The following is a 50,736-nucleotide window of genomic DNA, read 5'->3' on the forward strand; positions in this document are numbered from 1 at the left end:
CGGGCGTTGGCTGCCGCTGTGCGGGTCGCGGGCGCGGGGGCTGGCTGCCGCTGTGCGGGTCGCGGGCGCGGGCGCTGGCTGCCGCTGTGCGGGTCGCGGGCGCGGGCGCTGGCTGCCGCTGTGCGGGTCGCGGGCGCGGGCGCTGGCTGCCGCTGTGCGGGTCGCGGGCGCGGGCGCTGGCTGCCGCTGTGCGGGTCGCGGGCGCGGGCGCTGGCTGCCGCTGTGCGGGTCTTCTCTTCCTATGCGTCTTCCCAACTCAAGGGCCTGACCAGCCCTGAGCAGCAAGGTCGACGCCGAAGGTAACGGCGAGATAACGGAACCCGGCTGAAGCTTGAAAGTGTCTAGTCAGTCTGTCAACCTAGACATGTAACCGAGACAGGCCGGAGGGGATGAGACAGAGAAGGGCGTGAGGACCGGGACACGGCGTCCCGCGAGCGATCTCCTTCCTTTCTTCTCCTCAAAGGTTTGGTCGTTACGAAATATAAGACCCGCATAGCGCGGGCAGCGGCTTGGGCCGCGCGGACAGCAGCGAAACCGTGCAGGGCAGTAGTGGGGAACGACGCGTAGCCAAACGCGTATTTCTAGTCTGAGATGCGTAGTAACTGCGCTTGCAGCCCCGTTATGTGAATCCCTTGCTATAGAGCGGAGTAGCGCGCATAAAAGGCATGCCTGCCAGAGGTGTGTCCCCAAGATAACTACATGGTGGTCTAGCACCGACAAACGTCACAACGTGTGGGCGTCCGGATTGTGTAAAGCGGTTGCCGACATTGAACGGCCCTCTCAAGCGCGTCGCGCTTTTGCTGTTCATAGCACGCTATGTCTTACGGGCATGGTTCCCTGCGTTGTGCACTAGACATAACGGCTTCCCCTTTTGGGGAGGTTCGGGGAATGCGCTACCGGCCGACCGGGCGCTATCGCTTGTGATTTCGCATCGCACGGACATAGAAGATGATCCCCTTTGCGCGAATCGCACCCGACGTGTCCACATTCCGGCCCGTACCAGTTCGCAACTGGCCTGAACCGCCAAACAACATGCAACTACGACACCATTGGAGGTTCTGTCATGACGCGTAAAGACTTCACAGAAATTGCTGATTCCGTACGCCGGGAAGTTGTCGCCGACGACGAACGAAAAGCGCTCGCCGACGCCTTGTGCACGTACTTTAAATCGGTAAACCCCGGATTCGACCGAGACCGCTTCTTTGCCGCATGCGGTCTGTGACCCGCACGAATCCGCACCCACTGGGAGTGTCAATCATGAACAACCCTGAAATTTCGTTTTCCGAAGATGCGAATCTGTATTTCGGGCAGAACTTTCGCTATGGGACATGGGACGGTGAAGACTGCGCCCGCGACAATGACTGGTCCGGATTCGGATTCGTGCTCGGATCGGGTGGTGATCCGCTGCCAATTCCCGGCGACTACCTCACCGGGCACCAGTGCGCCCACCTGGCGGACGTGTCCAACCAGCACGCGGCGGTGCGACTCATGGAGGAAGCGGCACCCGGCAAAGCGGCCGAGTGGAACGGCCTTCTTGCCTACGACTACGGCGATTCCGCCGCACGTGAGGCAGCCGACCGTATCGGTGCCGCTCTCGCCGGATACCCGCTGCTCGACGACGAAGATCTGTCCGAGCGGGAATCCGAGAACGCCGCGCGCGTGCTGGTCGACTGCTATGACGTGCCCGAGGAAATCGCGGCGGACGTCGTTTCGGCGCTGAGCGATGACGGACAGACCTTGTGCACCGACTGTCACGGCTGGGACATCGACCACATCATGTCCGAGCTGGGCTATCGGCAATGCGCCGAGTGTGACAAGTGGCTCGAAAGCGCTTGTGATGAGCCGCTGCATTACGACTGCGCCGAAAACTACGCGGAAGACGACTGCGAATGTGTTTCGGTCATGGTCGACGGATACCGGCACGGCAATCACACCGTAACCATGTCGGATGTTCGCGAAACATTGCGTGGCTGCGAACACTGTTACCCCGTTGTCTACCCCTACGGCAAAAACGTGGCGTAACAAACGCGACCCATCAAAGGGGTAGTAGGCAAAGGAGATACACCGTGGATTCCAACAATCCGGGTACTAGAAGCGAGAAGGACCGGCAATACGCGGTCTTTCGTGACTACGCCGACCAGCGCGGAGCCCGGCGCGCATACCAATCATTATCCACCATGGGTGCCTGCCATGAACTGCTAGTGAGCCTGGTCGTGCGTTATCTCGCCGAATCGGGCCCACAAGGGAATGAACAGCCCGATGACGAAACCGTATTCGCCTACGCCGCCGAACACGGACATGTACGGGTCGTTCTTCGATGGCGCGGATTGTGGCGCGGGCTGGCGTTCTGCTCGGTCGAACCGGACGAAACCGAGGTGTGGCACCGGCATTTCACCGATGCCGAACAATGGCTTACGCAACGCGCCGTACTGAGCCAGGCGGAAGAAACCATGAAATCTCACTACGACTAGGTACGCCATGTTGTGTCGTTTCGGTGCCGCGCGCATTGGCGTGCGGATGCCGTGACCGCACAACGGTTTCCCGTATCACCTCCGATAACGAAAGTGGGTTCGTCATGTCCAAAGAAACCAGCGAATGGCTCAACAACAATGTTCTGATCGGATTCACCGACAAACGTGGCCACGCGTGGCACTACCGGGCATCGGCACAGGGCAGCGAGCCGAACCATTACCCCGGCGCTATCCCGGTCGCCGACGTTCAGCGCCGCCTGTTCCACTGGACCGCCGAACGGGAACCGGTGCTCGTCGCGGGCAAGTTCGGCCTTCGCCGCGTGCCCAACAAGCAAGCCATCACCGCATCGGATACCGGCGACGTCCTCGGAATCTTCGCCGACGGGTACACCGTGCACCAGTACCAGGAATGGCTGCTCGACAAGGTCGGCACGATCCTTGATGACGGACTGTCGATCGGTTCCGCGGGCCTGCTGCGCGACCGCCGACAGGCATGGGTGAGCGTGGAAGTGCTCGAGAACATCACCACCCCGGAAGGGGTGGAGTTCCGGCCGAACCTGGTCGCCTGCACCAGCCACGACGGCAGCCTGGCCACCACCTACAAGCGCACCGTCACCAACGTCGTGTGCGACAACACGATGTCGGCCGGTCTGCGCGAGTACGGCCAGCAGTTCAAGGTCAAGCACTCCAAGAACGGCAAGTTCCGAATCGTGGAGGCCCGCGACGCGCTCGCGATGGTCCACACCGTGGCCGAGGAATTCGCCGCCGAGGTCAAGGCCCTGTGCGAAACGACCGTGACCGACCAGGCATGGCGCGCCTTCCTAGACGAACACACCCCGGTGCCCGAGGAGAAGGGACGCGCCCGCACCACCGCGACGAACGAGCGGACCGCGCTCAACCGGTTGTGGAACAGCGACAACCGGGTCAGCCCGTGGCGCGGTACCGCGTGGGGAGTCGTGCAGGCCATCAACACCTACACCCATCACGAAGCGATCGTGCGCAACGCCTCCCGCGCCGAACGCAACATGTCCCGCGCGGTGGACGGAAAAGCCGACGCGCTCGACCAGGAAACCGTGACGACGCTCGGCAAGGTGCTGGCTTCGGTCTGAAAAGTACCGTCGCCGCTTCGGTGCCCGCGCGGCCATGCGCCGCGCGGGTGCCGTGGCCGCGAGATGGCCACAACCGGCGCCCGAACCAAAACCAGTGCACACAAAACCCCGACACGGGAAGGAAAACCCATGGACATGCAGGCATTCGCGGCAGCGATGGCTGAAGCGCTCGACGGAACGTGGACAATCGAATCGGGCTACCACGGCCAGCGAGACCGCTACCTCATCGGCCCAGACGGCGAACAAGTTCACGTGTGCTACTCCGACTGGGAGAAGACACCACGGCTCAGGCTGTCCGCCAGCCTCCCGGCCAAACTGGCGACTATCCGGCACCGCCACGGAAACCCAGCGCCATCACACGAAATCACGGTGTCACCGGCCAAGACGCCCGAAACCGTCGCCGCCGAGACTGCCCGGCGGCTGCTGCCCGGCTACCGGGTCACCCTCGCGGAAACCCGCGAGCTGAAACAACGAATCGATGACCAGGCCGCCGCACGCGACCGGCTCGCGCACGCCATCGCGGACTCGCTCGGCGCGACCGTCCACACGCCCGGCCCCAGCCCGCTCGGCCACGACCCGCAGGAAGCCATCGTGCGCTACCAGGGGGTGCTGGCCGGCACCGCCACGGTGCCCCGTAGCGGCGGACACGTGGCCTTCGCCTTTTCGGTCGCTCCGGGCGACGCCGCCCGTGTCGCTGCGTTCCTGGCGACATTCCCGCGAACGGTGGGTTGAGACCAGGACCACCGATCCGCCCGGATCTAGGCAGGCCGAACAAGACGGCTCACACCACGTGCGAAGTGAAGCGAAGGAGGCGCATCGCCATGTCCTTGGGAACTCTGACAATCCACCACGACTACGAATCCGGCACCACCGTCGAAGGAACCACTCGTAACAGTCCTGCGCACTTAGCGCTGAAGGCGCATCCGTCCTGGACCTGGTCGCGCTACGCCGGAGCGTGGCTGCTTCGGTCCTCACGGCATCGCCAGTCGAAGCCGTACGCCCTCGCCGAGATCGAGCGCGTGCTCACCGAGGCGGGCTACATCGTCGAGCGCGACATCGACGACACGATGCCCAGCGTCGAGCAGCAGGAAACCGATCTCGCCGACCGGATGGACGATCGGGTCGACCGGCTAACCGAACGCTCTGGGAAGCATCAGGCCAAGGCCGACGCCACGCGGGCGAAAGCCGACTACGTGTTCCGCAACATCCCGATGGGCCAGCCATTGCTGGTCGACCACCACAGCTACAAAGCCGACCGCAACCGTCGCGAGTGTGCGTGGAACAACCTCGGCAAATCCATCAAGCAGGGTGAGTACGCCGACGAGCTGGCGCGCCGCGCCGACACCGCGTCGCACCACATGGGCGCCCGCCACAACCCGGTTACCGTCGCCAACCGGATCGAGAAGCAGGAAGCCGACCGTCGGCGTCTTCAGCGCGAACTCGACGGCGAACCGGGCTGGGTGACCGAGACCGACGAGCACGGCCAACCGCGGCACCGCTGGAGAATCCAGCACCCAGGCGAGGAGCGCGCGGTCTACCTACGGCGCGAAATCACCACCCTCACCGAGCAAATCGACTACTGGAAGAGCGTCTATACCCAGCTCCAGGCCGAAGGCAAGGCATCCACGCTGGGGCCAGACACCGTGCGCAAGGGCGACTGGGTGCTTTACAACAGCATGTGGATGCGGGTACGGCGGGTCAACAAGAAGTCGGTGACCGTGCCGAACCCGGTCTTTCCACCACCACGGCCCGGTGAGAAAGAGGCCGCCTGGACCGTCGCCTGGCACAAGCTGCGCGGCCACCGCACCACTGAGCAGATGCCGCCGGAGGTCGTCGAGGCGTACGAGGCGGCCGGCACCGACCGGATCAACTAATGCAACGTACTCCGAAACCCGACCCATCGACGAAATATGGGCTACCGTGCAACTCGATGAGGTCGTTGACCGAAGCGATCATCGCGCCGGTCTCATCGAATCCCGTACAGACAGCACCGTGAGGCGCTCAGACGTGATCTCTCATCCGTTTTTGACCTCGTTTGATGTCGAGAGCTGGCTGCCAGTTGCAGGTTCGGTTCGCTGGCCGTGCTGGTCCAGGCCCAGCAGCCGGTTCTCGAACTGGTCGTAAGCGCGCTGGCAAAACTTCTCGTAGCGAGTTCGGGCCTCCGGAATGGGCAGCAGCCACGTAGCAATGCGAACCCGGAGACATCCCAACAACAAGCCGAGCAACGAGGTGGATGGACGGCGAGCAAACCTGCGTCGCACCCAGGCGACAGCCATGGGTACGAGAACAGTGAGGGAACCCCAAATCGTGGGTAGCACGAGAAACCCCTCCTCGGGTTTCTCGGCTTGCCACGCCGATCTCTGCAGCTCACTGCCGCGGGCACCTTGTACGTCGCGAGGAGTTTACCTGGCTCCCGGATCGTATGCTGTTTCGGACACGCCTGGAGCCCAGCGCAACGGTTGGACCATGCCACCGCTGGCCAGGTACTCCTCGTACTTTGGCTTGAGCAGCTTCAGCGGCATCCGGACAGATACGCCCTCGACCTTGATCTTCTCTCCTTTCGGGCCTGTGGTGACGTAGCTGTTATGGTCGCAGCGGAAGCTGTGGAATACGTCGGTGCTCCCTTCGAAGTCGGTCACCACGCCTTCAAGTAGGGCCCCGCCGTGACGGTGACCGTCGTTCGACAGCGAGAGCAGAGGACTCCCGGGTAAACGGCCAGGGAGCACATATGCGCGTCCCCGCAGTTGCCCGCACCGGCCCCCGTTACCTGCGCACCGCACCTCAAAGGCGACCTTCGACCGGCCCGGCGGCTCGTCAGGCCGGTAGGACCCGTGGGCGAGTTCGTACTGTTCGTCGGTGATGCGCTTCAGCACCGCGGCCCGGCGGTGCTGCTGCGCGACGGAGCCGTCAAGTTCATGGCGGAGCGCCATGGTTAGGGCGGCGATCCTGTTGGCGGTCTTGATGTGTGCCCAACTCTGCTGGTCAACGATGGGAACGTTCGTGCTGACTGGTTCGAGGACGTTCACGAACGCTACGGTGTCGTCGGTCGTGTTGAGGAGGGTGATCACCTGTTGAAGCTGTTCGTTGGATGCTGCTCCGAGAAGTGTGGCAGCCAATTGTTCGGCCTGCGGGTCGGGAGCACGGATGTCGGGCGGAGGTGGTGCCACCAGTGCGGCCGCCCGCTGGCCGAGGCTATAACCTCGGGCCAGCCATCCGTTCACGATCGCCAAATCGGCGCGGCTCAACGGGGTAGCAGGGTGTCCGTGGCCGACTCGGTGCAGCCAACTGTTCACCGAGTGCCAGTCCCAGACGCGGATCTTGCTCCAAGGGTTAAGGCAGGCTGGGAAGTCGCCGGGCCCTCGTTTGCCGCTGACGTAATGACTGACGGCTTGACGGGTGAGGCCGGCGCGTTCGGCGATCTCCGGCATGGTGACCAGATCTGGAGCTAGCTCGTCGACATGGACGTGAAGATTCTGCTGGGCGGCATTGATCACCCGTTGGGCCAACCGGACTGTGTCGGTACAGCGGCTGCCAGGTTCTTCGATGATCAACAGAAGCCGACGATCGATCAACTCCACACGGCCAGTGAAGTACCGGTGGAACGCTGTCACGCCCGTTGGGTCGCCGGCGTCGAGAACCGCCCACAGTCGGAGGACCCAAAGCACGTCGGGGTCTCGCTCACTGGTCATGCTCATCATCGTTGTTGACAACCCGCAACGTTGACAACTCGCAACGCCTCGTGACAGCGGATTGGGGCTGGCGCGGCCAGGGCATCTGCGGCGCGAATCTCGGCCACGGACCGTGGTCAAAGATCAATCCAAGTGACACTGGCTGCAGCTGCCACAGTGGGGCACGCAGCACCCTCACTGCTTCATCACCTAGCGTCGATACCTGAGCTGGCTCCCTGAATACAGCCTCGTCTCGCTATGAGGTCGAGCTGGAGCGGTGTTGTCGAGCCGGATCGCGTCGGCGGTCAGGGCAGGTGCTCCGGAGTTTGCGTTTGAATCGCTCGCCCGTGGGTCGCCTCCACAGCGGTAGCGATGGCGGCGTTGGTGACAGTGTGCGGCGCCGAGACGGGGACGCAGCATGCGTCGCGCTCGCCACACTGTGGCCGGAGAGTCAGTATTCGGCGGGTCGTCGGCAGGACCAGGCCGAGACACCTCACACTGGGGTTCTGTGGTGTGAGAAGGTACAGAGCGCTGGAGGAACCTGAATGGCCAACGCTAACGATGAGGCGTCTGAAAGCAACGCCGAGGCCTGCGAAGACGTTGGCGCGCCCGGTGGTGCTGGCAGGGGGGCGGGCTCAGCTAGCCTCGCCTCTGTCCCGACGTTTCCTTCGCTGGAGTCGCTGGCCTCACGCTACGTAGCTGAGCAGCACGAGACTTATCTGCGGTACCTCCAGGAGTCAGTGGAGGAGCCGCGGAACCTCAACATCGCGCTTACAGGCCGATACGGGACGGGCAAGTCCAGCGTTCTCGACCAGTTTGTGTCCGAGGGCAAGAAGTGGAGGTTGCGCACAGCGTTCAAGAACAAGAGCAACACACTCCGCATAACGATCTCTACGCTCGGGTCGAACTCCCAGAGGGCGAGTTCTGAGGAAACGGGCTCCGAAGAATCGACTCTCACCAACCGGATTCAGAAAGAGCTCGTCAAGCAGCTGATCTATCGAGTGTCGCCACGAGACTTCCGTTTCTCGCGTTTCAATCGCATCGTCCCGCTCTCCCGGAAGCGTGCGATGGGCGAGGCGACTATCGCGGTCGGCTTGGTCGGTGGGATCCTTTGGTTCTTCAAGATGCTACCGGACATCAAGTTGCTGCCCGGCATCGCTGGGATCGGACCTGGGTATCAGTGGTTGGTCCACGTGGTGTCGTGGCTCGTGCTCGCTGCCCTCGTCGTAGTCGTGCTCGCCACGGTGCGACTGGTCATTTACGGCCGGTTCGTCGTGTCCGACGTCTCGGCGGCCGGGGCAACCGTGAAGCTGTCGCCGCGAAGCTCGACCTACTTCGACGAGTACCTCGAAGAGATCGTCTACTTCTTCGATAAGGTCTTCCCGGACGTCGTGATCTTCGAAGACCTCGACCGCTTTGATGATCCACACATCTTCGAGGCTTTGCGGGAGCTCAACACGCTCCTCAACGAGACTCCGAGGCGCCTCAAGAAGAAGAAACCACTTCGGTTTGTTTACGCTATCAAGGACAGCCTGTTCGAGCGGCTGGGCTCCGACGCGGAGAAGTCGAAGGGCGATGCTGCTGCCGCTGAGACCGTGCGTGGCAACCGTACGAAGTTCTTCGACGTCGTGATTCCGGTAGTTCCGTTCATCTCGCACCGGAACGCCCGCGAACTCCTCGATGGGTTGCTCAAAGGGCGTGGAGTGACGGACATCGACCGCTCCCTCATAGCGCTGGTTGCTCAGCACGCCACCGACATGCGGCTGTTACGGAATATCTGCAACGAATACGTGGTCTTCGTCGAGCGACTGCTCAAGTCGGATAAGACCGCGCCCGGCCTGACCGCCACCAATCTCTTCGCGCTGGTCGCGTACAAGAACTTCCACCTCGAAGACTTCGAACACATCTCGCGCCGCGACAGTGATCTCGACGTGCTCTATGATCGGCGCCGGGAACTGGTACGCGCGGCCATCGATGACTGCGAGAAGCACAAGCGTGACATCCTGAACGAGCCGACCAGGTACAAGTCGAGGAAGCCACTGGCCGCGCAGTTGGGCGACCGACTTGTGACGATCGGGACGGTCACCAAGGACGCATCCGGGCTCCGATCGTGGCGGCACCTGCGGTTTTCTGTTGGTGGTGAACACTATTCCGCAGACCAGGTGGACTCGTATCAGTTCTGGGCCGTTGTGGCCGAGGCCAGTGGGATCCTCATCCAGGCTTCTCCCGAACCGAATGGCAGTGGTGGTTTGCGCGACGCGGGCAAGCTGGATCGTGGCCAGATCGAGAAGCTCTTCCCGGAAGCGCTGGATGCAGGCCGTTGGGCCGAGATCGACGAGCGCGCGAACCAGGAGACCTTTAAACGTCTCGACGTCGACATCGCGTTCTTGCGCGGAGCAGACTTCAAGGATCTTGTCCGCGCAAGCCGGTTCACTTTGTCTGTGAAGGGCAGTGACAAGAACTTCGCCGACCTCGTGGACGCGACCATGAAGTCGCGGTTGGCACGCGAACTCGTGCAGCAGGGCTACCTGGACCGGAACTTCGCTCTGTACGCGGCGCAGTTCTACGGTGACTTTACCGGCGTCGACGTCGCCAACTTCATCGTGCACACCGTGGAGACCAACACGATGGACATCGACTACGCGTTCAGCGGACCCGAAGCCATCGCGAACCTCCTTCTTGAAACGCCGGAGGACTTCTCCTACACGATCAGCGCATACAACACCGAGATCCTCGACTACCTCCTCAAGCAGAACAATGCCTTCGCAGCGGACATTGCCGACACCGTCGCGTCGAACTTCGGAGACGATGCGCGGAAGTTCCTCGGCTCATACCTCAACTCCGGCTCAGAACGAGCATCCTTCGCGGCTCTGTTGAGCGAGCGTCCTTGGCCAGGTGTGTTCACTTACCTAGCCAAGGACGCGGGCATCCCTGTGGACGTACGACCCGCCCTCGTTGACGCTGCACTCCGCAGCAGCAAGGAGGCTGAAGTATATGAGCTGAACTCCGATGTACGCGACTTTATTGTCGAGAACTACTCGAAGATGGAAACCTTCACGAGCCGTCAAGACGGTGACATTGCGGCGAAGGTCGTGACGCTCATAAAGGAAATGGGCGTCGTTCTTCCTGAACTGGCGGGGCTGGACGAGACGATTCGGGATCGCGTCGTGTGCCACGACCTGTATCGCCTCACAGCAGAAAACCTGCGCGCGGCACTGGGCACCACAGGCGACGTCGGTTTCGATCGGATACGCGAGCGCGCGGACGTATACAACCTGTGCCGGAGGCGCCCGGACGAGTACCTGGCCGTGGTGCAGAACGACAGTCGCACTCCACACTCGTTCCTCACCGAGTCGACACTCACCGAAGTCCTCTCCAAGCTTTCCGAAGCCTGGAGTGCGGAACACGTCCGGGAGTTCATCGCGATGGCCGCGCCAGGCAGCCAGCTAGAACGGCTCGACTCCGTTCCTGAACGGTGCTGGCCGGACCTTGCGGCACACCACCTTTTCCGCGCGACTGTTCGAAACATACAGGCGTACCGCGATGCGATTGGCGTCATCGACCAGGCGCTTGCCGACCTGCTCGTTCAAGCAGGAAGCCTCGACGGAACCGGCGAGGACGAAACCGCGAAGATGAACGTCGCCGTCAACGTGCTCAACGCAATCGACACCATCCCCGAAGCTCGGAAACGGGTCGAGTTGGTCGTGGGCCTGCAGCTCGAGCGCTACGTGTCGTCCGCGGATATCGAGCCGGAGGGCGGTGGCTACTTGGCGCTCCTGCTTGCTAACCAGGTGGTCGAGGACTCCGTCGAGGCGTTTACGCAATTCCGGAGTGCGGGGTGGGCTGCGATCGAGCCTGCGATCGAGAAGTCGAGTAAGTTCGTGGAGTTCATGGCACCGGAATTGGTTAATGATTTCATCCCTGACCTCCTGCGCAGCCACGTGGTCCCCCGACAGGCCAAAGAAGAGGTCATCGACGATCTTGCGCGGTATGTGCCTCATGACAACGGCCCCGCGCTGTCGGCAGCAGGGAGCTACGTCCTCGCCCAGAAGCGATCACTGCCTCTGGATCAAGTTGGTCGAATTGCGGCGGTCACACGCGACAAGGACCTCACGTTAGAGTTGCTGATTTTACTTGCGCCGCCTCCGGTAGAGCTCGTTCCCGTGTTGACGCGGCTGGGAGAGCCGTACAGCTACCTCACGAACCCAGTCAAGAACGAGTTTGATCTGCCTGCTGACGAGCTGCACCGGACGATCCTCGACCGCCTTAAGAAGGCTGGTGTCATATCCGGCTTCAGGAAGCGCCGGCTTGAAGGCTCTTACGTTGTGCAGCTGGAGTAGCGCAACATTCGGTATCGGTGTCGATGACCAGTGCTCCAGCCGTCGGACCAGGGAACTCATCTCGGCGTTAAGGGAGTCCTGGTCACCGAGTATCCCCTCGACACGAAACCTCGCCGCACCTGTGCCTACGGACGTCAACGCCTGGTCGCCGCTCTTGCGAGGCCACCGTGATCGTCGAGGCCGGCCGACGCAGCCCGGCCCCTGGCTGTAGCGCGTATGGCTTCGAGGCTGGGCTGCCGCGTCTACGCGGTCCCGGGGCTGGTCACCTCGGCGAAGTCCGCCGGGACGAACGAGCTGCTGCGGACCGGGATGGCCACCGCCGTCACCTGCGCCAATGAGGTCACCGCCGCCCGCGGACTCCGATGAGTCGCCGAAGCCCGCTTGGTCCAGGTCGGCAGGGGTGCGTCGTGGCCAGTAATCGCTGGTCACGACACACCCCTGCTGACCCGCGGGTTGTCTCGGTAAGGTGTCTAGGGCGACACGGCGGCAAACAGCTGGTCAGCCAAGCCCAGAGGTCGGCCAACCCTGGCCACGTGAGAGAGGGCCGCAGATGGACAAGGACGAGCACATCGCGCTGCTGCGCGCCCGCCGACACCGCGTGGAAGCGATCGAGACCACGCTGGAGAACATCCGAGACGTGGAAAGCTCGCTCCAGGAGATGAAAGAGATCCTGAGTAAGCAGCTGAAAGTCGAACGCACCGAACGGCTCGCCGACATTCGTGAAGCGGACAAGGCCGGTGTGCCGAAGACCAGAATCTCCAAGGAGGTCGGCCTTAGCCGCGCGAATCTCTACAACCATCTCAAAAGCACCCCGCCGGATGAGTAGCCGGACTCACGCGTCTGGACGATTGCCGGAGACGAGGGGCATGCGTCGAGAACGCGACGAAGGCCCCTCCCGGGCGCGGCTGTGCGCACCTATCAGCAGAGCTGGCCTCCTCGCTGCCGGTAGAATTCCACGGGATCGACGGCCTGCCCGTTGGCCTCGATCTGCAGGTGCAGGTGCGCTCCGGTGGACGCTCCCCGGTTTCCGACCGCGGCGATTGGCTGGCCGGCCTGAACGGATTGTCCTTCGCGGACCAGGTTGTGGTCGTTGTGACCGTAGATCGTCACGATCCCGTCCCCGTGCTGGATGCGGACCCACAGCCCGTATCCGGACGCCGGACCTGAGCTGATCACCGTGCCGGAGTTGGCCGCCAGGATCGGCGTACCGATGGGCGCACCGATGTCGAGTCCTTTGTGGAACTCATTGCCGCGGTACCCGAATCTGGAGGTGCAGGTGCCGCGCGTGGGGGTCGTCCATCCGCCGGTCGTGCAGGTGGCACCTTGGACCGCCCCGACGATCTGGCGCGCCACTGGCTCGAATTTTGCGTAGCGGTCAGGAAAGCCCGACCGCTGCACGGTCTGTGCGGCGACGGTGACCGGCATGTTCTGCCAGTTCGGCAGCGCCAGTAGATGCCGGTAGAACTGCTCGCTGCTGTAGGTGGGGTCCATGATCTGCGCGACCGTTCCCCAGCCTTGCGAGGGCCGCTGCTGGAACAGGCCGACACTGTCGCGATCGCCATAGTTCAGGTTCTTCAGCCGCGACTCGGTGAGCGCCGTGGCCACCGCGACGACCCAGCCCTGCTCGGGCACGTTTATCCGTTTGCCGACAGCGACGATCGTCGCCGCGTTGCCCATCTCCTGCGGTCCGTACCCCGCTGCCGAGGTCGCGCTCGCCCCGGCAGGGGCACAGTTCAGGCCACCGGTGGAACTGCTGGAACTGCCGAACACGGCTTGAACCACAGCGATGGCGCCGCCGCCAATGAAGAGAATGATCACGACGACGAACCCGGCACCGGCGGCGGCCACCTTGCCCATGACGCGTCACCTCCACGGACGCGCGGGGTCGGGCGGGGGCATCGGGGAAGGCGGGGCCACCTCCGCACGTGCGGAGGCAGGCGTCGCGGCAGTCGGAGGCTGCCCACCGCCGGGAGCCGAGGCACGCAGGTCCGGCCAGAGGACGGGCAGGCCAGCCAGCGCCACGCGACCAGCGGTGCCGGACTCGTCGAGCCGTCGCCAGCGTGGAGCGGCCATATCGAGCGGGTCAGCGGCGGCTTCGCCGCTGCTGGTTGCCACGGGTACGCGTGCAGGCCGGTCGAGACCGCGCAGCGCCTCGGCCATCGCCCTGCGTGCGTTGACTTCACGCTGGGCACTGGGCAGCCACACCAGCACGGGTGTGGTAATACCCGTGACCTCGGCCAGCCGCTCGTAGCGGGCCAGTTTGCCCGCCAGGCGGGACAGTTGCTCGGTGCCGAAGTCGAACTCGACGAACCACTCGACCTCCCGGCCAGCCTCACGCCAGCGTCCGTAGCCGTCCGGGGTGACGATGTCGCCCCAGTGCCGGCCGCACCGGGCCGCCGACCACCACGCCGCGAGCACACCAGCGGCACCGGGCTGACGCGCTCGGCGGATCAAGGTGGTGAACAGCCCGTTGCAGCCCACGGTGTGCGCCAGCTGCAGCGAGAACGCGCGTCCGATCCCGCGCTCACGACTGTAGCCAAGTTCCTTGGGATCGATGCCGTCCTCGCGGGCGAGAGCGACCGCCCCGGCGGTGTCGAGGACGTAGTACATCGGGTGCGAGCCGCGGTCGCGGTGCGGCTGGAACCGGTGCACCACGCCCCACTGGTAGAGGCTGCGCAAGCGCAAGTTCGCGGCGCGGCGACCGGTGAAGGCGATATCGATGATCTGGGTGCTGGTGAGCACGTGGTGCTCGAACAGCATCCGGCACAGCCACCGGTCACGGTCGGTGAGATGCCGGGCCAGCCACGCGTGGTGCTCGGCCGAGTTGAGCACGCGCGCAACAGGGCGTTCTGGCCGATGTGCCCGCAATTGCCTTTGCTGGGTGGGATTGCTCACCATCGTGACAGGCACCTCCAATACGGCAGGACGTGAGAACGCCCTGCGGGCAAACGGAAAAGCTGAGCGGGGTCAGGCCGCGCGGCGCGGATCGAACGCCACCGGCTTGACGTCCTGGGTCGGCTCGGGCGTGGCTCGAGGTTCGGTGTTCACGAGCGCGAGCCGACGGATCTGCTTGGCCCGACCGGGAATCGCGGGCGGAAGTTTCTCGGTGACCGCGGTGAACGGGGGAGCTTCCTCGCTGTCGAGCACCAACCGCGCGGCGATGTGGAACCGGCCGAGATTGGCGAGGTCGTGCTCGGAGAGCCGAGGCGCGGTGTGCCGGGCCAAGTCCCGGGCGTCTTCAGGGGACGCCGAGAAAATGATCTTCGAGCGGGCGTTGGTGCTGATGCCTTCCTCCAGCTCGCGCGGCAACTGCCGCAGGTACTGGTGCGCGAGCGTCATCGACATCCGGTAACCCCGGGCTTCGGCGAGCATGTCCTCCATCGGGTACGCCAAATTGAGGAAGTTGTGGCACTCGTCGATGTAGAGCGAGGCATCGTGCCGATCACGCTGCGGAATCCGGGCACGCCTGGTGGCGGCCTGCCACGTACGGGCCACCACAATCGAGCCGATCAACCGCGCGGTGTCCATCCCGAGCGCGTCCTTGCCCAAGCGCACCAAGCAGATTCCGCCGTCAAGCACCGCATCCATGTCCACAGTGGACTCGCCCCCGGCGAGGGAGGCCCGCACGAACGGGCGCAACAACAAACCGCGGAGCTTGTTCATCAGCGGCGCGACGACCTGCGCCCTGCTGGCGTCGGACAAATCGTCATACCAGTGCCAGAAACCGGTCAGGACATCGTCGGAGATCTGTTCGAGCGCGCGCTGCCGAAAAGCGGGCACCGTCAACAGTTTCGGCAGATCGGTCAGTGTGGGCGTGCCGGGCAGCTCGCGCAAGGTCAGCAGCCCGGAGCGCAGGATGTCCTCGGTGCGCGGCCCCCAGCTGGAGGCATAGACGTGGGAGAAGATCGACACCAGGTTGTCCACGGTGCGGGCGGTGTCATCGCCTTCGAGCGGGTTGAGCACGGGCGGACGGGACCGGCTGTCGGCATCGAAGAGCACGACCTTCTCCCCGAGCCGCGAGGGCAGCCGCATCAGCGTGTCCGCGACCAAGTCTCCCTTGGGATCGATCACGACCAGCCCACGGCCGGCGTCGGCGTCATCGAGGATCATCCGCGCCATCAGTTCGGACTTGCCCGACCCGGTCGCACCCAGGATGTGCAGGTGATGACGCGCGTCCGCCACGCGCAGCCCCACCGGCCGGGAGTGACCGGAGTCGGTGATCCCGATCGGTTTCACTCCGGCGCCCTCGGTGGCGATCCCCGGTGGCGGCGGCACCGCCTTCGCCCCGGCGCGCTGCAAACCGGGCACGGCCTCGTCGGTCGGGACGTGCGCGAGCGCGGCCAGCTCGGCGATCGAGAGCAGATCGCCGGAGGTGAGGCGTCGTTCGGCCACTGCCCGGATGGCGCTGGTGAGCCGGACGCGACGGTAGTAGTTGTGTTCGCTGTAGGCCGCGAACGCGCTGGCGATGGCATGCCCGCGTCCGCGCAGGTGTTCACGCACCGGAACCCGCTCCGCACCGGTCGCGTGCTCGTCGACCAGGGTTGCCACTGCATACCTGATGCGGGTCTCGTACTGGGAGCCGCGCTGTTTGGCGACGATGACCCGGTCCTGCGCGGAGGTTTCCAGCGAGGTCTGGTGATCGACGACCGGCCCCTTCGCGGTCGTGCTGGGCTTGCGTGATCCGGTGTGCGGGGTGATGAGGTCCAGCAGGCGCCCGGCCAGCCGGACCGAGCTGCCTGCGCGGACCCGGCGGGCGGCTCGGCGGGCTTTGCGGACACGGGCGCCGGTGACCGGTCGCGCGAGGATCTGCACCACGGCACGTTCGTGGGTGGCCATGCCGACCGGGGCGCCCAGCAAGGCGCGGACGGGATCAGTGGGAAAGTCCGACCGGATGGGCAGTGCCTCGCTGCGGGCCAGGCGCAGTTCTCCGCCCACGGCCTCGACCGCTTTGCCCGGCGGATTGGACAAGGGAATCGGCGGCTTGGCGGGTGTGGTCCGGGTGTGCGCGCCGGGCCAGGCGGCCTCGATGGCGCGTTCGGCCATGCCGGGCGGGACGACTCCCGGCGGCCACAGCCGCAGCGCGACCCCGGCGTGGGAAAACACGTACTCCCACACAATGTGCGGCTGGCCGTGCATCCGCCGTTTCCAGCCGGACCGCAACAACCCGACCAGATTGGAGTACAGGGCCGCCGCACCGTCTGGATCGACCGTGGGCGGAGCCAGCACCGTGACCACCCGGGCGTCGGAGGCCATCCGGTCATGGCACCGGCGCGCCCACCACCGTCGCCCGACCACGACGCCAGCCACCGCAAGCGCAACGGCTGGCCCGACGAGTGGCCCCCACGCCAGTGCGAATTCCCGCAACGCGGCAACGACAGCACCCACTGCGGCGCCGGGATCGCGGAGGTAGTCCTGCAACGGTGACGCAAGCGTCCTCGCCGAAGCGATAACAGACTGAGTGGATGACATCAGAAATCCCCCTCTGTCAACGAAAAGTGAAAAGGTTGCGGAGTCAGGCCGCGTATCGCTCGGCGTCGTCGACGCTCGGTTGGCTTTCCGGAATCGAGGTAGGAGCGGATGCGTCGTTGGGCACGAGTCGCAGATGGCGGCGCCGCTTGTGTGCCCGTTCGGCGTCGATCTCGGCCTGCCACTGCGACAGCCGCCGTCCGCCCATGCGCTTGAGAAACTGCGGGATGCGGTTCGCGGGCACCCCGACCAATCGCGGGCCGAGTACGGCGAGCAGGTCCGAGGCTTCCTGCGACGACCACCCGGCGGTCTCGGTGATGGCGTCCTCATCGGGAAACACATCGGCGACCCGGTCACTGTCGGGGTCGATGAACGAATCCTCGCGACCGCCGTAGCTGTAGACCCACAGGAAGTTCTCGGGCGGGTCCGGTTCGATCAGCCGCTTGAACCGTCGAACTTCCCTGGTATAGGCGTAAAATGTCACCTGCGGACAGGCGCGCATCACGCGACACCACGCCAACGTGTAGGCATCACTGAAAAAATCCCCGGCGTCGTGCACTCTGACAAATTTCCCATTGAGGCGCGGCGCTGACAGTTCGCGGATCATCGCATCTGTCCAGCCGGGTAGGTCGTCCAGGACGTAGGCGAGATTGTCGGTATGCTTGGCTTTTACCGCAGGGAAGAGATAGGTTCCTTTGCGCGCGTAGCAGATTCGAGTGCATGCGCTCGCCGCTGGGCGGGTCACCTGCGTCCGTCCATCAGGCAGCCGGGCGGCCAGCGCGGGCAGAGTCCAGTTCCAGACACCGATTGCGCGCATCTCCCGGTTCTGCGTCAGCAACCGGGCTGGCCGCGCCGGAACTGTGGTCACGCTGGCGGAAGAAGGCATACGACACCTCAAAAAGAAGTCAGGCGGGTACATGAAACGAGAAGAAACGGTTGTGGTTGAAAAGATCCGCGGCGGCGGGGCGGGTTACGCTGCGCTGTCGAGGTCGACGTGCCCGTCGGCGTCCGCGTCGAGAGCCAGCTCAGTGTCGTGAACGTCGAGGTCCACAAACGCGCCGTCGTCCGTGCTAGATTCGTGGTCCGCGTATTGCGCCAACTCGGCCGGATCTGTTGTGATGAGCGCGTTTTCCTGCGGAGACGCCAGCGACTGGAACGCGACTCTCTGCGTCCCGGTCGAGAGCAGACCTTGTCCCTTGTCCGCGGAAATCAGGAACTGCTTCTCGCCTTCGGACAGGTTGAAGGTCGCCACGATCTCAGCGATCGCTTGCGGCGCTTGGCGGAGGAGAATCTGCGTCGCAGCGTTGGCGATGATCGCCTTGCCCAGGTCTGTCCCGAGGACGTCGCCGACATCTTGGGTCGCGATCGTCAAGCCCGCCCAGTGTTTCCGGGCTGCTTTGGCCATCCGGTGCAGAAACCGCGCCCCGGCAAGATCCTGCATGAGCAGCCATGCCTCATCGACCGTGATCAGCCTCGGGCGCCGGATCGCCGGGTTGGACACCCGCCGCCACACCGTCTCCAACGTGAGCAGCGTCCCGATCGACCGGAGTTCGTCGGGCAGGTCACGCAAGCTGAACACGGTCAGGTGCCCCTCGGCACGGGTGGTGGTCGGCCCGGAGAACATCGTGGAGAACGCGCCCTCGACGAACGGGTGCAGCCGGGCGCCCAGGTCCGCCGCGACCGGGTCCGTGGTGCCGGCGAGGCCCGCGGCGAGATCGGCCAGCAGCGGCGCCTGCCGGCCCCAGGTCCGCGGGTCGCTGGTGATCCCGGCCTGCTGATAGGTGGCCATGATCGCCCGGTCGAGCACGGCTCGTTGCTGTGCGGACAGTTCCGTGCCGAGCAGCACCCCGATGACGGTGTGTAGGAACAACGCCCGGCGCGTCAGCGCGTCCTTGGGGGCGGTGCGACGCCCGTCCGGCCTGATGGCGATCGGCAGGTCGAAGGGGTTGAGGCGGACATCGGCGTCGCCGAGGTGGATGTAGGTGCCGCCGATGGCCTCGCACAGCCGCCGGTACTCGTCCTCCGGATCGATGATGGACACCTCGACCCCGCGGTAGAGGCTGCGCAGGGTTTCCAGCTTCACCAGGTAGGACTTGCCCGCACCCGACCGCCCCAAGACGACGCTGTTGTAGTTGTCGGCGGAAAAGCGTTCCCAATGCACCAAACCCTGTGACCCGACGTTGAACCCGTACAGCACACCGGCCGGTGCGGCGACACTGGTCGGGTCGGCGGGCGGCAGATCGGGGCTGGTGAAGGGAAACGCGGCGGCCAGTGCACTGGTGTCGAAGGTGCGGCGCATGCCGATCAGATCCAGCGCCAGCGGCAAGGTGGATACCCAGCCCTGCAACGACCGGTAGGTGGTCGGCTGGGCGTTCATCAGCAACGACGCCGCGAGCGCCCGGACCGCGGCGACCTGCTCGGTGAGATCGTCTTCGTTGGTGGCGTGCACGGTCAGATACAGCCCGAGCCGGTACAACTTCCCTTCGCCTCTCGCGACGCGGGCCGAGAGGTCGTAGGCGTCCTCGGTGGCGGCCTCGACCATCGGGTCCAGCAACCGCCCCTTCTCGCTGGTGTGCCGTCGCCCTGACTCCAATTTGGATAGCTGGCGCTTGAGCCGGTTGGCGGCGGTGACGGGATCGATCGGTTCGATGTGCAGCGACACATCGACACGGCCGGGATAGGACAGCAGCGGCTGTAACCATCCCGCGTGGACTTCGCGGGGATATCCGGTGATCGCGAAGGACGAGACCCATTCGCCGCCGATCTCCAGGTGCCGGGGCGCGACCGACAGCGAGTCCGGGGTGAACGCACTGGCCCTGCCCGACGGTGCTTTCGCGTGCTGCGTCCCGCGGCCTCGAGGACGGCCGAGTTTCGGGCTCATAGGTCACCGCCCTCCCATTCATCAAGAGCCGTCGTCTCTGGCGCCGCGCTGCTGTCGAGCCCGCGGTGGCTGGCCGTGCTCCGGTGCCGGACTGGCGGCTCGTCGTCGAGGTCCGAGGCAGAGGTGGTGATCACCTCGTCCGCGCCGGCCAGCCCCGTCGAGGGCGGGACCAGGCTGTCGGGGTTGCACGCGGTGGCCAGCACGGCGGTGGCCTGGCCCGCGTCCAACGGCGTAACCGTGATCCCCGCGGGGGCAAGCAGTTCGGTCGCTTCCCCCAGCCGCCGCACGAGCCGGGTTTCCGCCGAGCGCCGCGCGGTTTCGGTGACCTTGCCGTCCCGGCTGCGGGTGTGCCGGGCCCGCAGCGCGGCGAGCGGGGACGCTCCTCCGAGACCGTCGGTCGGCCCGGTCGCGCGGACCGGCTCCCGCAGCACCAGCAGCACCTGGCGGCGCAGCAGGTCAGTGGAGCGGCGCAACTGATCGAGATAGGTCGCGTGCTCCCGCGCCGCTGCTTCGAGCATCGGATGCGGCAAACCGGGCGCGGCTTCGCGCAGGTCGTTGATCTGCCGGCTCAGGTCCAGCCGTTCGGCCCGGACGAGCACCTGCACCGGCGCGGAGATCGAATGCAGATACCGGCCGAAGGACGCGACCAGCGCCTCCTGCTCGCCAGCGGTCCTGAGCGCGAAGTTCACGGTGCTGGCCACCGCGACCATGGCGACGCCGTCCGGTCCGAGGTCGACGACACCGGCCTCGGTGACCCCTTCCGCAGGCAGCCGCAGCGCCGCCGGAGATACCTCCGACTCGCCCGCCACACCGCTGGCATCGGTCGCGGTGATGCGACTGGTCAGCCACTCCGGCGCGGCCTGCACGCCTTCGGGCGCGGCGACCCGGTGGCGGGGTTGCAGCCGCTGGCGGATGGCCGCGAGCAGGAGCCGGTCGAGACTTATGCCGTCGCGCTGCCCCAAAGCCAGCACCGCCGAAGTGACCCCGATCGGGATCGCGACGATCAGGAAGATCGGGAGAGGTACTGCGTTGCGGGCCAGGGTCCAGGCGCCGTAGATCACGATCCCGGTCACGGCGAGGATCGCCAGCTGACGGGCAGTGAGGTTGGCCAGGACGCGATCTTCGCGATCGACATCAGACGGTATGCGCACAGGCTGGGTCATGACTTCTCACCTCGACGGGGCGGGACCTTCGGCGACGCCGGTGGCGTGGTCGGCGCCCGGAACGCGACCGGCGGTACGGACGGGGTGCGTGGCCGGGCGTCCCCGATGCGTGGCTCCGGGCGGGCGGCCCGGAACACCGGTGCCGCGGGTGGGGCGGGCGCTGGCGTGATCGGCCGGGGCATGTGCCCGGGTTCCGGCGTCGGCGGCTGGAACCGCAAGTGCGGCGGAACCGCGGCCACCGCGACCGGCCGAGCCGGGTGCGCGGCACCACCGGCTCGGCTCGGCGCTCCAGCAGCTTGGAACTGGGGCGCCGTCGCGGCCTGCCTGCGGCGCCGCCCGGCGGGCGGCGGGACCGGAGTAGCGGGCTTGGACGCGGAACTGAATTCAGGCATGGCGGGTCCTTGGTTGGCCGGGGTGACGGCCGGGTCGTGGGTGGTCTCCTGCGGACCGGGCTGCAGAAACTCCGGCCGCTGCGAGGGCGGGCGCGCCTGCCGGGCCGCGCGGGCACGCTCGGCGTCGTAGGCCGCCTGCAGCCGCCGGTTGACCGCCTGCGGTGTCGGCGCGATCCGCGGCTGGGGAGGCCATGGCGGATCGGCAGCAGCACCGCCACCGCCACCGCCCCCGCCGCCGGTGCCGCCCTTCCCGCCACCGGCGCCGGCGCCGGCTTTGCCGAACCCGCCGGAGTTGCCCGCGACCATCCCGAACGTTTTCGCCGCGATGTACGCCTTCGCGAGTCCGCCGAGGAAGGAGCGGCCGGTGCCGAGTTTGGTGGCGGAGAGGAACCAGAACGGGATCTTGAACAGGATGTAGAGCAGCCCGAGGACGGCGAAGAGCATCATCAGCCCGCCGCCGACCGAGCTGAACAGCTTCGTGCTGCCGTTAAGGAAGGTGTTGACCGCGACGAGCAGGGTGAGTGACTGCGCGATCTCAATGCCGAGCGTGGCGCCCAGGGCCCGCCAGCCCCAGCGGGCGATGCCGTCGGTGTGGGGAAGGGCGTGGCAGGCGACCCACAGCGGAGCGGAGACGGTCAGGATCAGCGTGAGGATCACCCGCACCACGTAGACCAGCAGCAGCGCGATCACCGCGATGACCAGGACGACCTGCAGCAAGATCACGAACAACCCACCGGAGGCCATCGCGGAGTAGGTGCCGTTGATCGACTGGGTGAGGTTGTCGCCGAGCTTGGGCGGGTCGGCCCCGCCGGTGAGGACCGCTGCCGACAGTGCGTTGGCGAGCCGGATCGCCTTGTCGATGAGGAACAGCGACAGCATCGAGGCGAAGAAGGAGACGATGAGGCGGGGCGCGATCTCCTTGATCGAATAGCGGCTCTGGACCGACTCATGTGACATCACGATGATGCCGCCGATCATGATCAGCCCGCTGTAGCAAGCCAGCACGATCAGCCAGGAGTTGTTCCACAGGTTCGCCACTCCGGGCAGCGAATCCAGCGTCGGCGTCGTGAACGCGGTATCACCCAGCAGCTTCAGAAGCGGGTCGAGGGCGGACTTGACCAGCTCGCGGAACACCGCGTTGATGGCCTTGTTGATGCAGCCTTCGATGCTGGTGATCCCGCAGTCCGGGTCGTCACCGTCAGCTCCCGGACCGGGCTGTCCCGGAGCTGTGGCGGGCGGGGGAGTACTGGGCTGCGGGATACAGCCTTCGCCGGTGCACGGCGTGCTGGTGTTCGTGTGCAGCGCAGTGCTCGGGCTGCTGGGTATGCATCCGATCTGCCCGGGGAAACAACTCGTCGGCGGCGGTAGTTCGGTGATGGGCGGCAAGGGGGTCGTCGGCGCCGGAGGATGCGGCGTCCTGGTCGGGAAGTGACACGTCGGGTCCGGTGAATCCGGTGCGCACGTGTTTCCCGGCGGGTTGGTCGGCAGGGGTAACGGCAGCGGTGGCTGCTGTGCGACCGCGGCTTGCTGCGTGTCGCGTGGCGCGAGCTTCTCGGGCGAAGCCCACGCACCGACCGTCAGCAGACAGCCGAGCACCACGGCCACGCCGAGAGCCAGCAGCCGCAACAACCGACGCCTGCGACTGCGAGCGTGACCTTCCGGGATGGGCGGGGTGAGCAGGACCCGCTCCCGGTGCTCCCGGGTCGCTGAGCGCACGCCAGGCTCGCCGCGATCGGGTGCGAGCACACGGGGACGTCGGGTCTCGGCCATGACCTCAGGCCCCGACAATCCCGCGCAGGATCTCCACGGCGAGCGGCGCCAGTGCCGCCAATCCGTAGCCCCATGCCGCGTTCCGGAAGCACCCCTTCGCCTTCTCTGTTTCGCCGGGGTTGCCTCCGGCCAGCAGGTACCGGACCCCGCCGACGGTCAGGAACACCGTCGCCAGGCCGGCCAGGATCCCGACCAGCCAGTTGCGGATGTTGGTGAAGACCTGATCGACACTGGTCGCGAGCGCGAGAACCTGCGTCGAGGCCTGCGCCGCATCCGCGGTGAGGGCGCTGAGCACGACCGCGCCGAGGACCACCACGGCGACAGACCGGGACACTGTGTGGCGCACGGACGGCGGTTGAGAGGTCCGATGACATGGCCGTGCGCCACCCGTGCGTGCCACCGGCCGCGAGCAGTCGGTGACACCCGCGCGGGGCTGGGTCTGATCGGGTGCGTTCGCCGCGCGTGGGCGCGGCGGCACGGTGGCCTGCTGGGTCTGGGGATGGGGTGTCACGCGCATCGGCGCACCTCCGAAGTCGGCTCGTGCTCGGCGGTACGCGGAGAGCCGGGTGGGATCTCCCCGCACCCCAAGAAGCCGGATTTCGGGTCGTTTTTCGACACCGACCGTGATGATTTCTTGGAACCGGTTGGCCGACCGTTGCGCAGACGGCCGCTCACAGCGCGTGATACAGGTGGGTTTTCCTCGGCGGGAGTGTCCGGCGAGCCGACGACCAGAGAGGCGACAACCGCGTCGGCGACGGGGTCTTCGGAGTCGGCGTCGGCGAGCTGGCCGCGCAGCCACGTGACGAGTCGGTCTTCGGCTCGATCCCGGGCCTTGAACGCGGTCTTCGGCGCGGTGCCGTGGGCTTGCGCCCAGTCGGTCACGGAGGTTTCGCCGAGCCGTGTCGCCGAGATCAGTTCCGCTTCGATGGGGGTGAGAATCTGCTCACCGACCGCCCGTGCGAGCACCAAGTCGGGGTGGCCGTACGGCGGGCGCGGCGCCGCGGAGTGATAACCCGAGCCCGCCGGCAGCGGCGCGTCCAGCGACTCCTCCAATGCCGCTTGCCCGGCACGACGAGCGGCGAAGTGCAGCCTGGCGATGATGCCGGGATCGGTCAGATCCACAGTCGCCAACGCGTGGACGAATCCGGCGAGTACGGCCGCGTGGACATCCGCGCGATCGAGCGGATACCGCGCCGCCAGCCACCGGGAACTCGAGGCCAACGACGGCAGTGCCATCCCGACGCACGCGACTGTCCACGCACCCCCGTGAGCGCGAGAACGCAGCACCAAATGCGCCCACACGTCGTCTTGAGTGCGATGCGGGCACTGCTTGCTCATCACCCGGTCCCGCAGCTCGTCCAGCGGCACCGGACGCCGCGGCAACCCGGCGAATCGGGACCCGTTCACGGCCATCGGCTTCGGCCCGGTGACCAGCCACCCGAAGGCGTCGCGCGCGGTGTCCAGCGGCAGCCATTCGTGTCCCTCGTGATCGGGGCGGATGGGCGCGGATACAGTCTCGTCGTTCGTCATTGATGTGCTCCTGACTGGAGTTCGTGGAAACAGCTCCGTCAGGACGCCATGGCGGCGACAAGAAAAGAACAAGAAAAGAACAAGGATGATCTTCTTAGTAGGCGAGCTCGGCTACTAAAACCGAAGTCTTGAAGGATTCAGAAACCCCGTGCGGGACGGCCTGTCCTGGTGGTGTCAATGTCGCCTTAGTGGCTCGTGAACTGGTCTTTTAAGCGATCGTTAGTAGGCAGTGGCGACTGGCTGAGGTGAGGCCTGCGGCGACTCCGGCCGGGCTGCTTTTGATCCGGGTCAGAAATTCTTCTCGACCCGGGCCCGGGGTTATTCGGCAGCGGGCCAATTCGCGCTGTGCTGGCTCGAATTCTTCAGGACGCTGGGAAAGCGACGACGTATTCGGATTCGATTCTCGCTGCGTGCGGCGCTGGGCTTCGGAGTTTTTGAAAAAACTTGGGCGAGCGGTGTCGAAAAACGGCCTCAAAACCGGCTTCTTGGGGTGACTTGGCAGACCACGCCGATCACACCGCGAGGAAGGCCACCGATGACTTCACCACCGCATCCTGAGCCCGGACGCCGTCACCACCGCTTGCCACATCGCGACACGGCAAGCCTCCGCCACGGCCGGCACCGCGCGCCACGGACCACACCTGCTACCGCAACTGCCCGCAGGCCACGTCCGACGACCTTCTGGCCGTTCGCCGACGCGGAGATGCTGCCCGGCACCGCACTACTTCCCGGCTGGCTCGGACGCACGATCGTCACCGTCGTGACGACCTACACCCGCCCCGGCGACCGCGTCCTTCTCCTCACTCCACCGCCATCCCCACGCGCTCTTCGGCACGCGGTTGGCGGCGCCCGCGGCGCCGACCCATACGCCGGTCTCGCCGAGGCAGTCTGGACCGTCGCCCGGCTCGGCCGCGGCGCCGATACCGCGACCGCGGCACCCGCCCCCGACTACCTGGCCGAGCACCCCGACTCGCCCCGCCATGCCGGAGCCGAGTCGGGGTCGCGACCCCGACTCGGTCGGCTCGGGCTGCACCCGGTGGCCGATCCGCACCCCGACTCGGCACGCCCTCCGCATCGCGATGGGGACCGACCGCGCGGCGGGTTCGACCTGATCGTCACCGCGCTCGATCCGCACGCCACCGACTGGCTCGCACACGCCGACTGGGACGCCCTGCTCACCCCGCGCGGCCTCCTCGCGACAGTCACACACGGTGATACCCACGATGGGCGACTGCGCGATCCGCACGCGACTTTGCTGGGCACGCTGGGTAGTCGCGGGTTGCGATGTCTCGATCACATCGCCGTGCTCGCCACGCCTGTGTCGAACCTGCCGGACCGCTCCGCCGCCGCAGACCAGGCGGACACCGCGGCCTCTGCGCCGAACTTCTCGCCTCGCGCGGTTGTCGCCGCAGCGCCGCCGCTGCGCTCGGTGCACCACGACCTCGTTCTGCTCGGACGGTTGTCGTCGGAGGCAACAGACGACGGCGCCCTCGACAGGAGGGAGACCTCGGATGTCTAAGCGCACCGGCACGCGGCTCCCCCGCCCGGCGGGGGTGCGGTCCGAAGGCCCGATTGTGGCGTCGGTGTGGCCGACCGGGACCGACAGTCTGACGGACCAGCTGAACAAGGGCGGCTACCACGACGCCACCGGCGCCGACCCCGCTTTGATGGCCCCGGCGATCGCCCGCTACGCCGTCGCGGCGCTGACCCGACCCGGTGACATCGTGCTCGATCCCGACTGCGGAGCGGGCACCACGATCGTCGAAGCGCTGCGGGCCGGGCGGCACGCGATCGGGTTGACCGAGCAGCGCCGGTGGTGGCGCCTGGCGCGCACCAACGTGACCGCCACGAAGGCGCGCGGGGTGTTCGTCGACGGCATGGTTCTCATCCTCGACCGACGCCCCGGCACCGCGGTCGCCGCTGCCACGGCCGGGTTGACCGGGCGGATCGATCTCCTCCTGACGACCCTGCGGCCCAATCCGGCCAGCGACCTGGATGGTGCGCTGGAGCGGTTGCGAACCCTGCTTACGCAGTACGGGCCCCTGCTGCGTCCCGGCGGGCACGTGGTCATCACCAGTGCCCCGCAGCGCCACCCTGTCCGGCACGACCTGCTCGACGTTCCGGGCCGGATCGCGGCGGTCGCCACCGCAGCCAGGCTGGCACCGGTCGCGCGGTGTGCGGCGCTGACCGCGACGGTGCGACGAGGCCGCACCTACACCCGCGCGTCGCTGGCTCAGCGCCGCGTCGCCGCCCGCGCCGAACGTGCTCTCGGGCATCCGGTCGCGCTGCCCGCACACCACACCGCGCTGGTGCTGCGAGCCGATCCCGACGCCGCCGATCCAGCCCTGAACCAGCCCCTCCCCGCGCTGCCCGCACCGTCGCGAGCACACCGTCCCGGGCGGCCCCACTCGGCCGCCGCGTGAGTGCGCGCCCGTTCGCCTAGCACTCGTCGGCGCCCCGCCCATGGCGCAGCGACGTGAGCCGATCTACCCCGGCTCGCGACCTCAACCCACCTTGCCGAAGGAGCGATTCTCATGGACACCACCCCGCAACCGGGTCGCTGCCCGCGTCGGGCCGCACGCCGCATCAATCCCCTGCTCTATCCGTTCGTTAGCTATCGCACGCGCAGGCTCGAGTCACCCACCGGATGGCGGCGGCTGCGCGAAGCCCTCACCGGATACTCGCTGGCTCCGTACGAGGACGATGACCGGCGCGAGTGCGCCGATCTGGGCGTCTACCTCTATCAGGTGGAGCTGACCAGGCGGTCGCGGCTGGCGCTGTGGCAGCGCACCCGCGACGGCTGGTGGCTGGGCCCCGCACCGTACGGCTACGCCCTGGAACATCACTGGGTGGAGCCGGAGTCCGCTCGTGCCGGGTGGCGGCACCGGCTGATCGTCGACGCACTTCGTGCGCCGGTTGTGTCACTGATCTTCGCCTGGTCGGTGCACGAAAACCTCAGCGACCGCGCCATTGCCCGGCGCCTGACCGAACAGCGGCATCCCCGCCCGGTCGATCCCGTGTCCGGCCGGGCACGCGCGTGGAGCCGCGCGGTGGTGCGCACCATCCTGGCCAACCTCGTCTACCTCGGCTACGTCGTGCGCGATCGCACGCTGCGCGGGGTGGAACAGCCTCCGGAACGCTGGACATGGTCGCGGCAGCGTAGCCACCGGGCGCTGGTCGAACCTGCCCTGTTCTGGACGGCCTACAACCGCCGAGCCCGCTGGGTCTCACCGACCTCGGACTCCGACACCACCGGACTCACCGACCAGGGCCGGGAGGCGGCATGACCCAGCATCCGACGAGCACCGTGTACTACCGCGATGACGCGGTCACGCTCTACACCGGCGACGCCACCGCCACCCTCGCCGGCCTTGCGGAGAAGTCGGTGGACTGCGTGGTCACCAGTCCGCCGTACTGGGGGCTGCGGGACTACGGGACCGGCACCTGGGTGGGCGGCGATCCTGGCTGCGCGCACCTGGCCGCGGCCGGACGCGGCGGCAACATTCCCCAGTCCAAACATCCCGGTCTCGCCTATCCCGCGTCGGCGGCGCATCGTGGTGGCGCGCCGCAGCTCTGCCGTCGGTGCGGCGCCCGCCGCGAGGACGACCAGCACGGCCTGGAGGCGACCCCACAGGGCTACGTCGACCGGCTCCGGCGGGTCTTCGCGCAGCTGCACCGCGTCCTGGCCGACACCGGCACCGTGTGGCTGAACCTGGGCGACTCCTACTCCGCCGAACCGCCCGGCCGCACCGGGGACCCGATGCGGACGAGCACCCTGTCCGGCCGCAGCGCGGCGGCACCATTGCGGGAATCGGTGCGCCAAGCCGGGGTGATGCGCACGCGGTCCCTGCCGCGGAAGAACTTGGTCGGGATACCGTGGCGGGTCGCGTTCGCGTTGCAGGCCGATGGCTGGATTCTGCGCAACGCGATCGTGTGGCACAAACCCAACGCCATGCCCGAATCCGTACGCGACCGGGTCTCCAATCGGTACGAGATGCTGTTCCTGCTCACCAAACAGCAGAAGTACTTCTTCAACCTCGACCCGATCCGCGAACCACTTACCCGTCCCGAGGCGGTCGGGGAGGGCATCGTGATCGGCGGCGCGAACAAGGGCCGCCACGGCGGGATCGACGCGACCGCACGCCGCCGCGGACACAGCGTGTACGGCAAATACCACGATGCCAGCCCGTTCACCGGGAAAACGCACGGCGATGCGATGCGGCCGACCGGGGTGCGGCACTCCGCCGCGCACCCGCGTGGCAAAAACCCCGGTGACGTCTGGTCCATCACCACCCGCCCCCTCCGCGAAGCGCACTTCGCCGCCTTCCCTGTCGACATCCCGCTGCGGTGCATCGCCGCCGGATGCCCGGAGGCCGGCGTCGTGCTCGACCCGTTCAGCGGCGCCGCTACCACCGGCATGGCCGCACGACAGCTCGGCCGGTCCTACGTCGGCATCGACCTCAATCCGGACTTCCACGACATCGGCCTCCGGCGCCTCGGCCTCGCCGCGGACGAACAGAGGAGGGCTGCGTGAACGCGTCCATCGCGACCCATCGTCGATATGACGGTGCACCCTCTTCATCGCTGATGCGAAAGCCGGGATCGCGGAACTGCCCGACGACTCGGTGGACTGCCTCGTCACCAGCCCGCCCTACTGGCGCTTGCGTGACTACGCCCCCGACACCTGGATCGGCGGGCGACAGGGATGCCACCACCGCCCGGCCAGCGCCGGAACCGTATTTGCGGACGGCAGCAGCGATCGGCGCCAATGCCGAGACTGCGGAGCAGTACGCGAGCACCCGCAGATCGGCCTGGAACCGACTGCGGACGAGTACATCGACACAGTGCGTGCGGTGTTCGCCGCGGCGCGCCGAGTGCTCACCCCGCGAGCGACCGTGTGGATCAACCTCGGCGACAGCTACTCCACCAACTCCGACGGCTACTGGTGCACAACACCCGGCCAGGCCGGACAACCGCACTACCGGCCTATCGCCGACGTTCCGCACAAGAACCTGCTCGGAATGCCCTGGCGCCTCGCCTTCGCACTCCAAAGCGGCGGGTGGATTCTGCGGTCGGCGATCGTCTGGCACAAGCCGCACGCCACGCCGACGCCGATCCGCGACCGGCTCGCCACCATCACGAGATGATCTTCATGCTCGTCACGCAGCCGGACTACTACTTCGACCTTGACCCGATCCGGCGGCCCTACACGGGCGACCGCGCACTCTCCCGTCGAGCCCATCACGGCGGCAACAAACCGAACACCGCCCGCGGAACCTGGCCCCGCACCCCAGCGCACGGCCAGCGCGGACGCAACCCCGGCAACGTGTGGACTATTCCACCCGACCGATCCCGCACCGGCCATCCCGCGCCGTCTCCGCTGGAGATCCCGCGCCGCTGCATCGCAGCAGGATGCCCGCCGGGAGGCCACGTTCTCGACCCGTTCAGCGGCAGCGGCACCACCGGTGTCGCCGCCCGCGAACTCGGCCGCCACTTCACCGGCATCGACACCAACCCCGCCTACCACGACATCGCGATACGGCGGATCGTTGGGCGGTAGTGCCGACAGGAACCAACGCCCTAGCCCCTGCCGCGCCGCGCAGGCACGGCATCTCGGTCGACGCGAGCCGGAGTCTTCCGGCTGACTGCCTGGCGCGTGCTCACGATTCCGCCAGGAGCACGCGTCTGTGGGCAAAGCCGTCGTCGGCACGCCGAGCAGCCGCGGTGAAACTGCCGCCGCGCCGCATAACAGCTCGCCGTGCTGTAACGCTTAGCGGTCCGGGGCCCACTCGTTCGGGGCCTCCGTTTGTCGCCGAACGACGCTACGATTCCAGGCCCGCGATACTGAGCGAGCCTCTGACCAGCTGGTTTCGCTCGATCCAGGGTGTTGTACGTGGCGGAGAAACAACAGGCAAGGAGACACGGCTACATGCCCATCCCCGCACGGCCGAGGTCATCGACCGCTTGTCTAACACCGTGTCCGAGCAGATCCAGGCGTCGATGAGGGCAAAATCATGAGCACTCAGCACCGTCGACGCCTGGACGATGCAGATCGTCCGGTGGATGTCCTGTTGCCCGCCGAACCGCCGGTACTCACTCCTGCGGCGGCATCGGCGTTGCTGCGGCTCCTAAGACGGAACAAGCAGCGGGCCGAGGAATCCGATTTCACCGCCCGCGATGCCCGAGCTGGCGGCTGTGACTCCAGGAGGGAAGCTGCATGACTGGTCGTTTCGCGTTCTACGGGCGTGTGTCCACCGAGGATCAGCAGGATCCTGAGGCGTCGCGGAACTGGCAGCTTGCTCGCGCTCGTGCGTTGATCGAGCGGCACGGCGAAGTTGTGACCTCGTTCTTCGATATCGGCCAGTCGCGGTCGATCCCGTGGAAACGTCGCCCGCAAGCATCCCTTCTGCTTGATGCTCTCAAGGACCGGGGCCGGGGATTTGACGGGGTCGTGATCGGTGAGCCACAACGGGCGTTCTATGGCAATCAGTACGGGCTGACCTTCCCGGTGTTCATGCACTATGGCGTGCAGTTGTGGGTGCCCGAAGTCGGCGGACCGATCGATCCCGAGTCCGAGGCCCACGATCTGGTGATGTCGGTCTTCGGTGGAATGAGCAAGGGGGAGCGGACGAGGATCAAGGTCCGGGTACGGACCGCGATGGCCGCGCAAGCTCAGGTCGAGGGACGCTATCTGGGCGGGAGGCCTCCCTATGGGTACCAACTGGTCGACGTCGGTCCGCACCCCAATCCGGCCAAAGCCGCGGACGGGAAACGACTGCGGCGACTGGAAGCGGACCCAACGACCGGACCGACGGTGCAGCGGATCTTCCAGGAGTACCTGTCGGGGATCGGAGTGTTCGCGATCGCTCAACGACTGACTGAAGATGGTATCGCCTGTCCGTCGTTGTACGACCGTGCGCGTAATCCGCACCGCTCGGGTGTTGCGTGGTCGAAGAGTGCGGTGCGAGGGATCCTGGGAAATCCGCGATACACCGGGCACGAGGTGTGGAACAAGCAGCGCAAGCAGGAGTCATTGATCGATGTCGAGGACGTCGCTCTGGGGCACGAGACCAAGATGGCGTGGAACCCGAAAGACCAGTGGATCTTGTCCGACCAGCCGGTCCACGACTCGCTGGTGAGCAGTGAAGTGTTCGAGCAGGTGCAGTTGCGCCTGGCCGCACGTGGGCCGCGTTCGACTGGACGGGTGACGGCGCGCCGACAGCATGGGTATGCCTTGAAGGGGTTGCTGTTCCATGAAGCGTGTGGGCGGCGCATGCAAGGTAACTGGAACCACAACGTGGCCCACTACCGATGCCGGTTTCCGAACGAGTACGCCATCGCGAACAAGGTCGATCACCCGCTGACGGTGTACGTGCGGGAGGACGTCATCCTCGGCCAGCTGGACAGTTGGTTGGCGAAGGTGTTCAGCCCCGGGCGGATGGAACAGTCACTGATGATGCTGGGGGCTGCCCAGCCTGATATCGAACCTGCACACGCAGAGGTCCGTCGTGCGCTCCTCGAGTGTGACCGGAAGTTGGCGCGTCACCGAGCGGCGTTGGAGGCGGGAGCCGATCCAGCATTGGTGGCCGCGTGGAGCGGCGAGGTCCAACGTGAGCAGACGGCGCTGAAAGCGCGGCTCGCGGCTGACGGTGATAGGTCCGTCCGGAGCCGCCGGATGAGCCGCGAGGAGATCCAGATGATGGTCGACTCGCTCGGGGGCCTGTTGTCCACCCTGCGAGAAGCAGACCCAGCGGACAAGCTTGAGGTCTATCGACAACTGGGAGTCAAGCTGACCTATGATCATGAAAAACGGGTGGTCACCGCTGAAACTCAGCCGAAACCACCCGTGTGCACAGTGAACGTGTCCGAGGGGGGACTTGAACCCCCACGTCCGTTAAGGACACTAGCACCTCAAGCTAGCGCGTCTGCCATTCCGCCACTCGGACTTGCTGATGAAGAGAGTATACGTCCCCTGGGAGGCCTGAATCAGGGGGGTACTTATAGTCACGACCACTCACGTTGAGAGGATGGACGGTTACCGTCTGGCAGTTATCCTGCCGCCAAGCGGGTGAAGGCGCGACGCAAGTCCGCAGCTCAGTGGCCGAAAAAGCAAGAGGTAACCGCCAGTGACACAAGGTAGTCGTTAGGGGCGGCAGGGCGACGCGGTCCGCAGGGCCAAGGGCGCCGACTTGGGGGAATCAAACCCGGCCATCGGACGCTTACAAGTGCTGTGAAGAAGATTGGTTTCCTGTCGTTCGGCCACTGGTCGGCGAGCGCGCACTCCGAGACCCGGTCCGCCGCGGACTTCCTGCATCAGTCGATCGACCTGGCCGTCGCCGCCGAGGAGCTGGGTGTGGACGGCGCGTATTTTCGTGTGCATCACTTCGCGCGGCAGGCGGGGAGTCCGTTTCCGCTGCTCGCGGCGATCGGCGCCCGGACCTCGAAGATCGAGATCGGTACCGGCGTGATCGACATGCGTTACGAGAACCCGATGTACATGGTCGAGGACGCCGGCGCCGCAGACCTCATCTCCAACCGCAGGCTCCAGCTCGGGATCAGCCGGGGATCCCCGGAGCAGGTGATCGACGGCTGGCGGTACTTCGGTTACGCCCCCGCGGAGGGCGAGACCGCCGCGGACATGGCACGGCAGCGCACCGAGGTCTTCCTCAAGCTGCTCGAGGGGGAGGGCTTCGCGCAGCCGAACCCGCGGCCGATGTTCCCCAATCCGCCGGGGCTGTTGCGGCTCGAGCCGCACTCCGAGGGGCTGCGCGAGCGCATCTGGTGGGGATCCAGCTCGAACGCGACCGGCATCTGGGCCGCGAAGCTGGGCATGAACCTGCAGAGTTCCACGCTCAAGGACGACGAGACGGGTGAGCCGCTGCACGTCCAGCAGCGCAAGCAGATCGAGGCCTACCGCGAAGCGTGGAAGGAAGCCGGTCATGAGCGGGAGCCGCGGGTTTCGGTCAGCCGCAGTATTTTCGCCCTGACCAACGATCTGGACCGGGCCTACTTCGGTCGCGACCGCAACTCGCGTGACCAGGTCGGCATGATCGACGAGAACACGAGGGCGATCTTCGGACGTTCTTATGCCGCCGAGCCTGACGAGCTGGTGAGGGAACTCAAGGCGGACGAAGCGATCCAGGCGGCGGACACGGTGCTGCTGACCATTCCGAATCAGCTGGGTGTCGAGTACAACGCCCACGTGCTGGAGAGCATCCTCACCCACGTGGCACCGGAGCTCGGCTGGCGCTGAGCGCGTTGGCGGGGGAATGCGCGATTCGGCCGATGGGCAGCGGTGTGCGGCCTGGCTAGGATCGGGGCACTTCCCTTGCCATCGGAGGGTCCCATGAGTCCGACCCGGTTCCGCTGTCTGCTCGGTTTGGTCCTGGCCTTCTGCCTTGTGGCACCGCCCGCCGCTCAAGCAAGCGCTCCGGCTCCGCTCGGCGGCGGGAGTTCGTTGCAGACCGGGGCGTCGTCCCGGTGCACCGCCGGGTTCGCCGCGGTCTCGGGGAATATCGGCTACCTGATCGCGAGCGCGGCCTGCGGCAGGCCCGGTGACACCGTCAGCAGCGGGGGCCGCGTGGTCGGAGTCGTCGCGGCCGTCCAGTTCCCGCCGAGTGGCGCGATCGTCATCCGGGTGACCAATACGACCGATTGGCGGCTGGTGGCATCGATCCCGCCGGTCGACAGCCGGGTGACGGTCACCGGGTCGACCGAGGCCGCGGTCGGTGCCTCGGTGTGCAAGTACGGTTCGACCACCGGCTGGCGGTGCGGCGTCATCCAGGCGAAGAACCAGACGATCACCTTTCCTGATGGGACTTTGACCGGGCTGACCCGGACGTCCGTCTGCGCGGAGCCCGGCGACACAGGCGGACCGTTCGTCAGCGGAACGCAGGCCCAGGGCGTGCTGGTCGGCGGCAGCGGGAACTGCGCCGGCGGCGGGAATTCCTACTTCCTGCCGGTCAACCGCGTCCTGGCGGCCTATCGACTGACCATTCTCACCGGTACGTCGAAACGATCAGTGTCTAGCTGAAGAGCACCGAGCGCAGGAGCAGCCGGTCGGAACCGCTGCCGCCGAAGGGGCGGAGCGAAAAGTAGGACTCGCTCTTGCAGTCGTCGTCCAAGAAGACCACCGCTGTCGAATCGGTGTCGTTGCGCGGGCGGAACGCGTCGACGTCCCACTCGGCGCTTTCGGGAATTTTGATGCATTCACCGCCGGGCGGGTCCATCAGGGTGCCGATCTGGAGCTCTTCGTTCTCGTCGTAGTAGCGGTAGGTGAATTCGCCTTCGGCCGCGGAAGCCGCCGCGGGGATCGTGAAGCACAGGGCGGCGGCACTGGCCACGGCGAGGAAAGCGGTACGTGTGCGCATGGAACGACGTTAGGGCGATGATCAACATCTCCGATAGGTCTCGCCGCCAGGTCCACCCGAGGGTGTGGACCTGGCCCAGGCCGGTGATCGATAGTGAGGGGCATGTACACCGGCAACCCCGACGTCCCCGATGACGTCTTCGCGGACGTCCTCGGCCAGATCGACGACTTCGTCCGAACCCGCGTGATGCCGCGCGAACTCGAGATCATGAGCACGGACGCCATACCGGCCGACCTGCGGGCACAGGCCGCGGAGATGGGGTTGTTCGGGTACGCGATCCCGCAGGAGTGGGGCGGGCTCGGGCTCGACCTGGTCCAGGACGTCGAGGTGGCGATGGCGCTGGGGTACACCTCCTTGGCGCTGCGGTCGATGTTCGGCACGAACAACGGCATCGCCGGGCAGGTGCTGGTCGGGTTCGGCACGGAGGAGCAGCGAGCGCGGTGGTTGCCGGGGATCGCGTCGGGGGAGGTCGTCGCGTCGTTCGCGCTCACCGAGCCGGGCGCGGGATCGAACCCCGCCGGGCTGCGGACCAGCGCGAAGCTCGACGGTGACGGCTGGATCATCGACGGCGGCAAGCAGTTCATCACCAACGCCACCGAGGCCGGGTTGTTCGTGGTGTTCGCGCGTACGAAGCCCCCGTCGGAGTCCGGGACGGGGATCGCGGTCTTCCTCGTGCCCGCCGACGCGCCCGGCATCCAGGTCGGCGCGAAGGACGCGAAGATGGGGCAGGAGGGTTCACGCACCGCGGACGTCACGTTCTCGCAAGTCCGTGTCGGCCCGGAGGCACTGGTCGGGGGAGATGGCGATGTCGGCTACAAGGCGGCGATGACGTCGCTGGCGCGCGGGCGGATCCACATGGCAGGCCTGGCCGTCGGGACCGCGCAGCGGGCGCTCGACGAGTCGGTCGCGTACGCCGCCACCGCGACCCAGGGTGGTACACCGATCGGGGATTTCCAGTTGGTGCAGGCGATGCTCGCCGACCAGCAGACCGGCGTCCTCGCCGGGCGTGCGCTCGCCCGTGAGGCCGCGCGGCTCTACGTGACCGGCGAGGACCGGCGGATCGCGCCGTCGGCGGCGAAGCTGTTCTGCACCGAGATGGCGGGCAAAGCCGCGGATCTGGCGGTGCAGGTGCATGGTGGCAGCGGCTACCTGCGTGAGGTCGCGGTCGAACGGATCTACCGTGACGTCCGCTTGATGCGGCTCTACGAGGGCACCAGCGAGATCCAACGGCTGATCATCGGCGGCGGACTTGTGCGCGCCGCGAAGAAGAAAGCATGACCCGGCCGCTCGACGGGGTCACGGTCGTCGCCATCGAGCAGGCGGTCGCCGGGCCGCTGGCCACTCGCAATCTCGCCGACCTCGGCGCACGGGTGATCAAGGTCGAGCGCGTCGACGGCGGCGATTTCGCGCGCGCCTACGACCACGCGGTCCATGGCACCGGCGCGCATTTCGTCTGGCTGAACCGGGGGAAAGAGTCGCTCGCCGTCGACCTCAAGACCGCCGAGGGCCGTGACGTCGTCCGGCGGCTGGTGGCGAAGGCCGATGTGTTCCTGCAGAATCTGGCGCCCGGCGCGGCCGAGCGGCTCGGCTTCGGCGATCTGCGGGACGAGCGGCCCGAGCTGGTCGTGGTGAACCTGTCCGGCTTCGGCGCGGGCGGGCCGATGGAACAGCGCAAGGCCTACGACATGCTCATCCAGGCCGAGGCCGGCCTCATCGCGATCACCGGTACACCCGAAACCCCGGTGAAGACCGGGATTCCGACCGCCGACATCGCCTCCGGCATGTATTGCGCGCAGGCCGTGCTGGCGGCGTTGCTGCGCCGCTGGCGCACCGGAGAGGGCGCGACGATCGAGGTCTCGATGCTGGAGGCCACCGCCGAATGGATGGGATACGCGCTCAACACCCGGATGTACGCCGGAACCGAACCCGAGCGGATGGGCCTGAGCCACGGTGCGATCGCGCCGTACGACGCATTTCCCACGCGCGACGGCCGAATGCTGATCGGCGTTCAGAACGACATCGGGTGGCGGACTCTCGTGACCGATGTCCTCGACGCACCGGAACTCGCCGACGACCCGCGCTTCACCACCAATGTGCGACGTGTGGCCCATCGCGCGGAATGCGACGCCGCCGTCACGGCCCGGACCTCGCGATGGTCCAACAGCGAACTCGACGAACGGCTCGCCGCAGCCGGGGTTCCCGCCGCCCAGCTCAAGGACGTCGGCCAGGTCGCCGATCATCCGCAGCTGCGGGCGCGTGATCGCTGGCGCAAGGTCGGCACCGAATTCGCCCGCGTCGACGCCCTGCTGCCGCCGGTGACCTTCGACGATTTCGAGGCGTGCATGGGCGACGTCCCGGCTTTGGGCGAACACACGCGAGCTTTGCTCGTCGAGTCCGGAGTGGACGCCGACGACTACCTGCGCCGCGGTATCGCCCGCTGAATTTCGGCCGCGCGACTGGAGGAACTCCAGGTTTACGATCGAAATCATGCGATTCGCCATCAAGACTTCGCCGCAGGACACCGTCTGGTCCGACATGCTCGCCGTCTGGCAGGCCGCCGACGAGATCGAACTCTTCGAATCCGGGTGGACCTTCGACCACTTCTATCCCATTTTTTCGGATTCGACCGGTCCGTGCCTGGAAGGGTGGGTGACCCTCACCGCGCTCGCGCAGGCCACGAAACGGCTCCGGCTGGGCACGCTGGTCAGCGGGATCCACTACCGGCACCCCGCGCTGCTCGCGAACATGGCCGCGACACTGGACATCGTTTCCGGCGGCCGTCTGGAGATCGGTGTCGGCGCGGGCTGGAACGAAGAGGAATCCGGCGCCTACGGCATGGAACTCGGCACCATCAAGGAACGCAGCGACCGGTTCGAGGAAGCCTGTGAGGTGCTCGTCGGTCTGCTGACCCAGGAGACCACCACGTTCCAGGGCGAGCACTACCAGCTGACCGACGCCCGCTGCGAACCGAAGGGCGTGCAGAAACCGCACCCGCCGATCTGCATCGGCGGCAGCGGCGAGAAGCGCACCTTGCGCACGGCCGCCAAGTACGCCCAGCACTGGAACTTCGTCGGCGGCACGCCGGAGGAGTTCGCGCACAAACGTGCGGTGCTGCACCGGCACTGCGCGGACATCGGCCGGGATCCGAACGAGATCACCTTGTCTTCGCACGTCCGCCTCGGCACGGACGGTGACTACGCCAAGGTCGCCGCGGACGTCGAAGCCCTCGGCGAAGCGGGCTTGGACCTGGCGATCATCTACCTGCCGCCGCCGCACACTCCCACCGTGCTGGAGCCGCTGGCGAAGGCGCTCGAACCGCTGCGCTGACGACTTCGAAGGTCAACGGGGGCGGCTCCTCTCGCCGGGAGGGGCCGCCCTGTCGTGTTCGCCGGGCCATTGCGGAAGGGGGCCGTCTCGCTATACGGTGACAGAACTAGAACAGGTTATAGTTCTGCACGGTGGGCTGACCGAGGAGCGGAAATGGCGAACAGGGCGCCGCGCGGCGACGAGGCCGATTACGTGGTCGTCGGATCGGGCAGCTCGGGTGCCGCGATCGCGGGCAGGCTGGCGGAGTCCGGGGCCAGCGTGATCGTGCTCGAGGCGGGTAAGAGCGACGAGCGGATGCTCGTCAAGAAGCCAGGGCTGGTCGGCCCCATGCACGCGGTGCCCCAGCTCAAGAAACCCTTCGACTGGGGCTACTACTCGGTCCCGCAGAAACACGTTCTCGATCGCCGGATGCCGGTGCCGCGGGGCAAGGTCGTCGGTGGCTCCAGCTCCATCAACGGCATGGTCTACGTCCGCGGCAACCGCGCCAACTTCGATTCCTGGGCCGCGGAAGGCAACAAGGGCTGGGACGCCGACAGCGTCAACGCCGCGTACAAGCGGATGGAGGACTTCGAGGACGGCGAGAACGCGTTCCGGGGCGCGGGCGGGCCGATCCGGGTCACCCGCAACAAGGCCCCGCAGGAGGGGACCCTGCAGTTCCTCCAGGCGACCGCCGACGCGATCGGCTGCGAGATCCTCGACGACTACAACGCCGCCTCGCAAGAGGGCGTCAGCCGTATGCAGCAGAACGCCGCCGACGGACTGCGCTACAGCGCCTCGCGCGGCTACATCCACCGTCTCGCGCCCGCGACACTGGAGGTCCAGTCCGGGGTGCTGGCGAAAAAGGTGCTCATCGAGAACGGCCGCGCGGTCGGCGTCGAGGTCGTCGACGCGAACGGGGGACAGCGAATCCTTCGCGCGGGCAAGGAGGTCATCCTCTCGGCAGGCTTCGTCGGATCCGCGCAGCTGCTGATGCTGTCGGGTATCGGCCATGCCGAGCACCTGAAGGAGCACGGCATCGACGTCGTCGCGGATCTGCCGGTCGGCGACAACCTGCACGACCACATGTTCCACGCGCTGACCTTCCGCGCGTCGTCGAGCAAGAACCGGGGCACGCCGCCGTACTTCGCGCGCGGCCTCGTCAGCGAACTGATGCGGCCCGGTACCACCTTCCTGGCGAACTCGGTCTTCGAGGCGGTCGCCTTCCTCCGGACCTCCCAGGCCGCCGAGGTCCCCGACCTCCAGCTGCATCTCCTGCCGTGGGCGTACGTGACGCCCAACCAGGACGCGCCGATCCGGCATGATGTCGACAAGCGGCCCGCGCTCACCGTGCTGACCACGCTGATCTATCCGAGGAGCCGCGGCACGCTGCGGCTCGCCTCGGCCGATCCCACGGCCGCGCCGCTCATCGACCCCCAGTACCTGTCCGACCCGGCCGATCTCGAAGTGCTCGGCGAGGGCTCGGAGATGGTCCGCGAGATCTTCGCGTCGACGGCGTTCAAGGGCTCGATCAAGGAGGAGCTCCACCCGGGAAAGGCGTTGCAGGGCCAGGAGTTGCGCGACGCGATCCTGAACCGCGCGACGTCGGTCTACCACGGTGTCGGCACCTGCCGGATGGGCGTCGACGAACTCGCCGTCGTCAGCCCTGACCTCAAGGTCCGTGGTGTGGAATGCCTGCGGGTCTGCGACGCCTCGATCATGCCGTCGATCACCGGCGGCAACACCAACGCGCCGGCCATCATGATCGGCGAGATGGGCGCGCAGCTCGTCCTCTCGGAGAACTGACCGGACAACTGACGGAAAAGAGGGCCATGACCGTCACTCCGCTCGCGCTCACCCGTCCGGCGTCGGTGACCGACGCGTTTCTGCGGCGGCTCGTCGCCCGAGTGCCGGGTTCGTCCGGCGCGACCTGGAAACTCACCGAGGTCTACACCGGCGAGGTGCTCGTCGAGCTGCCCCAGTCGACGCCCGCCGACATCGAGCAGGCGTTCACCACCGCGCGCGCCGCGCAGGTGAAGTGGGCCGCCACTCCGCTCAAGCGGCGGCTGGAGGTGTTCAAGCGGGCGCATGCGCTCTTCGTGGATCGCGCGCGGATCGTCACCGACCTCATCCAGGTGGAGAGCGGCAAGAACCGCCGGATGGCGATCGAGGAGACCTGCGATCCGGCGATGGTGATGAGCCATTACCTCACGCGGGCCGCCAAGCTGCTGGCGCCGGCCAAACGCGGTGGACCGGTCCCGTTCCTGACGACGTCGACCGAGGTCCGGCAGCCCAAGGGTGTCGTCGGCATCATCGCGCCGTGGAACTTCCCGTTCGCCACCGGCATTTCCGACGCGATCCCCGCGCTGATGGCCGGCAACGCGGTCGTGCTGAAGCCGGACAACAAGACGGCGCTCTCGCCGCTTTACGGCGTCGAGATGCTGGAGGAGGCCGGGCTGCCGAAAGGCCTGTTCCAGGTGGTGTGCGGGGAAGGCCCGGACGTCGGCCCCACCCTCATCGATCAGGCGAATTACGTGATGTTCACCGGCTCCACGGTCACCGGCCGGGTGATCGGCGAGCGCGCGGGCCGCAACCTCATCGGCTGCTGCCTCGAACTCGGCGGCAAGAACCCGATGATCGTGCTCGAAGACGCCGATCTGGACGAGGCCGTGCAGGGCGCGGTCTTCGGCGCTTTCGGCAACACCGGGCAGATCTGCATGCACATCGAACGGATTTACCTGCCGGAGTCCCGGTACGACGAGTTCAAGAACGCGTATGTGGCCAAGGCCAAGGCGCTCGACGTCCGCGCCGCCTACGACTTCGGGCCCGACATGGGGTCGCTCGTCTCCGTCGACCACATGAACCGCGTCAAGGCGCACGTCGACGACGCCGTCGCGAAGGGCGCGACCGTCCTTTGTGGAGGAAAGCCGCGCCCCGATCTCGGTCCGGCGTTCTTCGAACCGACGATCCTCGAAGGCGTCACGAAGGACATGCTCTGCGGCGTCACCGAAACCTTCGGACCCGTCGTCGCGCTGCACAAGTACCGCACGGTCGACGAGGCCGTCGCGTTCGCCAACGACACGGAGTACGGCCTCAACGCCTCGGTGTGGGGCGGTGACGTCGGCGCCGCACGCGCGGTGGCCGCGCGCATCGAATCCGGCAACGTCAACATCAACGACATCCTGGCCACCGCGTACGCGTCGAAGGGGACACCCTCCGGCGGCGTCAAGAATTCCGGGGTCGGCGCCCGCCACGGGGACCAGGGGCTGCTCAAGTACACCGACGTCAAGAACGTGGCGGTGCTCAAGAAGCAGGTCATGGGTCCCCGCGGCGGACAGACTTACGAGAAGTACGTCGAGGGAATGCTTTCGGGGCTGAAACTCATGCGGCGGCTGCGCATCCGCTAGCCGTCGTCGAGCGCCGAACTACGCCGAAAGCCGGATTGACCGGTCAAATGCGCATTTGTACGGTCAATTCATGCCCGAGCCGCTGCACCGCCGCATCCGGCGTGAGATCGAAGCGAAGATCCATGCCGGGGAGCTGGCCCCCGGGTCGCGTCTGCCGACCGAGAACGAGTTGTGCGGGCAGTACGGCGTCAGCCGAGCCACGGCGCAACGGGTGCTCAACGACCTGGCGGCCGCGGGGCTGGCTGTGCGTCATCGGCGGCATGGGACGTTCGTCGCGGACGTGACGCCGCAGATCAACCTGCTCGCTTTCGCTGCCCCCGAGGCCGCGGCGAAAGGTGTGCCGGGACGTCACGAAGTCCTGTCCGCGCGCACGATCCCGTCCGGTGACGCGGTCGTCCCGCTGCCGGACACCCCGCCCGAGACCGCGGTCATCGAACTGGTCCGCCGTAAGTTCGACGTCCGTGACCGGCCGCGTTCGATCGAGCGGCACGTCATCCTCTTCTCCTCCGCACCAGGCGTGCTGCGGGAGAACCTCGAACATTTCGTGAGCATGCGGTACTTCCGGGCGCGGGGAGTACCGATCGACAGCGTCCGGGTCTACCTCGACCCGGTGTGCCTGGACGAGGACACCGCCCGGCTGCTCGACAGCGAACCGGCGACGCCCGCGTTGAAGCGGCGCCGGGAATCGCGCACCGAGGACGGCACGGTGGTGGAGACCGTCGAAACGATCGTTCGTCCCGGCTCGGCGCGGTTCTTCGTGGAAGTCCCTTTTTCCGCCCGGTGATCGGGGAACCCCGGAAAGGAAAGCGCATGAAGATCATCATCGTCGGCGCCGGAGTGCTGGGCGCCAGTGTCGCGCGATCGCTCGCCCTCGCGGGGGAAGAGGTCCTCCTGCTGGACCGTACGGGCGCGGGGACGGGAACGAGCGCCACCACCTTCGCGTGGACGAACGCGAACCGGAAACACGATCCGGCCTACCAGCTGCTCAACGTCGCCGGAATGGCCGAACACGCCGTCCTGGCGGAACGGCTGCCCGGGCCGCGGTCCTACTTCCGCAGCGGCAGCTTGCACTGTGCGGATCCCCGCTCCGAATCCTGGCTGACCGGCAACGTCGAACTCCTGCAGTCTCTGGGGTATCCGGCCCGCTGGGTGGAGCGAGCGGAGGCCGGACGGATCGCCGGTGACGTCCTGCTCCCCGAAGCGACGACGGCGATCGCGTATTTCCCCAGCGAGGGCTATGTCCTGCCGGAACTGCTGATGCGGGGACTGCTGGACGACGCGAAACGCCATGGCGCCGAGGTTTCCATCGGTGAGGTGGTGGATTTCGGCGAGAGCCAAGGAAAAGCATCGGTCACCCTCTCCGGCGGTGAGATCATCGGGGCCGACCGCGTCGTGCTGGCGGCCGGGCGCTGGACCGACGCTCTCGCGGCGAAAGCCGGGCTCGACATTCCCATGATGACCGACGTCCACCGAGGTTCGCCGATCGTCGGCCTGCTGGGCTACGTGACCTCACCGCGCCTCGACCTGAGATGCGTGCTGCACACGCCGTCCCTCAACCTCCGGCCCGCGGGGAACGGGCACACCGTGGTGCAGGCGCTCGACTTGAACGCCGGCGTCGATCCGTCAGCGCCGGTGGATCCGCGGATCGCGGCCGTGATCGCGGAGCGGTTTTCCGCGATGACGGCCGATCCGGGCAGGCCGCAGCTCGGCTTCCGGGTCGCGATCCGGTCGATGCCCGCGGACGGGCACACGATCGCGGGCCCGCCGTCGTCCGGGTCCCGGATCTATTGCCTCGTCACACACAGCGGGATCACCCTGGCGCCGATCCTCGGCCGTCTCGCGGCGGAGGAGATCGTCTCCGGGGAAACGCGGGATCTGCTGAACTCCTTCCGACCCGCCCGGTTCGCGGGACTGTCGCGTTCGGACCTCACGATCGACCGCCCCGTCCGGCTGGGTGAGCAGTAGCCCGGACGGCAATTTCCGACCGCGGGACGCCAATCTCGGGTATGGGCGCGGCCGCCGCCGCGCTCTAGCTTCGTCATCATGATCGACAGCATCGGGCGCGGCGACGTCGAACCGTTTCTTCCGCACGTTCCGGATCGCGACCTGGAGGATCTGCTCGTACGCCTGGATCGGGTACGGCTTCCCGAAGCCGAGACGGTGCCGGACGCCACCCAAGGGCCCGGGCTTCGGCGGATGACGGAGCTGCTCCAGGCGTGGCGCGGACACGACTGGCGGGCAAGGGAAATCCAGTGGAACACGATTCCGCACTACCGGGTCCGGCTCGACGGTTTGGACATCGCCTTCTGGCATGTCCGCTCGCCTGAGCCCGACGCGATCCCGCTGGTGCTGACCCATGGCTGGCCCGGCTCGATCTTCGAGTTCGAAAACGTGCTCCGGCCGCTCACCGATCCGGTGGCGTACGGCGGTTCCGCTCGCGACGCCTTCCATGTGGTGGTGCCGTCGTTGCCGGGATTCGGCTTCAGCGGACGGCCCCGCGAACAGGGCTGGCATCCGGGCCGGACCGCCTGGGCTTGGGCGGACCTGATGACCGTCCTCGGCTATGAGCGCTTCGGGGCCCATGGCGGCGATTGGGGTGCTGTCGTCAGTACCGAGCTGGCGCGCCACGCTCCCGAGCGCGTCGCGGGCCTGCACCTGACGATGCCGTCGGCGTCGCCGCTTCCCGAGGACCGGGCGACGCCGACGCCTGCCGAACAACGCATGCTGGACCGGCGCGATCTGCACCTGACCGACGGCTACGGCTTCGGCATGATCATGGCCACCCGTCCGCAGACCCTCGGGTACGCGCTCCTCGACTCGCCCGCCGGCCTGGCGGCGTGGCTCGGCGAGAAGTTCGACGCCTACGCCGACAACCGGCCGGAAAGCGGCGGCGGGGTGAGCCTCGCGCACCAGATCGACACCATCGCCTTGTACTGGTTGACCGGTACCGGCGCCTCGAGTTCCCGTTGGTACTGGGAGGCGATGCGCTGGGTGCCGCGCAGCGCGGAGGAAGAGAACGCCCGGCCGGTGACCGTGCCCACCGCGGTCTCGGTGTTCCCGGCCGATCCCTGGCCCACCGCCGAACGCTGGGCGCGTCGGCGTTATCGCGAGCTTCACCGGTGGAACGAACTCGACCGCGGCGGGCATTTCCCCGGGATGGAACAGCCGGATCTCCTGGTGTCCGAGATCAGGAACGCGTTCCGCGAGCTGCGGTAAAACGGTTAACAGCGCCAGACGTTCGGAGGGATACGCGGATCGTCGGCGCTCCTATCGTCGGAGACCGGGCGGAAACGGACTCTCCGGTGAGGAGCGCCAGATGAAGATCGTGCGCACGATAGGGCTGGCCCTGGTGACGGCCTCCGCGTTGGTGTTGTCGATGACGGCGGCGTCCGCGCACGACCCCGAGACGGCCGAAGGGCAGGCGGCGGCCAAGACCTTCATGGCGGACCACGTCCCGGCCGAGCGGCACGCCGTCACCGGCACCGCGGCGGGTGTGCCGTGCGTCAACGGCAAGGCCGACATCTACCCGTGCAAGAACGTGGACCTGCTCAGCGTGCTTCCCTTGTCCGGCCTCGGCGGCGGGAACGGCAACGACATCTGGGGCTGGACCGATCCGGCGTCCGGCAAGGAATACTCCATCGTCGGGCGGACCAACGGAACCGCTTTCGTGGACCTGAGCACGCCGACTTCACCGAAGTTCCTCGGCAACCTGCCGTCCAACGGCGGCAGCAGTTCGTGGCGGGACATGAAGGTGTACAAGAACCACGCGTTCATCGTGGCCGACTTCATCTCCGGGCACGGGATGCAGGTGTTCGACCTGACCCGCCTGCGCACGGTCACCACGCCGCAGACCTTCACCGCCGACGCGCTGTACAAGGAGTTCGGTCCCGCGCACAACATCGCGATCAACGAGGAGACCGGCTTCGCCTACGCGATCGGCTCCAACACCTGCAGCGGCGGACCGCATATCGTCAACATCCAGAATCCGAAGGCGCCCGCCAAGGCCGGATGCGTGTCGCAGGACGGCTACACCCACGACACGCAGTGCGTGGTCTACCGGGGACCGGACGCGGCCTACCGCGGCAAGGAAATCTGCTTCAACGCCAACGAGGACACGCTGACCATCGTCGACGTCACCGACAAGGCCCGGCCGGTCCAGATCTCGCGCAAGGGCTACTCCGGCGCGCAGTACTCGCACCAGGGCTGGCTGACCGACGATCAGCGATACTTCCTGCTGGACGACGAACTGGACGAGTCACGCGGCACCGACAAGCGCACCAAGACCTACGTCTGGGACCTGGCCAAGCTCTCCGCTCCCGTGCACACCGGCGTCTACAGTTCGCCCGCCACCGCGATCGACCACAACCAGTACATCAAGGGCCGCTACTCGTACCAGGCGAATTACCAGGCAGGCCTGCGCATCCTGGACGTCAGCGGAGTCGCGTCGGCGCAGCTGTCCGAGGTCGGCTACTTCGACATCTACCCGTCGGGCAACTCGGCGAACTTCAACGGCGCGTGGAGCAACTACCCGTACTTCTCCAGCGGCATCGTCATCATCAACGGGATCGAGCAGGGTCTGGTCGTGGTGAAGCCCAACCTCGCCACCGCCGGGCGGTGACGGGTGCGTAGACCCCGGATCACGGACTGGGTGTTCCTCGCGCTGGCCATGGCGCTCGGGGTGGCCGCGGCGTTCGTGGCGCTCCGCCCGACGCCCGGCCCCGCCCACTCGGCGCACCGGCCGGTGGTGACGGCGGATCTGCTGCCCGCCGCGCACAGCGACGGTCTGTCCGAGGCGGAGAGCGGATACCGGTTCGAGCGGGTGACCACGCCCGCCGTCCGGGGCCCGGAGGTTCCGGTCGCGTTCCGGATCCTCGGCCCCGACGGACGGCCCGTCACCCGTTTCCTGGACAACCAGACCAAACAAATGCACTTCTTCGCCGTGCGCGACGACATGAACGTCTTCCAGCACGTGCATCCGGCGCTCGACGGCGATACCTGGCGCACCAGCCTCGCGCTGTCCGACGGCGGCGCCTACCGGATGTTCGCCGAGTTCGTCCCGCTCGACACCAAGGATCCCCGGCATCCGGTGGTCCTCGGCGTGCCGTTCAGCGTGCCCGGTGACACCGCCTTCGTGCCGGTGCCCGCTCCCGCCGGGGAGACCGTGACGGCCACGGGATACCGGGTGGCGCGGGTGGAGGGGACGGCCCGGATCCCGCTACTGCGGGCGCAGGTCCTCCGGTTCGCCCTCCGCGATCCCGGCGGCGCACTGGTCACGGCCGTCGACCCGCATCTGGGTGCCAACGGCCACATGACCGGATTCCACACGATGCTGCTGTCGGCCACGCACCTGCATCCGGTGCAGCCCCTTGGTGCACGGCTGGTCAACGGTGAGTTGACCTTTCACTCGATGTTCTCGGAACGCGGGGAGTACCGGCTGTTCCTGGAGTTCTCCCACGGTGGGCGGGTCCACACGGCCGCCATCACCGTCGCGGTGGACTGACCGGCGGTCACCGGACATCCCGCGCGAAGGCCGGGACGACCTCCGCGATCCTGGGTGCCGCACCTCCCGGCGACCAGAGGAGCCGGACCCGGTCGGTCACGATCCCTTGGGCAGGTAATTCCGTGTAGGCGCCGGTCATCCTGCCGATCGTGTGCCAGCCACCCGCGGCGTCCGCGACCTGGACGTCGGCGCCCGCGGCGGGTTCGGTGGCCAGTACGACGACCTTGTCCAGCGGCTTTGGCACGGCGGCCGTGACGACGAGGGCGTCCCCAGACACCGGCGCCGAAGCCGCGGTGTACACCGAATCGGCGTTGTTGTCGGCGGCCGCGGCGAGGTTCGACCCCGCCGGGGTGCCGGTCACCGTGTGCCGAGGACTGTCTGGTGTGGACACGGTGAATTCCCGGACCACCACCCAGAAGGGCTGGGCGCCGGTCGAACGCACCCGTACGAACCGTGCCCTGGCCCCCTCGGGAAAGTCCGCCGAGATCACGGGTTCCGTGACCGTCTTCACCGCCGTCCAGCGCGTACCGTCGGCCGAGAACTCGAGGACGCCGTTGTGGATGAAGTCGTCCGGACTGGCCGGTTTGCCCATCAGGATGTCCACATGGGACACCGGCTGGGCCGTGGCGAGGTCGATGCCGACGGCGTCGCCGGTGCGCGGTGCCCAATCACTCCAGTAGAAGGTCTCGGGGTCGCCGTCGACCATCCGGGCCGGGACGTTGTCGGTGTAGGTGCCCATCGACGTCGTCGGCTGCGGGCGGATCCCCGGCAGACCGAACCAGCGGTCGGCCGTGGCCAGCGCGCTGTTGAGGAACGGTACGCAGACGGCGGTGCAGGTGCTCGGATTGCGTGGGCCCCGGGAGGTTTCGACGCGGATGGCCTGTGCCTTCTTGAACGCCGCGACGAGTTCCTCGCGTTCTGCCCACGCCTTCGCGCCGTCGCCGAAGTGCTGTGCCAGCAACATCTTCACTGCGTGAGCGCCCGCCTGCCCGTAGAGTCCGACCTGGTCGAGCCACGGCCCGACCTCGGCGAGGAACTTCTGGTTGGCGGCCATCCCGCGCCGCAGCTCGTCGGGATCGGCGGCCATCGCGGCGAGGTAGCGGTCCAGTTTCGCCGCCGCGTCCCACGGATCCTTCGTCTCCAGCGCGGACCAGAACGCGTCGAGCAACGGGCGCAGTACCGGCGAATCCAGGTCCGGCTTCCCGGTGTCGAGCCGGGCGAGCAGACTCGAATAGTTGTTCTCCGCGAACACCTTCAGCGCGGGCGCGGCTGGTCCCGCGAGGTCGGTGATGGCGGCGAGCCACGACTTGTCGGGGTCGTACCGGTCCGGGTTCCACAGGAAGTCACCCGAGGTGAACTCGGCGATCTTGGACGCTTCGGCCTGCACCATCGGGTTCGTCGTGATCCCGGTGAGGTATTTCGCGACGCCGGGTTCGCGACCGATGTACGGGCCGAGCAGCAGGCGCTCGGTGATGTAGTCGTTGACCGGGTAGTTGTCCCAGATCAGGATGTCGTGCCCGAAGACCTCTTTCGCCTGCCGGGCCTGCTTTTCGGTGATCTGCCCGGCGATCACCCCGACGCCGGTCCATTCCACGATCACCGCCTTGTCGAGCTGGGTGCGCAGCGCGGTCTTGTAGGGGGAATCGGCGAGGTCGTAGTACTCGGTCGGAACGGTCTGCAGCCGCTCGATCCCGGGATGAGTGGCGATGAAATCCTGCTGAACCCGGTTGAGCAGGAACGACTGCGCCGCGCCCGCCGCCGCTCCACCGGAGCCGAATTTCGCCGCGTCGGCGTCGCAGTTCCAGCGGGTGTAGGAGATGTCGTCGAGCGGGATCGCGAACGATCGCACCCCGATGTCCCATAGAGACTGGAACTTCGTGACCAGCGCGGCCTTGTCGGCGTCGGAGGAGTAGCACACCGAGAGGCCGGGGGAGAGGGCGTAGGTGAATTCGACGTGGTTCGCGGTGGCACGGGACACCAGCTGGGAGAGCAGGACGAGCTGTTCGGGCGGGTACTGGTCGCGCCAGCGCGCTCGCAGGAACGGGTCGTCCTTGGGGGAGTAGACGTACATGTTCTGCTTGGTGCGGCCGTAGAAGTCCAGTTGCGCCAAGCGATCCGCGTGCGACCACGGTGCGCCGTAGAAGCCTTCGATCACCCCGCGCAGCGGTGCCGCCGGCCAGTCGCGGATGCTGAACGCGCGGCTCTTGCCGGAGGCGAAGAGCCGCCGGAACGACTGCGCCGCATAGAACGTCCCCGAGGTGTCCACACCGGACAGTGCGATCACACCGCGGTCGGCGGCGAGGACGTATCCACCTGAGGCGAGGCCTTCGGGGCCCTCCACTCGGAGCGCGGCGAGCGCGAGGGCGGTCGCCCTGCTTTCGGTGGGGCCGCCGACGAAGACGACGAGCCCGCCGTTGCCGCGGTCGACGGCCGCTTGGTCGTTGTCGGTGATCTTGACGATGGTGCTCGCGCCCGCCGAGCGGAGTACCTGATCCACGACGGCGAGCGCGGACGGATCGGTGTCCCGGCCGAGGACCTCGACGACCGTGCGCGGGACGGTCACCATTCCCGGTCGTGGCGTCACCTGCTGGGGTGTCGGCCAGACCTTCGTCGGCGGCGGGGAGGAGTCCGGCGCGGCGGTCGCCGGGGCGGGAACGGCCACCGCCACCGTGAGCGCGAGCAACGTCACCGGAAAGAGTCGGATCACCCAACTGAAGGACATGCGCTGGCCCCCAAATCGTCGTGTAACGACGTTCGGTGAGTCAGCAAACACCCAATGTGATGACGGGCGCTAGCTCGATCCGGGTGATTTTCGACGGCTTTCCGTGAAGGCCTCCTTCCCTACTGTGACGATCAGGGTTCCGGCGAAGTCGCATAACTGCTGGTCGGCTCCGCCGCTAGAGCGGGGTCAAGGCGAACGCGTCGTGGTGGACACGGCGGGAGCGGGCTCACGCAAAGGGGCCTCACCCGGGTCCGGACTGTCCATAAGGGACATTTTTCGGGACAAATGTGCCCGATTTGGGCATCTTGCACGGTTTCGCGAGGGGTCGTGAGTGGCGTTTCGTGTTCTCGCCCGAATCGCCACCCACGACCGGGGCCGAGTGGGTGGTTTCGCGTGGCTGGATGGATGGCGCGTGTGATCTGACGGAGGACACGTGTGACTGGATGGATGACACGCGGGAGCGGCAGGTTTCGTCGCGTGTTCTCCGTTCGCTCACGCGTGCCCTCCGTCGGATCACGCGTGTCGCCCGATGGCAGGTACCTAAGAGCGTGTCTGTGATCCCGATGGTGGGTATGGGTCGGGCCTCTGCTAGTGATCTAGACACCACATCATGATCACGACCAGCAGAGGCCCGATCTCCTTTG

38 protein-coding genes, 1 tRNA gene and 2 pseudogenes are annotated in these 50,736 nt (G+C 66.9%); 28 read left to right on the plus strand and 13 right to left on the minus strand.

The genetic code is table 11. The features are described 5' to 3' along the window. Positions 1-1,063: 1,063 nt before the first annotated feature. The 6 genes from ACZ7KI_RS38710 to ACZ7KI_RS38735 all read left to right on the plus strand — a co-directional run bounded on the left by ACZ7KI_RS38710 (position 1,064) and on the right by ACZ7KI_RS38735 (position 5,454). Positions 1,064-1,222: a hypothetical protein gene (locus tag ACZ7KI_RS38710; protein ID WP_470277977.1), complete on the plus strand. Its 159-nt coding sequence runs from the start codon at positions 1,064-1,066 to the stop codon at positions 1,220-1,222. Between the two features lie 35 nt (positions 1,223-1,257). Beyond that, positions 1,258-2,022 (plus strand): hypothetical protein, encoded by a 765-nt coding sequence (locus tag ACZ7KI_RS38715; protein WP_470277978.1) that lies wholly within the window; start codon positions 1,258-1,260, stop codon positions 2,020-2,022. Positions 2,023-2,066: 44 nt separating this feature from the next. Then, positions 2,067-2,471 (plus strand): ankyrin repeat domain-containing protein, encoded by a 405-nt coding sequence (locus ACZ7KI_RS38720; protein ID WP_470277979.1) that lies wholly within the window; start codon positions 2,067-2,069, stop codon positions 2,469-2,471. A 104-nt stretch (positions 2,472-2,575) separates the two neighbouring features. Beyond that, positions 2,576-3,580: a DUF932 domain-containing protein gene (locus tag ACZ7KI_RS38725; protein WP_470277980.1), complete on the plus strand. Its 1,005-nt coding sequence runs from the start codon at positions 2,576-2,578 to the stop codon at positions 3,578-3,580. Positions 3,581-3,709: 129 nt separating this feature from the next. Then, positions 3,710-4,312 carry a hypothetical protein gene (locus tag ACZ7KI_RS38730; protein WP_470277982.1) on the plus strand — a complete coding sequence of 201 codons (603 nt, stop codon included), beginning with the start codon at positions 3,710-3,712 and terminating at the stop codon, positions 4,310-4,312. An 89-nt stretch (positions 4,313-4,401) separates the two neighbouring features. Then, positions 4,402-5,454, plus strand: a complete 1,053-nt coding sequence (locus tag ACZ7KI_RS38735; RefSeq protein WP_470277983.1) for a DUF3560 domain-containing protein — start codon at positions 4,402-4,404, stop codon at positions 5,452-5,454. 528 nt (positions 5,455-5,982) lie between these two features. On the opposite strand, the gene ACZ7KI_RS38740 is transcribed toward ACZ7KI_RS38735, so the two are convergent. After that, positions 5,983-7,269 carry a hypothetical protein gene (locus ACZ7KI_RS38740; RefSeq protein ID WP_470277984.1) on the minus strand — a complete coding sequence of 429 codons (1,287 nt, stop codon included), beginning with the start codon at positions 7,267-7,269 and terminating at the stop codon, positions 5,983-5,985. Between the two features lie 524 nt (positions 7,270-7,793). Between ACZ7KI_RS38740 and ACZ7KI_RS38745 the strand changes: the two genes are divergently transcribed. The 3 genes from ACZ7KI_RS38745 (at position 7,794) to ACZ7KI_RS38755 (ending at position 12,414) form a co-directional block, all read left to right on the plus strand. Then, positions 7,794-11,588: a YobI family P-loop NTPase gene (locus ACZ7KI_RS38745; protein ID WP_470277985.1), complete on the plus strand. Its 3,795-nt coding sequence runs from the start codon at positions 7,794-7,796 to the stop codon at positions 11,586-11,588. 201 nt (positions 11,589-11,789) lie between these two features. Next, on the plus strand, positions 11,790-11,954 hold the full coding sequence (locus ACZ7KI_RS38750) for a DNA-processing protein DprA (protein ID WP_470278014.1): 165 nt from the start codon (positions 11,790-11,792) through the stop codon (positions 11,952-11,954). Between the two features lie 184 nt (positions 11,955-12,138). After that, on the plus strand, positions 12,139-12,414 hold the full coding sequence (locus tag ACZ7KI_RS38755; RefSeq protein WP_470277986.1) for a hypothetical protein: 276 nt from the start codon (positions 12,139-12,141) through the stop codon (positions 12,412-12,414). Positions 12,415-12,506: 92 nt separating this feature from the next. Here the strand turns inward: ACZ7KI_RS38755 and ACZ7KI_RS38760 are convergent, their stop codons facing one another. The 3 genes from ACZ7KI_RS38760 to ACZ7KI_RS38770 all read right to left on the minus strand — a co-directional run bounded on the left by ACZ7KI_RS38760 (position 12,507) and on the right by ACZ7KI_RS38770 (position 16,841). Beyond that, positions 12,507-13,445: a M23 family metallopeptidase gene (locus ACZ7KI_RS38760; protein WP_470277987.1), complete on the minus strand. Its 939-nt coding sequence runs from the start codon at positions 13,443-13,445 to the stop codon at positions 12,507-12,509. A gap of 6 nt (positions 13,446-13,451) precedes the next feature. Continuing rightward, a complete protein-coding gene (locus ACZ7KI_RS38765) occupies positions 13,452-14,486 on the minus strand; it encodes a replication-relaxation family protein (RefSeq protein WP_470277988.1) in 1,035 nt (344 codons plus the stop codon). 69 nt (positions 14,487-14,555) lie between these two features. Beyond that, positions 14,556-16,841, minus strand: a complete 2,286-nt coding sequence (locus ACZ7KI_RS38770) for a type IV secretory system conjugative DNA transfer family protein (protein ID WP_470277989.1) — start codon at positions 16,839-16,841, stop codon at positions 14,556-14,558. A 6-nt stretch (positions 16,842-16,847) separates the two neighbouring features. On the opposite strand from ACZ7KI_RS38770, the gene ACZ7KI_RS38775 reads away from it, so the two are divergent. Beyond that, positions 16,848-17,012 carry a hypothetical protein gene (locus ACZ7KI_RS38775; protein WP_470277990.1) on the plus strand — a complete coding sequence of 55 codons (165 nt, stop codon included), beginning with the start codon at positions 16,848-16,850 and terminating at the stop codon, positions 17,010-17,012. Between the two features lie 88 nt (positions 17,013-17,100). On the opposite strand, the gene ACZ7KI_RS38780 is transcribed toward ACZ7KI_RS38775, so the two are convergent. The 6 genes from ACZ7KI_RS38780 to ACZ7KI_RS38805 form a co-directional block, all read right to left on the minus strand. Then, a complete protein-coding gene (locus tag ACZ7KI_RS38780) occupies positions 17,101-17,940 on the minus strand; it encodes a GP88 family protein (protein ID WP_470277991.1) in 840 nt (279 codons plus the stop codon). A gap of 84 nt (positions 17,941-18,024) precedes the next feature. Next, on the minus strand, positions 18,025-19,935 hold the full coding sequence (locus ACZ7KI_RS38785) for a VirB4 family type IV secretion system protein (protein WP_470277992.1): 1,911 nt from the start codon (positions 19,933-19,935) through the stop codon (positions 18,025-18,027). Beyond that, complete coding sequence (locus ACZ7KI_RS38790) at positions 19,932-21,098, minus strand: PrgI family protein (RefSeq protein ID WP_470277993.1); 1,167 nt, start codon at positions 21,096-21,098, stop codon at positions 19,932-19,934. The genes ACZ7KI_RS38785 and ACZ7KI_RS38790 overlap by 4 nt, the downstream gene beginning before the upstream one ends. After that, positions 21,095-23,206, minus strand: a complete 2,112-nt coding sequence (locus ACZ7KI_RS38795; RefSeq protein WP_470277994.1) for a TrbL/VirB6 family protein — start codon at positions 23,204-23,206, stop codon at positions 21,095-21,097. Before ACZ7KI_RS38795 ends, ACZ7KI_RS38790 begins: the two co-directional genes overlap by 4 nt. Before the next feature lie 58 nt (positions 23,207-23,264). Continuing rightward, a complete protein-coding gene (locus ACZ7KI_RS38800; protein WP_470278015.1) occupies positions 23,265-23,573 on the minus strand; it encodes a pilin in 309 nt (102 codons plus the stop codon). Positions 23,574-23,767: 194 nt separating this feature from the next. Further along, positions 23,768-24,790, minus strand: coding sequence for a hypothetical protein (locus ACZ7KI_RS38805; RefSeq protein WP_470277995.1), 1,023 nt, complete (start codon positions 24,788-24,790; stop codon positions 23,768-23,770). A gap of 703 nt (positions 24,791-25,493) precedes the next feature. Between ACZ7KI_RS38805 and ACZ7KI_RS38810 the strand changes: the two genes are divergently transcribed. From ACZ7KI_RS38810 to ACZ7KI_RS38835, 6 genes and pseudogenes are all read left to right on the plus strand, one after another. Further along, a complete protein-coding gene (locus ACZ7KI_RS38810; RefSeq protein WP_470277996.1) occupies positions 25,494-26,309 on the plus strand; it encodes a hypothetical protein in 816 nt (271 codons plus the stop codon). Beyond that, positions 26,302-27,213 carry a DNA methyltransferase gene (locus ACZ7KI_RS38815; RefSeq protein WP_470277997.1) on the plus strand — a complete coding sequence of 304 codons (912 nt, stop codon included), beginning with the start codon at positions 26,302-26,304 and terminating at the stop codon, positions 27,211-27,213. The genes ACZ7KI_RS38810 and ACZ7KI_RS38815 overlap by 8 nt, the downstream gene beginning before the upstream one ends. A 111-nt stretch (positions 27,214-27,324) precedes the next feature. Further along, positions 27,325-28,077: a recombinase family protein gene (locus ACZ7KI_RS38820; protein WP_470277998.1), complete on the plus strand. Its 753-nt coding sequence runs from the start codon at positions 27,325-27,327 to the stop codon at positions 28,075-28,077. Beyond that, positions 28,074-29,324: a DNA-methyltransferase gene (locus ACZ7KI_RS38825; RefSeq protein WP_470277999.1), complete on the plus strand. Its 1,251-nt coding sequence runs from the start codon at positions 28,074-28,076 to the stop codon at positions 29,322-29,324. The genes ACZ7KI_RS38820 and ACZ7KI_RS38825 overlap by 4 nt, the downstream gene beginning before the upstream one ends. 91 nt (positions 29,325-29,415) lie before the next feature. Beyond that, a pseudogene (locus ACZ7KI_RS38830) lies at positions 29,416-30,350 on the plus strand (DNA-methyltransferase). Positions 30,351-31,007: 657 nt separating this feature from the next. Next, positions 31,008-31,910: pseudogene (locus ACZ7KI_RS38835) on the plus strand (recombinase family protein); the annotation flags it as partial. 742 nt (positions 31,911-32,652) lie between these two features. Here ACZ7KI_RS38835 and ACZ7KI_RS38840 read toward each other — a convergent pair. Next, positions 32,653-32,736 (minus strand) — tRNA-Leu (locus ACZ7KI_RS38840). A 284-nt stretch (positions 32,737-33,020) separates the two neighbouring features. On the opposite strand from ACZ7KI_RS38840, the gene ACZ7KI_RS38845 reads away from it, so the two are divergent. Together ACZ7KI_RS38845 and ACZ7KI_RS38850 are read left to right on the plus strand one after the other, a co-directional pair. Next, on the plus strand, positions 33,021-34,043 hold the full coding sequence (locus tag ACZ7KI_RS38845; protein WP_470278000.1) for an LLM class flavin-dependent oxidoreductase: 1,023 nt from the start codon (positions 33,021-33,023) through the stop codon (positions 34,041-34,043). Between the two features lie 93 nt (positions 34,044-34,136). Continuing rightward, on the plus strand, positions 34,137-34,823 hold the full coding sequence (locus ACZ7KI_RS38850; RefSeq protein WP_470278001.1) for a S1 family peptidase: 687 nt from the start codon (positions 34,137-34,139) through the stop codon (positions 34,821-34,823). On the opposite strand, the gene ACZ7KI_RS38855 is transcribed toward ACZ7KI_RS38850, so the two are convergent. Next, the gene (locus ACZ7KI_RS38855; protein WP_470278002.1) at positions 34,816-35,160 is read right to left on the minus strand and encodes a hypothetical protein; all 345 of its coding nucleotides are present in this window, start codon (positions 35,158-35,160) and stop codon (positions 34,816-34,818) included. The two genes, ACZ7KI_RS38850 and ACZ7KI_RS38855, sit on opposite strands and share 8 nt — an antisense overlap. Before the next feature lie 102 nt (positions 35,161-35,262). On the opposite strand from ACZ7KI_RS38855, the gene ACZ7KI_RS38860 reads away from it, so the two are divergent. The 10 genes from ACZ7KI_RS38860 (at position 35,263) to ACZ7KI_RS38905 (ending at position 47,370) form a co-directional block, all read left to right on the plus strand. Continuing rightward, positions 35,263-36,438 carry an acyl-CoA dehydrogenase family protein gene (locus tag ACZ7KI_RS38860; protein ID WP_470278003.1) on the plus strand — a complete coding sequence of 392 codons (1,176 nt, stop codon included), beginning with the start codon at positions 35,263-35,265 and terminating at the stop codon, positions 36,436-36,438. Further along, positions 36,435-37,601 carry a CaiB/BaiF CoA transferase family protein gene (locus tag ACZ7KI_RS38865; protein WP_470278004.1) on the plus strand — a complete coding sequence of 389 codons (1,167 nt, stop codon included), beginning with the start codon at positions 36,435-36,437 and terminating at the stop codon, positions 37,599-37,601. The genes ACZ7KI_RS38860 and ACZ7KI_RS38865 overlap by 4 nt, the downstream gene beginning before the upstream one ends. A 46-nt stretch (positions 37,602-37,647) precedes the next feature. Next, positions 37,648-38,487, plus strand: coding sequence for an LLM class F420-dependent oxidoreductase (locus tag ACZ7KI_RS38870; RefSeq protein ID WP_470278005.1), 840 nt, complete (start codon positions 37,648-37,650; stop codon positions 38,485-38,487). A gap of 153 nt (positions 38,488-38,640) precedes the next feature. Beyond that, positions 38,641-40,269, plus strand: coding sequence for a GMC family oxidoreductase (locus ACZ7KI_RS38875; RefSeq protein WP_470278006.1), 1,629 nt, complete (start codon positions 38,641-38,643; stop codon positions 40,267-40,269). 26 nt (positions 40,270-40,295) lie between these two features. Beyond that, the gene (locus ACZ7KI_RS38880; RefSeq protein ID WP_470278007.1) at positions 40,296-41,870 is read left to right on the plus strand and encodes a succinic semialdehyde dehydrogenase; all 1,575 of its coding nucleotides are present in this window, start codon (positions 40,296-40,298) and stop codon (positions 41,868-41,870) included. Between the two features lie 70 nt (positions 41,871-41,940). Next, complete coding sequence (locus ACZ7KI_RS38885) at positions 41,941-42,654, plus strand: GntR family transcriptional regulator (RefSeq protein WP_470278008.1); 714 nt, start codon at positions 41,941-41,943, stop codon at positions 42,652-42,654. A gap of 26 nt (positions 42,655-42,680) precedes the next feature. After that, positions 42,681-43,835: an NAD(P)/FAD-dependent oxidoreductase gene (locus ACZ7KI_RS38890; protein WP_470278009.1), complete on the plus strand. Its 1,155-nt coding sequence runs from the start codon at positions 42,681-42,683 to the stop codon at positions 43,833-43,835. Positions 43,836-43,913: 78 nt separating this feature from the next. After that, positions 43,914-45,086 carry an epoxide hydrolase family protein gene (locus ACZ7KI_RS38895; RefSeq protein ID WP_470278010.1) on the plus strand — a complete coding sequence of 391 codons (1,173 nt, stop codon included), beginning with the start codon at positions 43,914-43,916 and terminating at the stop codon, positions 45,084-45,086. 100 nt (positions 45,087-45,186) lie between these two features. Beyond that, positions 45,187-46,488: a choice-of-anchor B family protein gene (locus ACZ7KI_RS38900; protein WP_470278011.1), complete on the plus strand. Its 1,302-nt coding sequence runs from the start codon at positions 45,187-45,189 to the stop codon at positions 46,486-46,488. Between the two features lie 3 nt (positions 46,489-46,491). Further along, on the plus strand, positions 46,492-47,370 hold the full coding sequence (locus ACZ7KI_RS38905) for a hypothetical protein (RefSeq protein ID WP_470278012.1): 879 nt from the start codon (positions 46,492-46,494) through the stop codon (positions 47,368-47,370). A 7-nt stretch (positions 47,371-47,377) separates the two neighbouring features. Here ACZ7KI_RS38905 and ACZ7KI_RS38910 read toward each other — a convergent pair whose 3' ends face one another. Then, a complete protein-coding gene (locus ACZ7KI_RS38910; protein WP_470278013.1) occupies positions 47,378-50,077 on the minus strand; it encodes a beta-N-acetylglucosaminidase domain-containing protein in 2,700 nt (899 codons plus the stop codon). Positions 50,078-50,736: the final 659 nt, after the last annotated feature.

Source organism: Amycolatopsis sp. NPDC039088 (genome assembly GCF_055598845.1).

What these genes read in the sequence shown, in the direction of transcription:
- ACZ7KI_RS38710 (WP_470277977.1), top strand. Translation starts at nt 1,064, where the DNA reads ATGACGCGTAAAGACTTCACAGAAATTGCTGATTCCGTACGCCGGGAA.
- ACZ7KI_RS38715 (WP_470277978.1), top strand. Translation starts at nt 1,258, where the DNA reads ATGAACAACCCTGAAATTTCGTTTTCCGAAGATGCGAATCTGTATTTC.
- ACZ7KI_RS38725 (WP_470277980.1), top strand. Translation starts at nt 2,576, where the DNA reads ATGTCCAAAGAAACCAGCGAATGGCTCAACAACAATGTTCTGATCGGA.
- ACZ7KI_RS38730 (WP_470277982.1), top strand. Translation starts at nt 3,710, where the DNA reads ATGGACATGCAGGCATTCGCGGCAGCGATGGCTGAAGCGCTCGACGGA.
- ACZ7KI_RS38735 (WP_470277983.1), top strand. Translation starts at nt 4,402, where the DNA reads ATGTCCTTGGGAACTCTGACAATCCACCACGACTACGAATCCGGCACC.
- ACZ7KI_RS38740 (WP_470277984.1), bottom strand. Translation starts at nt 7,269, where the DNA reads ATGACCAGTGAGCGAGACCCCGACGTGCTTTGGGTCCTCCGACTGTGG.
- ACZ7KI_RS38745 (WP_470277985.1), top strand. Translation starts at nt 7,794, where the DNA reads ATGGCCAACGCTAACGATGAGGCGTCTGAAAGCAACGCCGAGGCCTGC.
- ACZ7KI_RS38755 (WP_470277986.1), top strand. Translation starts at nt 12,139, where the DNA reads ATGGACAAGGACGAGCACATCGCGCTGCTGCGCGCCCGCCGACACCGC.
- ACZ7KI_RS38760 (WP_470277987.1), bottom strand. Translation starts at nt 13,445, where the DNA reads ATGGGCAAGGTGGCCGCCGCCGGTGCCGGGTTCGTCGTCGTGATCATT.
- ACZ7KI_RS38765 (WP_470277988.1), bottom strand. Translation starts at nt 14,486, where the DNA reads ATGGTGAGCAATCCCACCCAGCAAAGGCAATTGCGGGCACATCGGCCA.
- ACZ7KI_RS38770 (WP_470277989.1), bottom strand. Translation starts at nt 16,841, where the DNA reads ATGGCCTCCGACGCCCGGGTGGTCACGGTGCTGGCTCCGCCCACGGTC.
- ACZ7KI_RS38775 (WP_470277990.1), top strand. Translation starts at nt 16,848, where the DNA reads ATGGCACCGGCGCGCCCACCACCGTCGCCCGACCACGACGCCAGCCAC.
- ACZ7KI_RS38780 (WP_470277991.1), bottom strand. Translation starts at nt 17,940, where the DNA reads ATGCCTTCTTCCGCCAGCGTGACCACAGTTCCGGCGCGGCCAGCCCGG.
- ACZ7KI_RS38785 (WP_470277992.1), bottom strand. Translation starts at nt 19,935, where the DNA reads ATGAGCCCGAAACTCGGCCGTCCTCGAGGCCGCGGGACGCAGCACGCG.
- ACZ7KI_RS38790 (WP_470277993.1), bottom strand. Translation starts at nt 21,098, where the DNA reads ATGACCCAGCCTGTGCGCATACCGTCTGATGTCGATCGCGAAGATCGC.
- ACZ7KI_RS38805 (WP_470277995.1), bottom strand. Translation starts at nt 24,790, where the DNA reads ATGACGAACGACGAGACTGTATCCGCGCCCATCCGCCCCGATCACGAG.
- ACZ7KI_RS38810 (WP_470277996.1), top strand. Translation starts at nt 25,494, where the DNA reads ATGCTGCCCGGCACCGCACTACTTCCCGGCTGGCTCGGACGCACGATC.
- ACZ7KI_RS38815 (WP_470277997.1), top strand. Translation starts at nt 26,302, where the DNA reads ATGTCTAAGCGCACCGGCACGCGGCTCCCCCGCCCGGCGGGGGTGCGG.
- ACZ7KI_RS38820 (WP_470277998.1), top strand. Translation starts at nt 27,325, where the DNA reads ATGGACACCACCCCGCAACCGGGTCGCTGCCCGCGTCGGGCCGCACGC.
- ACZ7KI_RS38825 (WP_470277999.1), top strand. Translation starts at nt 28,074, where the DNA reads ATGACCCAGCATCCGACGAGCACCGTGTACTACCGCGATGACGCGGTC.
- ACZ7KI_RS38850 (WP_470278001.1), top strand. Translation starts at nt 34,137, where the DNA reads ATGAGTCCGACCCGGTTCCGCTGTCTGCTCGGTTTGGTCCTGGCCTTC.
- ACZ7KI_RS38855 (WP_470278002.1), bottom strand. Translation starts at nt 35,160, where the DNA reads ATGCGCACACGTACCGCTTTCCTCGCCGTGGCCAGTGCCGCCGCCCTG.
- ACZ7KI_RS38860 (WP_470278003.1), top strand. Translation starts at nt 35,263, where the DNA reads ATGTACACCGGCAACCCCGACGTCCCCGATGACGTCTTCGCGGACGTC.
- ACZ7KI_RS38865 (WP_470278004.1), top strand. Translation starts at nt 36,435, where the DNA reads ATGACCCGGCCGCTCGACGGGGTCACGGTCGTCGCCATCGAGCAGGCG.
- ACZ7KI_RS38870 (WP_470278005.1), top strand. Translation starts at nt 37,648, where the DNA reads ATGCGATTCGCCATCAAGACTTCGCCGCAGGACACCGTCTGGTCCGAC.
- ACZ7KI_RS38875 (WP_470278006.1), top strand. Translation starts at nt 38,641, where the DNA reads ATGGCGAACAGGGCGCCGCGCGGCGACGAGGCCGATTACGTGGTCGTC.
- ACZ7KI_RS38880 (WP_470278007.1), top strand. Translation starts at nt 40,296, where the DNA reads ATGACCGTCACTCCGCTCGCGCTCACCCGTCCGGCGTCGGTGACCGAC.
- ACZ7KI_RS38885 (WP_470278008.1), top strand. Translation starts at nt 41,941, where the DNA reads ATGCCCGAGCCGCTGCACCGCCGCATCCGGCGTGAGATCGAAGCGAAG.
- ACZ7KI_RS38890 (WP_470278009.1), top strand. Translation starts at nt 42,681, where the DNA reads ATGAAGATCATCATCGTCGGCGCCGGAGTGCTGGGCGCCAGTGTCGCG.
- ACZ7KI_RS38895 (WP_470278010.1), top strand. Translation starts at nt 43,914, where the DNA reads ATGATCGACAGCATCGGGCGCGGCGACGTCGAACCGTTTCTTCCGCAC.
- ACZ7KI_RS38900 (WP_470278011.1), top strand. Translation starts at nt 45,187, where the DNA reads ATGAAGATCGTGCGCACGATAGGGCTGGCCCTGGTGACGGCCTCCGCG.